Origin of the sequence: Treponema vincentii F0403 (assembly GCF_000412995.1) — a bacterium.
GTDB lineage: Bacteria > Spirochaetota > Spirochaetia > Treponematales > Treponemataceae > Treponema > Treponema vincentii.
The window spans coordinates 2,243,736-2,301,406 of sequence record NZ_KE332512.1; the positions used below are offsets into that span (position 1 = coordinate 2,243,736).

Consider the following 57,671-nt stretch of genomic DNA (forward strand, 5'->3'; position numbering starts at 1 on the left):
TGATGAGTGCTGTCAAACGAAATAACGCAAAATACTTCGTTCTGCATAGCTTAGGGCTTTACGACCTTATTGGTGCGCATGATTTCCGTAATCCGGTACATATTTGTCGCCGAACCGACCTGCAGCTTCTCTTTCAAGCCGTAAAAATCCAAACACAGACCGCAGGCAAGCACCTCCGTCCCCTTGTCTTGGAGCGTCTTTAAATCGGTGATAGTCTTTTCGTTTTCGGTTGTAAGGCGGACACCGGTGTTATACATCACCACCATTTTGGGGATTCGATCCTGCTCAGTCAGCGCATAGACAAAGTTTTCCAACAGCTTTTTGCCGAAACCTTCATCACCGGTACCCATCTTATCGGAGTTAATCACCACAACATACTCATCCGCACCCTGTTCCAGTACGCCCGAATCATTCAGCACCGCGCACGCTTCGCAGCCTTCAAAGTCGTAGAGCACGGTGTATTCCGCATCGTTCAGCTTGGTAACGCTTGCCTTAATATTCAGCTGCGCCGCCATCTTTGTCAGGTTCTGGGTAGCGATTTCGTTATCCACCCGTATCAGGATATTTTCTCCCGATGTGTTTTCGCGCAGCACTTTTTTCGTCATAATGACAGGGATGGGGCATACTTTGCCCATCGCATTTACTTCAATCATCATTTTCCTCCATTTATATACTGCATAATCATTAACTTACCGTAATCGGATAGTCCGAGCGCGGTTCGATGGTGCCGATTTGGAATAGGTTGATGCCGGCTTCCGCAAAGGCGTGCCGGATTTTTTCCGCTTCGGCAGGGCTGACGGCAAAGAGCAATCCGCCCGATGTCTGCGGATCAAAGATAATTTCTTCCAGTGCAAAATCCTTTATGCCGAAGGTGATTTTTCCTTGCGCAAAGTTCCGGTTCCTTTGTCCGCCTGCGGTAAGCAAAAATTCCCCTGCTGCTTGATATGCCGCCTCGATATACGGAATATTTTTTGTGTTAAGTCGGGCGCTAAAGTCTGTGCCGGTCATTTCCAAAAGATGTCCGCTCAAGCCGAAGCCGGTTACGTCCGTACAGGCGTGGACGTCAAAGTTGCGCAAAATCTCTGCTGCGTATTTATTGAGGCAGGTCATCGAGGCGGCTGCTTCGTCAAAGGCGGGGCGGGGGACTTCTCCTGCGCTGTAGGCGGTGGTGATAATACCGATACCGAGTTTTTTGGTTAAAAACAGAACGTCTCCAGCTCGCGGGGTGTTATTCCGCCAAATCCGCTGCGGGTGTACCGTGCCCATCACGGAAAGACCGTATTTTATTTTAGGGTCGTGGATGGAATGCCCGCCGGCGAGCGCGGCTCCCGCTTCTTTTACCTTTTCCGCCCCGCCGGTGAGAATGCTTTGCAGCGCTGCGTAGGCATTTTCGTGAGTCGCTTCTTCGGGATAGCAGACAATGTTCAATGCGCATACCGGTTCTCCGCCCATTGCATAGATATCGCTCAGGGCGTTTGCCGCTGCAACTTGCCCGAAAAGGGTAGGGTCGGTTACCATCGGCGGGAAAAAATCCAAGGTTTGGATAACGGCAATATCTTCCGTCAGCTGAATAACCGCCGCATCGTCGGAGCTGTCAAAGCCGACCAATAAACCTTCGTGCGAAGTTTTAGGGAGCGTTTTTAGCAAAGCGCTTAAAACGCCTGCACCGATTTTTGCATTGCATCCGCCGCATACAAAAAGCTCATCGCTCCGACCGCTCACGGATTTATTATGATTTTCCATTGATTTATTATAATATATAAGGGTGCTTTTTACAAGCAAAATTTCAGCTTCGGGGATGTCTTAAAAGCTGATTACTTTTCCGCCATCCCCGCCGAGTTCTAATTTAAGTCGTTATATCATAATGACTTAAAAAAAAGCCGGTCTATGTACAAACATAAACCGGCTTTTTGCCGTGCGGCTATTGCTCTGATTAGAACATCCCCCGCACGCCTTAACAGAATGTTTCTTTTATAAGCCCCAGAAGGTTTTAAGCATCGGCGCGATAACCAAGGAGACCATCGACATCAGCTTGATAAGAATATTGATGGAGGGGCCGGCGGTATCTTTAAAGGGATCACCGACCGTATCGCCGACAACGGCGGCCTTGTGCGCTTCGGACCCCTTGCCTGCGCCGCTGCCCGATTCAATCATTTTCTTTGCGTTATCCCATGCGCCGCCGGAGTTTGCCATAAAGATGGCAAGCACAACACCGGAGCCGGTAACGCCGGTTAATAAGCCGATGAGCATCGCCGGGCCGCCGAGGAAGCCGACTAAAATCGGGGTGATAATGGCGACAAGACCGGGGATAATCATTTCGCGGATGGCAGCCTGTGTGCTGATGTCAACGCAGCGTTTGTAGTCGGGTTTTTCGGTATTGTTCAAAATGCCGGGTTTATTTTTAAACTGGCTGCGCACTTCTTCTATCATCTTGTAAGCGGCTTTGCCGACTGCGGACATCGCCATAGCGGAGAACAGGAAGGGTACCGCAACACCCAGCAAGATACCGGTTAAAACGGGGATATTCGTAATATCGACGATTTCGACGCCGGTGTGTTCTTTAAACGATGTAAACAGGATAATAGCGGTTAACGCTGCGGATCCGATAGCAAAACCCTTTCCGATTGCAGCGGTAGTGTTACCGACTGCGTCGAGACTGTCGGTAATTTCGCGTACTTCGCCGGGGAATTCCGCCATTTGAGCAAGACCGCCTGCGTTATCCGCGATAGGTCCGTAAGCGTCGACAGCCAACTGAATACCGAGCGTAACCAGCATACCGACCGCCGCGATACCGACTCCGTAGAGACCCGCCAAGCTGAAGCTGCCCCAGATTGCCGCTCCGATCAATATGATTGTCGGGAATGCACTCCGCATACCGACGCTCAAACCGGTGATAATCGTCGTTGCAGCGCCCGTCTCACACGAGTTCATAATCGAAACAACCGGTTTTTTACCTGTGCCGGTGTAGTATTCGGTTAAAAGACCGATAAGAACACCCGATGCAAGACCGGTAATCGTTGCGCCGAAGATATGATACATACCGGCGTTTCCGTTAAAGGTTTCCTCGCCGATAAAAAATTTCAATACGATAAATAAGAACACAGTCGCTAAGATTGCCGCGCCGAAGGTACCTGCGTTCAATGCTTTTTGAGGATCGCTTCCCGGTTTTGCACGTACAAACACCGTTCCGATCAAGGAGGCGGCAATACCTAAAACCGCAATCAAAAGCGGCAATACCATGAGCTTCAATTTTAGGGAATCGGAGGCGGCGACGGTTAAACCGAGGATCATCGCTCCAATCAACGAACCGACAAAGGATTCAAAGAGGTCGGCGCCCATACCTGCAACATCACCGACGTTATCGCCGACGTTATCCGCAATGGTAGCAGGGTTACGGGGGTCATCTTCGGGAATGTTTTTTTCTACCTTACCGACCAAGTCTGCGCCGACGTCCGCCGCTTTGGTAAAAATACCGCCGCCGACGCGGGAGAAAAGCGCAACCGAGGATGCGCCGAGCGAAAAAGCTGTTCCGAGCGGTAAGCTGATATTATAAAAAACATCGATTGTGGTTCCGTAAGTAACGGATGCTATAAGCATTACAATAAAAAATCCGAGTAATGCGAGGCCGACAACGCTCATACCCATGACGCTTCCGCCGGAGAAAGCAACCTTTAACGCCGAGGTAAGTCCGCCGTTTTTCGCCGCCTGTGCGGTACGGGCATTTGCGGCTGTTGCAACCTTCATACCGATATATCCCGCCAACAGAGAGACGGCTGCTCCCAACACAAAGGTAAGCGCTTCCATTTTGAGCTCGCCTTTATTTCCGGCAGCTAAAAATAACGCAACCGCTGCAATAAAAGGAACTAACGCCTTATATTCGCGGTTCAAAAAAGCCATCGCTCCTTCCGAGATATAACCGCTGATATGCCGTAGATCTTCATTCTCTACCGGCTGCCGGTTAATCCAGCGCGTTTTTACAAAAGCATACAGCAGTGCTGCAATGCTTCCTGCAAGAACAAGCGCCAATACGGAATACACAAGATTTGTCATCATACTATTACTCCTCTTAATACTCTTTTTTCTCTTTTATAAAAATAGAAGATTTTTTGCAATTTATAACCATTGCGTTCATAGTATGTTCCAAGTATTTTCTATTGGAACTGATTCTTGTATTCTAATACATGAAATATGTTTTTTCAAGGTCTAATTTATGGCCATTTTGCGTTGCGTGCTATATATATGGGGTGGAGGTTAGACTATGAAACTCAAACGATTATTGGTTCCGCTCTTTGCCTGTATTGCTGCGGGCGTTATCTTTCTGCAATGTACGCGGTGTACTCCTCTTACGGATACGCAGTTCAAGGGGCCCGTTACGCTTGTTACCTATAATACGCAGACGTTTTTTGACGCGGTGGAGGACGGTACCGAGTTTAAAGAATACAAGGGGAGTAAATCCCAATGGACGGAGCAAAAGTACCGGACGCGGCTGGAGCGGCTCAAGCATACCGTGTTTGCGGCGGGGGAGAAATTGACCGGTAAAAAAGACCGGTTACCCGATATCGTAGTCTTGCAGGAGATTGAAAATGACCGTGTTGTCGAGGATTTTTGCAAGCAGCTGCCGAGCAAAGAAAACTATCCCTATGCGGTGTGTCCGCCGGCTTCAAAAAGCGCCTTTACTACGGTGATTTTGAGTAAGTATCCCGTCGAACAATTTTTTGTGCACCGCCTATACACCGATCAAAAAATTTCGCTGCGGCCGCTGACGGAGGCTGTGCTGAATACGGGGAGCAAAGATAAACCGCAGTTGTTAACCGTCTTTGCCGTTCATTGGAAGTCCAAGACCGGTAGTTCCGACAGTGCGGCAGTCCGTGCTCTGCAGGAAGCGCAGCTGATGCAGAAAATCAGAGAACATCGAGAAAAAAATCCGCAGATTCCTTTTGTGGTATGCGGGGATTTTAATCAGACACTGGAAGAATTTAATCAGCTGGACGACCTTGCCGTGTGCTGGGATGGAGCGGACTATAGGACTGAAAGCGAAGAAGGTATACAGCCGGACGGCAGTTATTATTTTAAGGGATCATGGGAAAAAATCGATCATATTTTCTATGAGAGCGGTGCGGACGGATCCGGCGATTCCGATGCTTTCTATACAGGCAATGCCGGAGCGGCTTATATCGAACCGCTGCTGTTTTTTGTGTTGTATGAACCGCCGCTGATAGAGGATGGTAAACCGGTTCGGTACAACGTTCTGAACGGCGAAGGGTATTCCGACCATCTACCGCTCGGCTTCCGGTTTGAGATACGCGATTAGGAAAATAAGCTTGCGGATTGTCCGGGTATCGGCCGTTTCCCGGTTTTCCGCAAGCAGTTTATCCTACGGCATTTGTGCAGATGCAGGCTATCGGCAAGGGCTTTACGGTTCAGGGTTTAATTGGTATGCTTATACTGAACGGCTAAAGGAATGCCTCTATGCGCACTAAACAACCTATAGAAGGAATACGGCATTTTATTTATACTCCGAACCTCATAAAAAAGTCTCGGTTTGTGGCTCTTATCATGTTAATCGTTACGGCTGTTATCATTGTATTGCAGTATATTTCCGTCCTTCCGTCAGACAGACTTATCCGATTATCCAATGTTTTATGTGCGGTTATTCTCGGTATTATCGTAATCAAACCCGGCTTCATCATACTGTATACGTTTCCGTGCTTGATTGCAGGATTGGTCAATATTTATCATGCAGGTAATTTGCTCGGGCTTTTTTTATATCTGGCGGGCTTACTCATTCTATTAAAAACGAATTTCTTTAAAACATATATTTGGTATAAAGTCAGTGCGTTGAGCGTCGGCTTTGCAGCCGTTTTAATTGCCCAGCGGTTTCGGTATGGCAGTACCGTTTTTATGCTTTCTTTGCTGCATATCGGGCTTGGCCTCTGTGTGGCTGCCGGCTTATTTGTTTTGTTCGCAGATGATTTAAAACACTATTATACACGAAAAACTCCCATCCGCGTATCTTCACTCCGGTTAACCGAACGACAGCGCCAATGTCTCCGCTTAGCGGCGGAAGGTCTTACCTTTAAACAAATCGGCGAAAAACTTTGTATTTCGGAATCGGTTATAAAAAAAGAAATGACCGAAATTTACAAAGCGCTGAACGTTGCGAATTACCACGCCTTTCTCATCTTCATACAGCAGCATGAATTGATCCTGTAAGCAGTTTAAGACAAACACATCAGTATACAGAATCGCTCTGAAAAGCGGTGTTTCCTCGCAGAATGCGGCAAGAACCGAAAGTTCTTTTTTTGAGAACTTCGGTTTTTTGTGGAATCTCAACTTGACGACACAAACATACTCCATTACGCTTGAGTGTAGAGAAGCGGAATACGCGCCCTGTAATTAAGCATAAGGAGACGGAATACGGAGAAAACTGACATGAAACGCAAAACTTTTCTTTTTGGTAAGCGCAGTACCGGAATAAGTATGTTCTCTGCAACGACTATAGCATTATTGATTCTGAGCAGTTCTTGCGATCTTCTATTTATGGGTGTAGAAAAGAAATATCCTCGCTATACCCCCAGTTATGCTTGGAAGCTCTGTTTGGAAAAGGTATGGGACACAAGCAATCCATACACTGAAGGGCGGTACCTGTATCTGCTAGAACGTGAAGATATGGAAACAATGTATCTGGTAAAACGCGATATGGAAACGGGAATCGATGAATGGACAGGGAATAAGATATATATCGATAACGACAAAAACTTTTCAAACATTGTAAAAATCGGAAATACTCTTTATGTTATGCGTTTTGAAAGCGGGCTGTTGTATTGCTACTCGGATACGGACGGAAAATTGTCGGCGCTCGTACAAATAGGATCGACAAAAGAAGAAATATCCCGTAACCGCAGCCTATCCGGTACGATTATGGCGGATGGTAGGACGCTCTACTGGGGCACAGACGATCTGTTAAAACTTGATGTAACGACAATTGATTATACGCAAGGGCAAACTATACAAATCCGCCCGCCCTCTCCGATGCATCTTAATGCTCATTGGAATGGGGGCGAATTAGTATCCGACCAGCTTATCGAAGATAATATTCTGTACCTGCTGACATGCAATCGAGAGTATCCAAACGGTTACGGGGTTGTCGTTGCCATCGATTTGCAAACCGAAACGATTAAATGGGAAAAACAGCTGGATAATATAGAAGGATACCGAGATAGCAAATTGTGCATCAGGGACGATGTACTATATGTACTAACCAATTCCTTTATACGTATAGATAAAAGGGACGGCTCAATACTTAATCGGTATGACGGAGAAATAGCGCCTCCTTCAATAGGGAATCTTGCTGAATCAACTGTTTCGCTGCATAAAGTTCGATATGATAATGAACGTCTGTATTACATTACCGTGCGGTTTACGCGGGGACATAGAGGATGGCACAGTGATTATTCACTGATGTGCATCGACGCCGTAACATTAAAATTTTTATGGAGTGTGCCGTTAGAATACGGTTCATATCACACCCCTTTAACCGTTGTGAACGGAAAAATATATATAATAACATACGGCGCCGGCCTATTGGTATTCGATGCAAAAACGGGAAAACTTCTCGGCGTCGATAAAACGATTTCAGGTTTTTCTAACGGTATACATGTCTTGTATAAAAATCACTATATCTTCTTTAATAGGAACCTTGATGACAAATACGCAACTATTTCTTCTATGCGGGTATAAGACGGATTACGGCAACCTTTGCTGCCGCAGGATTCAAAAGGAGGCGATTATGAAGAAATCTCTATTTTTCTGTACCGTATTCTGCTTTGCTCTAGCAGCCTATCCGCAAGAACGGACACAGGCAGATGGAATTGAAGCGATTCAAAACAATACCGTTAGACCTGAAATAACGATAGAGCCGGATGCCGCATCGGAAATAACAGCCGCTCAAGAAGACAAAGTACAAGACTCCATGGCAGAAATAAAGATCAATAAGCTTATTCAACAAGGGCTCTTTAAAAATAAAGACCTTATAAACCGACAGGCCTTGCTGTTGACCGAAGAGCAGCGGATTAATATACAAGAACAACACAGACTTGGTTATGTAAAACCGCTTCTGTTTAACTCTTTACTCGGATTCGGCATCGGCAACTTTATCAATAAAGATAGAGCCGGCGGAATAACCCATGTAGTAATAGATAGTCTTACGGTCGGCACCATACTTGTTGCCGGATACATCTATTTAAGAGGGGCTGCCATCTACCTTGTGGCGTTACCGTTTTTATTGTTCGATCAAAATGATAGTATAGGATTATCAGATACATTATCTTCAATTGATAACTCAATGAAAATATGCAAAATAATCGTTCAAACGGGATTCGGCGTATTACTGGCAAACAGAGTTGCTTCAATCATCAGTGTAAGCGTGCATACGGCAAAATACAATAAAACGCTTAAAGAAGCGCTGAATCCGGTAAGAACGAATGTATCCGTTCAGGCTATACCGATTATCGCCCCCAACCAATTCGGCTTAGCGTTGAGTATCAATTATTGACGGAATGCGCCCTGACAGCAGCCGGATTATACAGCTGCTGCAGACGATACGTTTTTATCCGCGGCGCAGGGAATGCAGCAATTTCTGCTTCATCGTAAAGAGCGTCTTTGTAAGCGAAACCTTGTAGATGTGCGGGTTAAGCAGGCGGCGGGATGTGGGATGTAAACATTCCAGCTGTCTGCTTGCCCGTTGATGCATCTCTTGCAGCGTTTCCTTTTGACCGGTGTATACGCCGCCTGAAATCTTGAGATGGAGCAGTTCTTCCGCCTTTGCCGCCTTAAACGAGAAGCTTTGATAATCATTCAACGGATGATAGTAAGTAGTCATTGCTTCGGCGTTGAGCGTTTCGTCATGCAAGCCGATAACGTCGGCCTTAAAAAATCCGTCACTGTCGTAGAGCCGCCACACTTGTTTAATGCCGGGGTTGGTAATCTTGGCGGGGTTATCCGAAAGCTTCATCACCGGCAGCCATGCTCCCGTCTCGGATTGACGTGCGGCGAGTTTATAGACGCCGGTAAATGACGATTCCTGTCCGCCGGTTACCATGTGCGTGCCGACTCCCCATGAGTCAATCGGGGCTTTGTTCAAAATAAGCGATTCGATGATTTCTTCGGTTAGTTCATTGGAAATGGATATTTTCGCATCGGGTAAACCGGCGGCATCGAGCCGCTTCCGTACTTCGGTACTGAGATACTGCATGTCGCCCGAATCGAGCCTGACGCCGAAATTTTTTCCTTGCGCTTGCAGCTTTTTCCCTACTTTTATCGCCGCCTCGATGCCGGAGCCGAGCGTATTGTAAGTGTCGATGAGGAACACCGATTTATCGGGATAGATGGCGGCATATTGTTCAAACGCTTCTTCTTCGCTGGGGAAGGACATCACCCATGCGTGAGCCATAGTCCCCATCACCGGTATGCCGTAGAGCTTTCCGCCGAGCGTATTGCTGGTACCGGCAGCTCCGCCGATAATAGCGGCACGGGTAGCGCTCATCGCGCCGTCCGGGCCTTGGGCACGCCGCAAGCCGAATTCCATAATGGAAGATTTCCCCGACGCAAGCCAAATACGGGCGGTCTTTGTTGCAATCAAACTCTGAAAGTTGATAGTGTTGAGGATAAGCCCTTCGAGAAGCAAGGCTTCGATAATCGGCGCTTCAATGCGCAGTACCGGCTCGCTGGGAAATATAAGGCTTCCTTCATCCATCGCCCATACCGAACCTGAAAAGCGAAAATCCTTGAGATAGCTGAGAAAGTCATCGTCAAAAAGATGTAAGGTCGCAAGGTAGGCTATATCGGATTCATCAAAGTGAAAAGCTTGAATCGCTTCGAGCAGTGGCTCAAGTCCTGCAAGAACCGCGTAGCCTCCTCTAAACGGATTACGTCTAAAGAACATATCAAAGACGCACGGCCGATTGTTTTGGCGTTTAAAATAACCTTGAGCCATTGTCAGCTCATAAAGATCCGAAAAAAGTGCACTGGTAATCATCGTTACTCCTTTGGGCATCTCTTAAAAACGGAAGTTTTTAGAGATTCCCTCTTGTTTATAATCTTCAATGATTCTGCCGGATGGAAGAGCCCGTTCCGGTTTTTATCACTTCAATCTTTTGCGGGATGCGGCTTTGCAGTTCGCCGACATGCGAGATGATGCCGACCATCCGGTTCCCGCGTATTTCGTCTAATATGCCGACGGCGTTTTCCAGGGCTTTTTCGTCGAGCGAGCCGAAGCCTTCGTCGATAAACATCGAATCTATTCGGATGCCGCCTGCCCGTGCTTGAATGGAATCGGCAAGACCGAGCGCAAGGCTGATGGAAGCCATAAAGGTTTCTCCGCCGGAGAGGGTCGCAGAGGGGCGGCACTTACCGGTGTAGGCGTCGGCAATTTCCAAGTCGAGGCCACGGTATGCGTTTCCCGTGCCGTGGTCTTCGCTGACGGCAAGCCGGTACCGTCCCTCGCTCATCCGCTCAAGCCGCTTATTTGCAAACATGGTTACTTCATGCAAAAAGGCGGAAAGAATCCACGTGTCGAACTGGAGTTTCCGCGGATTGCTGCCGCACAGGTCTTTTGCAAGGGCTACCCAGTTTTGCGCCTCCGCCGTTTTGACTGCGAGGGCTTTGGTTAATTCCGTGTGCTGGGCGTGCAGCTCCTCCAGCTTTGCCTTTTCCGTATTGAGGACTTCGAGCCGCGCCTGTATTTCGTCATACCGTTTGCGCAGGGTTTCGACGGCGGCTTCCAGCTCGTCAAGGTCGCGCGGCTCCGTTGCGGAAACGTCTTTTTCAAGTCCGGCTGCCGCCTGCTTATACGCCGCATACTGCTCATAAAAAGTATCGATTTCCGTTTTCCACTGCGCGATTTCCGGTTCGCTGCACACGGCTTGCTGTAAATCCTCCAAATCGGCAAAACCTTCCTTAATATACGCGGCTTCGAGCTGCGCTGTTTTTTCGCTGCGCTGCTGTGCGCGTTCCCGGCCGTGCGTTTCCGCTGTGGAAAGTTCGCCGCGGATTCGTTCAAGGTTTTGCGCCGCTTCTGAAACATCGGTTTGATAGGCATTGATGGTCAGTTTGAGTTCCTGCAGCAGCGCTTCGCATTGCTCCAGCGCGGTTTCCGCATCGGGGATTTCAGCACCGGAGGCTTCGGCATCGAGGATTTTGAGCCTGCCACCGGTTCCTTGTTTGTCGGCTTTACCGGCAGCTTTCGTATCCGGAGCTGCCGTATCCGCTTCCGTATCTGCGCTCAACCGGACGGTGCATATATCTTCCGGCAGCTGCGAAAAGGCTTGGTCAAATTGGCGGCGTTTTTCCTGCAGCGCGGCGGAAACCCCGCTTAACTGCTGCTCCGCGCTGTGCTGCCGCTGCGCATAGTCTTGCCGTTCCCGCTGCAGATTGCGGGATTCCGATTCCAATGTTTTGTGTTCCGCAAAGGCCTTGCGTGATGCGTTATACGCCTGCAGCGCCTCGTTTATCCGCTGCGCGGTTTCCTTAATGCGGCTTTCCGCCGCATCCTTTCCGTCCGGAAAGGCGTCAGCGCTGCATTCTTTATACTGCAGCCGTAATTCTTCCGCAGCTGCCGCCCGTTCGTCTATTTGCTTTTGATAGTTTGTATAGGAAGCTTCCGCACCGGCGAGCGCTGCCTGCGCTTTTTCTTTTTCGTGCTGCAGCTTGGTTGCGCTCCGTTTTGCCGCTTCTATCCGCTCGTCAAAGCTGAACGCGCTTTGTGCGATGTCCTGCGCCGGTGCGGGATGGTGTACCGAACCGCAGACGGGGCAGGGCGTTCCTTCTTCAAGCTGTTCTGCGAGAGCCGCCGCCGCCCGCTGCCGTTCCGCAGCTTTTTTTTCTTCTTCTATTCTACTGATCTGTTCCGTTTGGATGTCATAGTCACGGGCAATCTCCGCAAGCTGCACCCGCGCATGAGCGGCAGCCTGTTCATAGCTGTGTAAAAAGGTGTTAAGCTGCTCATGCTTGCACAATATGTCGTGCATCTGTTTTTCCATATCGAGCCGGCTTTGCAGGCCGCGGTAGGCGTGTTCCCGCTCGTCGAGCGCATCGACGGCAGGGGTAAGGGTGGCGGTTTTTTCCGTAACGGCGGCAAGCTGCGCTTCGATGCGCTGCAGTTGCGCTTGAGCGGCAGCGGCGGCACGTTTCAGTTTATCCTCTTCCGCTTGTGCCGTGCCGATTTCCTGTTCCAGCACGGCGGCCTTCCGCAGCGAATCGATGACGGCATAGAGGCTGTCCCGCTGCTGCTCCTTAGCGGCTATGTCGCTCTGCCGATCCTGCAGGGCATTCATGCGGGCGGTCAGCTCTTCCATGCGTTTCCGCTTTTCCCGTATTTGCCGCTCATCCGTAGCGCAGGCTGCTTCCAGCTCAAGGAGCTGATTTACGTGAACGGCCAGCGGAGTCGCCCGCTGCGCTTTTTCTATCTTCGCTTTTAAATTGAGGATATCTTCTTCGCGGACACGGCACGCTTCAAGTTCTTCGTTAATCCGCTCCAACTCTTTCCGCTTTTCCGCAAGTATTTTTTCCTGTTCAAGTTCGGTGTTCTTTGTCTGCAAAGCGGTAAGAACGCCGCCGTGCTCGTCCCTGATCCGGTCTATCTCGTTCAACAGCTCCGCGCGGTCGCTTTCGTAGCGGTGGTACACAAAGCGGGAGTGCAGGGTTTCGAGGTTTGCTTCTATTGTTTGCGCTTCCTGCTGCAGCTTGTCTGCGCGCAGTTTTGCCTCCTGCATCAGATCCGAGTACCGCTTGATCGGGAACAGGTGCATCAGCGTTTCTTTTTTATCGCTCGACTGCGCCCGTAAAAACTGAGCAAATTCTCCCTGCGGCAATAGGACAATGCGGCTGAATTCCTTGTCGGAAAGTTTGATCAAGCTTTGGATCGCAGCGTCGGTTTCCCGTTTGTTGGTCGATGAGCGGTTCTCCCAGCTGCCGTTTCCGTAGTATTCAAGGGATACTTCTTCCGGCGTTTCCAGCTTTCGGCCTTCTTTTGTGTAGGGCAGCTGCCGTTTGATTCGGTACAGCTGCGCTCCGATGAAGAAGGTCAGCGTCACATCGGAGATTGCGTAGTCGTCTGCAAAGTGGCTCCGCAGATTCCTCATAACGCCCGATCTTCCGCCGAGCGGTTTACCGTAGAAAGCGTACGAGATTGCATCGAAGAGCGTAGTCTTTCCGGCGCCGGTTTGTCCGTAAATTAAAAAGAGGGAGCCGAGGGTGTCGAAGTCGACCCTGTGTTCGCCGGTAAAAGGGCCGATGTTGTGTAGTATCAGTTCTTTAGGTCTCATACGCGGTTTCTTCGGAACGCCGATTAAAGCGAGGAGCGCATTTAATCGGCGTTCCAACTTGTTTCTCATAAGTTCGTGATTGCAAATTGCATACGACCTTATTACGAAACAAGAAGGTTCAGAGTTACCACTGCTTAATCCGCATTCGGATTAAGCAGTGCTTCCTTGCAGAGCTGTTCAAAAAGCTCCTGCTTCATTCGGTTCTGCTCGCCGTTGATGAGGCTTTCAAACCGGTTAAAATTTTCGGCTAAGGTGAGCGGATCCTCCGCCGTTCGCTCGCGGAGCGTCAGCTGCTCTTCCTCCTGTTCTTCCTGATTCATAAAGCTCTTTTGCCGGATGCTCAACAGGAACGGAAATTTTTGCCGCAGCAGCTGCATCGGGTGCGCAATGACCTCCGCATCGTTCAGCGTAATTTCCAGATAGTAGCCGCTCCATTCATCATAGAGATGTTCGGTAAAGAAGTTCGCAAAAGAGCCTTCAAGCCGCTTAAGCGGGCGTTCGGAAATGATGGGTATCCGCTCGATAGTGACCGGAGCTTTTGCGCCGTTTATGTCGGGCTGTTTCGGCGTACAGTCGATATCTATCGAAAGGACGCACTTGGCATCGTCGGATTCGTCAAAGGAGTAGGGGAGAGGCGAACCGGAATAATACATTCTGTCCGTTATCCGTTGGCAGCGGTGCAGGTGTCCGAGCGCAACATAGTCGAAGAATGAGAAAAAATCGGGATTGACGTATTCGGCGGTACCGATAAAGGTACGTTCGCTGGCGGAGCTTTGTCCGCCGATCGTAAAGAGGTGCGCCGCTAACAGCGCGGGTATGCCCGGCGGTACCGCTTGTTTTAGAATGTGCGACGCAACCGCCGCCATTTCCGCCTGCGAATCGCCTGCCGTGCGGTATGTTTCTTTTGTCTCTTCCGAAAAAGCGCCGAAGTTTAAAAACGGGAGTAGATATACCGCGAGTTTTTCCGTTCCCTTGGTAAGGATTACAGGGTCTGCAAGGCGGCTCGTATCCTGCGCAATGTAGATGCGCTGATTTTGCAGTATCTCGCGGGCAAAGGCGAGCCGCTGTGCGGAGTCGTGATTGCCGGGGATGATAAACACCGCCGTGTCGGGACAGTCCTCCCGTATCCGTGCGAGGAACTTGCTGAAAAGCGAAACTGCCTCGGCCGAAGGGATGGCTCGGTCGTACACATCGCCTGCAATAATCAGCGCGGTATAGCCGTTCCGGGTAAGGATATCATGAATGTCGTTCAGCATTTTTTCCTGCACACCCAACAGCGGCGTTTCGTGCAATGTCTTTCCTAAATGCAAATCGGCGGTATGGAGCAGTTTCATCCTTTGTACTGTATGACTAATAGAACATTCTGTAAAGGGGAGAGGGATAATTCTTAATTATGAATTGTTTACACCTTCCACTCAATGCCTTTTTGGAAGTTATTCCACATAGTTGCGTTGGGTACAATGAAAAATAAACTAACTAAAAAGATGATCGAACGTTATTAAAAGAGCGGCCTACCTAAGAAAAAGAGCCTAAAATTCGGGTTTTTAGAGGTGCATTGATTACGGTACCGGCAAAAATTCCAGAGTATTCTCCTGATGCAGTATCGAATCTCGCTATTCAGTCAGTTCGGCGTATCCGTTCTTTTTGCAAAATCGGAGATAGAACATCTGATTAAATGAATGCTGAAAACCTGTGCTATATCCATCCTATGAATAAACCGTGAAATATTCATTGACAGAAATCCGATATCTTGCTATATTAGCAATGAATAAAATACAAAATATTCACAGGGTTGCAAAATAACGATGGAGAAGGCATGGCAAGAGCATTTACGGAAGAAGAACGGATAAAAATAAAAGAAAAGATAATGGAAGCTGCTCTCGATTTATTCCACGATAAGGGGACAAAGGCTTTGAGCATAGCGGAGCTGACAAAACGTGCCGGTATTGCGCAAGGGACTTTCTATAATTTTTGGAAGGATAAAGAAGCGCTGATTATCGAAGTTATCACATATCGCTCAATACAAAAACTGCACAACATTGAAGAGGAGTTCCCGCATTCGCTCAAGGATCCGGCAGCGTTTCTAACGGATATTGTATACAGGTATTCGGTCGATCTTGTGATTAAAATTAAAACACAGCCGGTCTATAAAGATGCGTTTAAGATATTTGAAGCAAAGGGTCCGCAGGAAGCACATAAAATGGAAGTATTGTATCAAGATTTTTTTGAGAGACTTATACAGTATTGGCTAAAAAACGGTGCAATAAAAAGAGTAGATAAAAAAGGGTTAATGAACGCATTTGTGGGAAGTTCCATATTATGCGCCCGGTATTATCAGTTTGATGAAGCATATTTTAATGAAATATTGCGGACATATATCGCCGCAATGGTGAATAAGTACATAGAAGTATAACAATCGGGAGGAATATCATGCTAATACTTGATTTTACACAAATACATAAAGACGACGTATTAATTGCCGGCGGTAAAGGAGCTAATTTGGGTGAAATGACTGCCGCAGGAATAAATGTACCGAAAGGGTTTGTCATTACCGCCGATGCGTATCGGGAATTTTTAAAAGAAAATCACATTGACGAGTTTATTGCACACGGTCTTAAACAAGCGCACACGGATGAACATACATTATCTGCCGTTGCCGCAGAGTTCCGGGAAAAAATCACAGCGGGACATTTCCCTGCTGAATTGGAAAAAGAAATAAGAGCAAAATATGCAGAACTTGGTGAATCTAAAAGAGTTGCAGTTCGTTCATCGGCAACGGCGGAAGATTTACCCGATGCGAGTTTCGCAGGTCAACAGGAAACGTATTTGAACGTACAAGGCATAAATGATGTGCTGCTTCAAATCCGGAATTGCTATGCGTCCCTCTGGGGAGAGAGAGCGGTAAGCTATCGTCTTAACCAAGGATACGATCAAAGTGCCGTTGCGATTGCAGTTGTCATTCAGAAAATGGTGGAAAGCGAAAAAGCGGGTGTGCTGTTTACGGTCAATCCGGTAACGTACAATAAAGATGAAATGCAGATCAATGCAAGCTACGGGTTAGGCGAAAGCGTTGTTTCGGGACGGGTAACGGCGGATAGCTATATTGTAAATAAGAACGGAGCTATACGCGAAGTAAGCATCGGCAGCAAAGAAACGCAAATCGTCTATGCCGATAAACATACAAAGGAAGAACCGGTAAGCCCCGAAAAAAGAGCAGCCCGTGCTTTAAATGATACGGAGATTGCAGGGCTCGTGCAAGCCGGATTAAAAATAGAAAAGCACTATGGTATGCCGATGGATATTGAATGGGCAATACAAAACAATGAAATCTATATTGTGCAGGCACGCGCAATAACCGCATTAAAAAATAACGATGATGAAGAGCGCATTCAAGCATATATCAAAGACAATAAATTAACAAAAATGATGAAAGGGAATATGGCTTTTCAGTTTGAGAAAATGCCGTTTGCATATCGCGCGCTTGATTTTGATTACATGATTGCAATTAACGATCAAAAAGCACGGATATTTGCGGAAGGCGGCATTATTTTTAATTCAAATCCTAAAATTGATGACGATGGGATTCAAACGCTTCCGGAAAATAAAAAAGGGTTTACTCGACATATCTTTCATATCTTTACGATGATAAAGATGTTTAAAAATTTTGAGTATTGTGCCGGTGTGTGTAAAAAGTTTATGCTTCATTATGAAAAAGAAATAGAGCTCATTAAATCTTTCGACTTTGAGAATATGAGTTTAGCTGAATGTAAAAAATTCATGGAGCATAGTTACGAGCTTATTCAGCATCTTGCTTATGATAGGTTTAAATATTCGTTATTTCCATCCATGCTGATGAGTAAGAAATTCACAAAAATGATTCAGCGTGTAAACAAACATTATTCCGCATTCGATTTTTATTGGGAACTGGATAATAAGACGGCTGTAGTTACAAACGATATTTCATGCATAGCCGATAGCATAAAAACAAATACGGCTTTAACGGAAGCTGTTATGGCCGGTACATCATTTGAATCGCTGTGTAAAGATTTCCCTGCATTTAAAAACCTTGCAGACGAGTTTATAAAAAACAACGGCTTTAAGTCGGATTATAACTGCTATTGTATTGAAGCAAAAACGTTTATCGAAGATCCGGATCGGCTTGTGAATATTATCCGTCCGCTTTTAAGTAAAGATGGAAAAGACACTCATAACGGAAAGGATAAAAATTATGCGGAATTATTGAAGAAATTGCAGCGTATTTACGGCCGCACATATCCGCGTATAGAAAAAGACATACAAAATTTCCGGTATTTTCATGTTGTCCGCGAAGAATCGCAGTATTTGTGGGAAACGCTCTTTTATTATGTCAGACAGTGCGTTAAGCGGATAAATATACTGCTGTTGCAGAACGACGATTACAAGCACGGCATTGCAAATCTTTTTCACCGTGAATTAATCGAAGTGCTTGAAACAGGCGCTATTATCGATACCTACAAAGAAAAGATACAAAGACGGAATGCGGCATTCCCGCTTGCAGAAAAAGTGTGGGAAGCGTCAAAGCTGCTTGTGTTTGATTCAAAGGGTAATGTGTTGAAAGGGGTAAGCGGCAGTCCGGGAGTTGCCGTAGGAAAAGCATGTCTTATTTCAACTCCGGCAGAATTTTATAAAATGCAAAAAGGCGATGTGCTGGTATGCCGCCTGACCGATCCTGAGTGGACTCCTCTTTTTACGCTTGCAAGTGCCGTGGTAGCCGATACCGGTTCTGCGTTAAGTCATGCAGCCATTGTCGCACGGGAATTTAATATACCGGCGGTACTGGGTGTCGGCTTTGCTACTGCAAAATTCAAAGACGGCGACATGATTACAGTCGACGGAAACAAAGGCGAAGTACGGAGCTGCTGAGATGGATGATGCAAAAGAATTACGACGCCGCGCTATTTTAACAAAACCGATTTTTCCGCTCTTGATTAAAATGTCAATCCCGACAATCATCGGTATGTTGGTAAGCGTTATATATAATGTAACGGATACGTTTTTTGTCGGGCGCTTGCATAATCGATCGATGATTGCTGCAATCGGCGTTGTATTCAGTTTTGTCAGCATTATTCAGGCAATCGGTTTTTGGTACGGTTACGGCAGCGGAAATGTCATGTCAAAAAAAATCGGAGAAAAAGATTATGCCGAAGCGGAGATCATTTCTTCAATAGGCATCATCATTGCAATCACAACCGGCATCATCATTGCAATAACCGCAAGTATTTTTATCGTACCGCTTTCACGCCTGATCGGCGGCAACGCTTCGCAAGATGTGCTGACCTTTACCGTGCAGTATTTGCGCATCATTATCATCAGTATTCCGTTCAGCCTGTATGCAGTAACGGTGTATAATCAGCTGCGCCTTTGTGGAAATGTACGGGACGGAATGACCGGATTGCTGTCCGGAATGCTCAGCAATATGGCGCTGGATCCGCTGTTGATGTTTGTCTTTAAGATGGGCTTTATCGGTGCAGGATATGCGACGCTCGCAGGACAGATTATCGGGTGCATCGTCCTTACGCTCTTAGCGAAACGCCATGGGAATATTCCTATCAGCATAAAGAAGGCGCAGTACAGCAAAACACGTATGTATCATATTCTTGCAGGCGGTCTTCCTAATTTTTCGCGGCAGGCAATTACCGGAGGTGCATTGGTGTTGCTGAATGTCGCCGCTGCGCATTATGGCGAAAGCATGATAGCGGCCTTAACGGTAAGTTCCAAGATTATTGCATTGGCTTTTATGATTATGATCGGATGGGGGCAAGGCTTTCAGCCGATTTGCGCTATGAATTACGGCGCGAAACAATACGGCCGAGTAAAAAAAGCATTTAGTATTACGGTTATTGCAGGAACGTTTTTTTTACTGCTCGCGGCAATCGCCCTGTACATCTTTGCAGAGCAATGTATCGGAATTATCTCTAACGATGCCGAGGTCGTTTCCACCGGAAGCACACTATTGCGGATGCAATGCTTTACCCTGCCGCTGATGGCGCCTTTTGCCGTGAGCAGTATGTTCATGCAAAACATCGGCAATTATTTTTCCGCACTGATCATATCGATTTCACGGCAGGGACTGTTTTATATCCCGCTTTTATACATTCTCCCGGCCTTGTACGGAAAAACCGGTATCTACCTACTACAGCCCGCCGCAGATTTTTTATCGTTCATACTTGCCGTTACGATTGTTTACAGGTGGTATAGGAAATTTATAAAAACGAGCTTTTAAAACTTTCCGGGTATAGAGTGATATTAACGTGCGAAAAAAATAATATTAAAGCAACGGCGGAACAAATAGAGAAAGAATAATTAACATAAATCAAAAAATAGTGTATATTCCCCCCTTATAGGGACGTTGTCCCGGCGCAATAGAATAATCATGGATCTGATTGTTGTTCTGATTTTAAGATTAACAGGAAGATAAAAATAAAGGCTAAAACAAAGAAATAGTAGATATGCGTTGTATTGATAACGCCTGCTAATAGAGAAGGAGTATGAGGTATGTACACACCGGTTGATCCTAAGGTTGATTTCCCGAAACAGGAAGAGGCTGTTTTACATTTTTGGGAAGAACAGGATATTTTTAAGAAGTCGGTTGCGCAGCGTGACGGGGCTGAGGAATACGTTTTTTTTGACGGACCGCCCTTTGCGACGGGACTGCCGCACTTTGGGCATTTTGTGCCGAGCACGATTAAGGACATTATTCCGCGCTATCAGACGATGAAAGGCAAGAAGGTTGAGCGGCGCTTCGGATGGGACTGTCACGGGCTGCCGGTTGAGAACCTGATCGAAAAGGAATTGGGACTGAATTCGAAGACCGACATTGAAAAGTACGGGATTGCCAAGTTTAACGAGGCGTGCCGGGCGAGTGTGCTGCGCTATGTGAAGGAGTGGCGGCATACGATTAACCGGCTGGGGCGTTGGGTTGATTTTGATAACGATTATAAGACGATGGAACCCGCCTATATGGAGTCGATTTGGTGGGTAATGAAGCAGTTGTGGGATAAGGGGCTGTTGTATGAGGGGCACTATATCCTGCCGTACTGCCCGCGCTGTTCCACGGTGCTGTCGAATCATGAGTTGAACCTCGGCGGGTATAAGGATGTGCATGATCCGGCAATTACTATCCGCTTTAAGGCGCGGTACACCGTTGCGGGAACTCCTGCGGCGAAAACCTTTGCGGCTGGTGGTTCCAAGTCCGGCGAGCCGCTGCCGCCTAATACCTATCTTTTGGCGTGGACGACTACTCCGTGGACGCTGCCGAGTAACCTCGGGCTTGCACTCGGCGCTGATATAGACTATGTGCTGGTTGCCGATGAGGGAGAGCACTACCTCCTTGCCGAATCCCGTCTTGCTGCGTACTACCGCGAACCGGAGAAATGCACCATTGTATGGAAGAAAAAAGGCGCCGAGCTTGAAGGCATCTGTTATGAGCCGCTGTTCCCGTATTTTGCAAACCTCACGGTGCGGGAAGACGGTAGTTCCGACGACGCAGGGCGCGGGGCGTTCCAAACATTGATCGGCGACTTTGTTTCGACGGAAGACGGTACCGGTATTGTTCATACCGCGCCGGGCTTCGGTGAAGAGGATAGTACGCTGTTTAAAGGCAGCGGTGTTCCAATGATCTGTCCCGTCGATGCCGAATGTAAGTTTACGGCTGAGGTGCCGGACTATCAGGGACGCTTTGTAAAAGATACCGACAAGGATATTATGGATCGGCTGAAGGCGGAGCGGAAATTGGTGAAGCGGGATCAAATCCTGCACGCATACCCGCACTGCTGGCGCTGTTCAAGCCCGCTGATTTACCGTGCGGTGAGCAGCTGGTTTGTGTCGGTGGAAAAAGTAAAGGGCGCAATGCTGCGGGCAAACAGCAAGATCAACTGGCAACCTTCTCATATAAAAGAGGGACGTTTCGGTAAATGGCTTGAAGGCGCCCGCGACTGGGCAATCAGCCGAAACCGCTACTGGGGAAACCCGCTGCCGATTTGGAAGTGTACCAACCCCGACTGTGAAGAAGCTATCTGTGTGGGCAGCCGCGATGAGCTGAAAGCATTGAGCGGTGTTTATCCCGATGACTTACACAAGCATTTTATTGACAGCATCACAATACCGTGTAAAAACTGCGGCGGAACGATGCATCGGGTGCCCGAAGTGCTGGACTGCTGGTTTGAATCCGGTTCTATGCCGTATGCGCAGCAGCACTATCCCTTTGAAAATAAAAAATACTTTGAAGACCACTTTCCGGCTCATTTTATCTCCGAAGGGCTCGATCAAACCCGCGGCTGGTTTTATACGCTGACCGTGTTGGCCGCCGCATTGTTCGACCGCCCCGCATTTAAAAACTGTATCGTCAACGGACTGGTGCTTGCCAGCGACGGAAAGAAGATGTCCAAGTCGTTGCGAAACTATACCGACCCCAATGAGGTTGTCGGGCAGTTCGGGGCGGATGCGCTGCGTCTGTTCCTGATGCACTCAAACGTGGTGAAGGCGGAGGATCTAAAGTACTCCGATGAGGGCGTGCGCGATGTGCTGAAAGGCATTTTGATTCCGCTGTGGAACAGCTACAGCTTCTACGTAACTTATGCCAATATCGACGGTGTTACACCTCCTGCCCATGCGAAACTTGACGGCACGGATGCGCACATCGGCGCCTTTGTAAAAGAGCTGAACAATCCGCTTGACCGCTGGATTTTATCCGTAACCGAAAAGCTCGTGCTTGACGTAACGGCGGCGCTGGACGATTACGACCTTTCCAAGGCGATTGATCCGATTGTTGCGTATATCGAGCAGCTGAACAACTGGTACATCCGCCGCTCTCGTCGCCGCTTCTGGAAGAGCGAAAACGACGGAGACAAGGCGCAGGCTTACGAAACCCTGTACCGCGCGCTCAAGAAATTTGCGCTGGTAGCGGCTCCCGTTGTGCCGTTTATCACCGAGTCGATCTGGCAGAATTTGAGAACTGCGGATGATCCGGTGTCTGTACATTTGGCTGATTATCCCATCTATGCGGAAGCGGCGCGGGATACCGAGCTTGAGTTTAAGATGGAGACCGTGCAAAAAGCCGTTTCTATGGGACGAGCGCTCCGGTATCAGTTCAACCTGAAAATCCGCCAGCCGCTGAAAGCCGTGGAGATTGTTACGAAGAACCAGCAGGAGAAGTCGGTGCTGCGCGAGATGGAAAGCAGTATTATGGAAGAGCTGAATGTCAAAGAGGTTATCTTCCACGATAAAGAGGATGAGCTGGTTGAATATTCCGCAAAGGCGAATTTTAAGGTGCTGGGGAAAGAGCTCGGCGCAAAGATGAAAACCGCCGCAGCGCAGATTGAGAAGCTTTCTTCCACAGAGATCGAAAGCCTCTTTGACGGCGCAACCTTGAGCCTTGACATCGACGGGCAAACCGTTGAGCTGACTGCCGATAAGGTGATTTTGAACCGCATTGAAAAGGCAAACCTCAAGGTGCTGAACGAAGGAACGCTTACGGTTGCGCTCAATACACAGGTAACCGAGGAGCTGCTGCTGGAAGGCTATATCCGCGACCTTGTCCGCGCGGTGCAGAACCTCCGGAAGGAGTCCGGGCTTGAAGTAACCGACCGGATTACGCTGACCGTTTCCGGCACCGATCCCGACGGGAAGCAGCTGCTGCAGAAAGCGTTCGAGGCAAACAAGGATTATCTGATGAATGAAACCCTTGCCGTTGGAGCTGCCTACAGCGCGCAGCTGCCTGCAGGAAAAGCGTCCGCCGACTTGGATATGGGCGACGGGCTGTGCTGGCGTGTTGCGCTGGAGAAGGCGGCAGGAGTGTAGGAAAGCTGTCATGTAATAAAATAAGCATTTTTGAAACATAGACGGTGCAGAATAAGGAAATAGAAGAAAATAAAGCGAAGGCGTATCTATGATACGTTGAGCATTTATTTTCAGCGTATGACATAGTAGGTGCGCCGTATATTTTCAAAAGGTTAAGGGCGCATCCGGTATAGTCGGATGCGCCTGTTGGCTTAAGTATTGGGGAATAATATGAATCTATTTGATGATGCTCAATTGAAAGATATAAAAACTACGGTTTTTCTGGGATTGAAAAGTAGTAAAAATCAAGAACTTAGTACATGGGAAATATCTAGGTATATTTTTGATTTAAATACTTACTATTATAAATATGAGGTTGTTAATTCTATCGCGTTAGCATTATCCAATGGAGTTAAGCCGGAAGATATCATTGTAATTAACGAATCATTTATGTTAAATCATCAATATGCAAAGTTAGATGTTATTGATTTAGCAAGACCGGAACTCAATTTATTGTATTTTTTAGGTTTACCCTATTCAATGTTTCCCTCCCTTTCTATATTCAATATGAGAATTATATTCAAATATTATAGGATAATCAACGAATTTTTATTTCAAAATAAACTCCAAAGAAATGAAACAAAATGGATCTGTTCATTTTATATTGAATCATTGTTAAGCGGATTAGACAAAGCAATACAAAATATTACTCAGCTAAGTGAAAAAAAGATTATAAATACTAAAAAACATGTTGAACTATTAAATTTATTTACAAAACTCACTAAAAATTTCCAAAAACAGTATAAAAAAGAATTCACTCAACTAGAAAGAGATCTTGTAATAGATATCAAAAATTTAAGGGAAAAGAAAGATGCTTCTAAAAATTATTCTATTTTCTTTTCGACGATCAATAAACTTCAACGACCAGTAGTATTGGTAATTGATCAGCAGTCAAGTAAAGCTCGTGTTTTATGTCGTACTCAGTTAAACAAAAAAGCAAAAGATAGGACTACATTTACATTACGTTCAGTTATACAAAATTCTCCCATACAAATGTTAGTTCAAAGTGGTATATCTATACTTACTGCTATTAAGGATGAGGAACGGAAAAAAGAATTACATGCTATTGAATTGGAATTAAAAAAAGCAGAAATAAAAAAAGCAAAAACAGATGCAGAAATTTCACACATTAAGTTACTAACAGCACAAATTGAACTCATGGAACAAATTGCGCATTTTGAACAGAATCCAAATTATACACATATTTCTAGAATAACGACTCCCTATTTGAAACAACAGTTAAGTTTTGCTAATGATAGAATAACTGAAAATTTAAAAACATTAAATAATCGTGTTGGAATGGAGATAGATTATCAAACAACTAAAATTGATATACAAATATAGGAAAAAGAAGATATTCTTAACTACACTAGAAGAGGAAAAAATATGTTCTATGATACCGGCTGCAAGCTATCCTGTTTTAAATCTCTGGTATTATTGTCGGATCACCCATATATTGAAAACGTTGAACACTGTGTCCCTGCTCTCTGCATCGGGTATGTTGATTAGGAAAAAAGCAAAAAGAGACTGTTGAAATGATATCGGCGGTCTCTTTTTTTGGTGTTATACATTTTTAGGCGGTTCTTGTGTATCACTCTTTTCTAATTTTTTTTCAACACGGCTTATAAAATAAGTCAGCGACACATCGAATGCTTTTGCAATATTGTTAATAATGATGAGGGACGGCAGTTTGATGCCTTTTTCAATTTCAGAAATATATACTTGATGCGAATCGATAGCATCTGCCAATTTTTCTTGAGACAAATGTTTTTCTTTTCGCAGTTCCCGTATGGTATCTCCTACTTCTTTATTCACATAATCAGTATAAGTTTTTATAAGCAAAAAAATTACAAGCTATTGCTTATAAATCGAGATATATGCTATAGTTTATAAAACGGGTCGAAAGGGTGTTAGATTGACAAGCTGACTACTTGTGGAAGGACTTGTGCGGAACCAGCCTATAACATTTATTTCGACCAAAAATAAATTTATAGGAGGCCAAGTATGGCAAAAGAAATTGTTTATTATGAGGTTACAAATTCTTACGATGGAATTCTCAAAGGGACAAGATTTAAAGTAACTAAAGATTCTTCAAAGCATATTGATGCTTGTATAAAAGAAGGTCTTGCAGAAGAAACAGGAGTTCCTACAAACAAAATCAACCTATCAATGCTTAAATGTGTTGAAATTTAACTCAATAATGAGTGGAGCTTTATTCGTACGGAGGGTTTCATACCCTGGCACTCTGCGTCGTAATAAGGGGTATGAAAACCGACTGCAACCACCTTATGAGAACAACATACCCCGAGGCTCTGCGTCGGGGTTATTGATTTTGAAAACTTCACTCATTGGAAATCTGAGAGAGGGGGGATATATAGAATTTGAGCATCTAAACATAGAGGTAGACCGCTATACTGTTCGTAAGTTGATTTCACCAGAGATAGAAATTGCAGAGATAAATGATAATGGTTATAATGGTTACGATTTTGTTTTAATTAAGTATGTAAACAAGAAAAATGTATGTGAACAAGTTCAACTACTTGCCTTGAAATACAAGCAATCGGAAAAAACGCTTTGCCTTATTGGTTGCGAAAAAGAAGATATAGAATGTAAGTGTTCATCAAAAACAAATGTTGTTCACAAGAACTGTTCAAATTTATTCGATCTCAGTTTTAGTAGTTTTTCTGATCAACAATACGAATTATTAATAGATATCTGTCTTGCAACAGGAATTGGAATTGTAAGCATGTATCCAGAAGAGTGGTTTTCTGACTGCGATAAAAGAATAGGCAATAGTTTTGCTTTGGTTTCAGCATTTAGTAATACTTATTCTCAGTCTATGTCTGATGTACTCAAACAAATTAGCATGGAAAAAAATATTAGCAATATTATCGTTGCTTTTATATCTTCCATAAATACACCGTCTTTTGCAGAAAAATCAATTTCTTCAGAAATAGGCGACCTTATGGTTCAAATAGGAGATCATATGGCTGATGACTGCGACTTTTACTTGCTTCTCGTAGATAATACAATAGGAAATTATACGACAGGAGTTGCGTTAATTTATCAGATAAAAAACAATTCTTAAGTTTAATTTACTAAAATATTATATATATTTATATTCAAGGAGAAATAAAATGGATTATGAAGAAGAAAGAAAACGAATTAACTGTACCGATGAAATTCATCAAATTAATTCTAAATATGAAGATGGAATTATTGATTTTGAGTTATTCCAAAAGGCAAAGTATAAAATACTTTGGATATTAAAAGAAACGAATGGTAAATTCTCCATAGAGCATTTTAAAAATGCTGCTGAATTAGATAAAGGGAAATGGAAAACATGGAAAAATATTGCTAAGATTAATTCACTCATTTTAGATGGAAAACAGAGTTCTAAATTAGAACAAACAGATTATCTAAGACAGACCGCAATTATTAATTTAAATAAAACTTTTGGCAAATCTTCTACAAAAATGAAGATTTTTAGAAAGAATTATCTATGTCCTGAGAATGAAGCAACTCGATTAATTGTGCAGGACCAAATAAAAAATATTAGACCTGATATTATTATATGTGGGAATACACTAAATCTTTTAAGTAAACAACTAAATTTCAGCGAAGCGATAAAAATAGAACCAATACCATATACCAAAAAGAACAATATGTATTGTTTTAGTAATGTTGTATTCATAAATGCTTATCATCCATGCTATCCAACTTACCGCCCTATAACGCTACCATCAGATAAATATTGTGAAGCAGTTGTAAATTCGGTAAACAAATGGATTGAATGGAAAAAAACAATAAGTCTTAGTGAATTTAACTTTCATAAATTGTAAATATAACCTAACACCCGTTTCAAGGCTGACATTTGTTTTGTCACGGAAATTGCTTGTGCGATCATCTATAATACTGTTTATATGCTTGATTTTTGGGTTCTCTTTTGAATCGAACCCAGAATTAAGAGACTAGCTGTTTTTGATATGTTCTTTGGTATTTCCTCTCCACGCCAATGGCAAAATAAAGGAACAGGCGAGTAGGGGCGGCACCACATTGATCTTTCGGTTATTCAGCGCCTCCTCCACGAATCCGTTTTAGTCAGGTATCCCGAAACCAATCGGCTGCCATACTTTTCGCTATTTATTTGCAACGCATCTACAGGAATCCGGTTACGATATTCGTACCATCCAAGAGCTTCTCGGTCACAGCGATGTTTCAATCGCTCTGGTCTATCCTCACGTCTTAAACCGCGGCGATCTAGGCGTTCAAAGCCCTATAGACAGGATGGGATCTTTGCATCAGTTTAGATTGCAAATGGAGGCTTTTTGTGATATCATGAAGAAAGATAGAAAAAAGCGTTAGATGTGTATGCTCACGCATGATGAGATGAAAGGTTGAAAAATGGAAGAAATAGATTATTTTTCAAAAGAAGAGGGTAATAATTTTAATATTTTTAGATTTATATTAAATCTAAATTTCAATATTGATTCAATGGATGTTAATAAATATTCATTGTTTGTGCATGAATATACACATTATTTACAAAGTATATGTACAGTAAGTGGAATTTCTTTACTGTTTAAGTATTTTTCCTTTGTGAAAAATATCTATGCAGACTTAAATGTAAAAATCTGTAATAACAATGAATATGATACAGGTTATTTGTCTTCTTATATCGAAAAATATAATGATTTAATGTACCTATACAATTACAATTTGGACAGAGAAAACCTAGAGCATAGATCAGACTATTTCTTATTGTGCGAAAAAATTCAACATAAAATTTATAAAAAAGAAGTAACAGAATATTTCATAGTCATCAAAGAAAAACAATATCATGTTTCATATAAATGCTTAAGAGAAACAATGGCGATGATGACATTTTTTATAGCAAGAAACTATAAAAAGGAAGATGCTCTTAAATATCTACAAACTTCAAATGTTCTCCCAGTTTATAAAGTATTATTTCTATATTTTAACAAAAACTTTCCTTACATTGATGATTTAATTAGATTTACGTATTTTTTTACCGAAACAGCTTTACAATCAGATTATCCAGGAGAAATTTTAAATTTATTATTTAAAAGACTAAAATACTGTTCGAAAACATCAATATTATGTACGGAAACATTTTTTCAAATATTTCATAGAGAAAATCCTTATGTCTTATCAACACTGTCTCCGCTTGTAGAGAAACTAAAGAAAGATATTCAAAGTCTTAATTCTTTAGGAAAAAATAATGAATATTTCGTTTTTGTTAAAAGTTATTTGCAACGGTGTATAACAGGATTGAATGAATATATAAACAAAAGAACTTTTTTTTATTATTTTCAAGATATTGATAAATTAAAACTATTGGCAAATGTAATATTATCTCCAGTAATCATTCAAACTTGTCAAGATAATACAAAAGTTTCCACTTTGGACGATCAAACAAACTCATATGCATTAGCACTAATTTTCGGTGTAGCTGTATTATTAGACGCATATATAAAAAAAGATTTTACTCCAATGAATGAAAAATGTATTTTTATCGAAAAGATTCCAGTTTGTAAATTTTTCCAAGATGATTTAGCTGATGTAAAAATATGTAATAGAAAGCCATTTAATATAAAACCATTTAAAAATGGAAATTGTATTTTTTACAATGCCAGTCTAATATTAGGTATGCTTCCTGATGAAGAAATTATAAAATATAAAGATAAAAATGTTTCTTTTATAAAGCCTACATGAGCATCTAACACCATTTCAAAAACCGCCAAATGGATAAATCGTTTGCGGTTTAAAACAATGTTATACGGACGCTACGCGTCGGACGACAGACGGAGTTCTGTCGCCTATTATACGCACATGACAGAGGAGACCTGGTCAGGGAAAAATGGAAAAAATAGAATTAGAAAAATGTTTAAATATTAATACAAATGCTATTGCTTGGAAATGCCCACATTGTAATTCTTTTTCAACATTGAATAGCAATGATATCGAGATATCAAATAATTTTCATGAGCTAAAAGAACATTGTGGATATAATCTACAAACAAAATTTGTATTTTGCCCTAATCCTGAATGTAAAAAATATACAATTTATGTTTCAGTGTATAAAGCTCAAAAAATCCTTGTTCCTCCTCACGCTTATATAAAAAATATTGAATGTATAGACGGAAAAATGTATTATCCTGACAAAAAAATTAGAAAATTTCCGGATTACATTCCAGAAGTAATTTCAAATGATTATAAAGAAGCTTGTTTAATAGCTGATTTAAGCCCTAAAGCTTCTGCAACAATCTCAAGAAGATGTTTGCAGGGAATAATAAGAGACTTTTGGAAAGTAAAACCTGATAACTTAAATAAAGAAATAGACCAAATAAAAGACAAAATTGATAGATTAACTTATAATGCAATAGATTCTGTTAGAAAAATAGGTAATATTGGTGCTCATATGGAAAAAGATATCAATTTAATTATTGATGTTGATAAAAATGAATCTTTTTTGTTAATAAATCTTCTTGAAATATTAGTTGATAATTGGTATATAGCAAGACATGAGAAAGAGGAAAGATTAGCAAAAATTAAAACAATTGCTGATGACAAAGATAAAATGAAAAAAGCATAACATTTGTTTTCAAACCCGACAGACAATTAAACCGACGGCGCAACGAAAAAGCCTTACGTCTTTTTCGTTGCTTGCAGCTTATACGCCGCCTGCTATGTTGCTCACCACACTGGGACATGTGTAATAGAAAAATCATACAAAATGTGATATAATCCTTGCATGAATCAGAGGCAACAGGCAAAAGCTGCCAAAAAATTTATAGAAAACTGGATAGGGCACGGATACGAAAAGGGTGAAACTCAGAAATTCTGGATAGATTTGCTCACAACCGTGTTCGGCGTGGAAAATATCGCTCAATTCATATTTTTTGAAGAGCAAGTAAAAGATACAATTCAAAACAAAACGGTCACAAACTTTATAGACGCGTATATTCCTTCTACTCGTGTAATGATTGAACAGAAATCGAGTTACAAGAACTTACGCGAGCCAATCAAACAGAGTGACGGCTCTCTTTTAACCCCGTTTCAACAGGCAAAGAAATATGTTGCCGATTTACCATTAAGCCTGCACCCCAAGTGGATTGTCACTTGTAATTTTGATGAGTTTTTAATCTACGATATGGAAAACCCCAACAGCGAGCCTCAACAGGTTTTCTTAAAAGATTTGCAAAAAGACTTTTACCGTCTACAGTTCCTTGTGGATACAAAAACTGAAAATATCAAGCGAGAAGAAGAAATCAGCTTAAAGGCAGGGATACTGGTCGGCAAATTATACAATGCTCTCTACAAAGAGTATATTGCCCCCGACGAAAAAAGTCTCCGTTCGCTCAATATTCTTTGTGTCAGAATCGTGTTCTGTTTATACGCAGAGGACGCAGGCATTTTTGCTACGAAAACCAGCTTTGAAGATTATATAAAAAGTTTCAATCTTCCGCATCTTCGCAAGGCGATGATTGAGTTGTTCAAGGGTTTAGACACCAACATTGAAGACAGAGATAAATACGATGAGAGTCTGAAACCGTTCCCTTATGTGAATGGCGGTTTGTTTAAAGACGAGCAGATTGAGATTCCAAACTTTACAGAGGAGATTGTCGATGTAATTGTAAACCACTGTGCACCGTTCAACTGGTCGGAAATCAGTCCTACGATTTTCGGTGCGGTTTTTGAAAGCACGTTGAACCCCGAAACAAGGCGTAAGGGCGGAATGCATTACACGAGCATCGCGAACATTCACAAGGTAATTGACCCGCTTTTTATGGACGGCTTAAAGCTTGAGTTTACGAACATCATGGGGATAGGCCCTGATGAAATAAACTTTGACAAGGCTTATGCCGCTATGAGCCAAAAGCAGAAAAAAGAAATCCAAGCCTTTCAAGAAAAACTCAGTACCCTTACATTCCTTGATCCTGCCTGCGGAAGCGGAAATTTTTTGACCGAAAGCTATCTTTCTCTCCGTCGCCTTGAAAACTGCTGCATCCGTCTTTTGAGCGGCGGACAGACCCTTATGGGCGACCTGTATGACCCGATACAAGTGACGATAAAACAGTTCCATGGTATCGAGATAAACGATTTTGCCGTTACCGTCGCAAAGACTGCACTTTGGATTGCCGAATGTCAGATGATGAAGGAAACTGAAAAGATTGTAAACAAGGATATCGACTTTCTGCCGCTCACTACAAATGCTTTTATTGTGGAAGGTAACGCCCTGCTTATGGACTGGAGCACTTTAAAACTGTCTCGTGAAAATAGCCAGCCGACTGACGGATTGTTTAGCGGATTCACGACGGAAACGGATGGAACAGTGCACCGCTACGACTATATCATGGGAAATCCGCCGTTCGTAGGGAAAAAGGAGCAGTCTAAAATGCAGAAAGAGGAACTTGTTTCTCTGTTTCCCAAAACACTCAAGGGAGTAGGTAATCTTGACTATGTTTCGTGTTGGTATGCAAAGGCGATTGCGCTTATAAAGGACACACAGACAAAATGTGCGTTTGTTTCTACGAATTCAATCACGCAAGGTGAGCAAGTTCCGACTTTATGGAAATACCTTTCAGAGCAGGGACTTTCGATAGATTTTGCGTGGCGTACTTTCCGTTCCTTAAAATGCAGCAGTTGAGAGGATATCAATTCTCGAAGACTGCTGCATTCGTGCGCGATAGCGCACATACAATCAGTGATGTTTGCCGTAAGGCAAACTCATCGGTTAACAAGGCAGCCTTATTTGGCTGCCGAAGTTATACCTTGGGATTCGGAGAGTACGGAAAAGGCTCATGTGCACTGCGTGATAATCGGGTTCTCGCATAAAAATTCCATACAGAAACAAAAATACATCTTTGACGAAGGCGGGAACCGAAAAGAAGCCAAACAGATTAACGGCTATATGATAGACGCAGCGGATGTGTTCATTGAGAATCGCGCGAAGCCCTTATGCCCCGTGCCGGAAATTGTGTGCTGTATGAATTCGGAATTCTGATGAGCAATGTTCATAATGCATGGATGCGAGTTGTTGCGGGAAGATTGGAAACACGATATCAATACTCAAACACCGTCGTCTACAACAATTTTCCATGGTGCGATCCGACTGTCGAGCAGAAAGCAAAAATTGAACAGAGTGCACAATCTATTTTGGACGCACGGAAAAAGTTCTCCGATTCCTCACTTGCCGGCCTGTATGACGAAAGTTTTATGCCCGCCGATCTTCGCAAAGCCCATCGAGAAAATGATACAGCGGTCATGCAGGCATACGGCTTTAATATCAAGATGACGGAGAGTGAGTGCGTGGCAGAGCTGTTCAAATTATATGAAACATTATCGAAAGGAGAGTAATATATGGCAGAACATATCTTTTCTGATGAAGCTGAATTTATCTACAGTTTGCTATTAGAGCATTACGATAATGAAGAAATCGACGACCCTGCTGTATTGATAGAATCGGAAGAATACAAGCATACTATTAATATTGACGCATTTGAGTATGGCTTGAATGAATTTCTGGAAAACAATCTTATTTCGAAGTACGAAGGTTATACAGACGGGTCTTTTGGTATATGGCTTCTAGTCAAATGCGAAAATATGTTAAAATCAGGACAGAAAACTTTGAATAGTTTACAAGAAAAAGAAACTCGTGACAGCAGTCAAAAAGTCAATATCACAATCAACGGAAATGTGAGCGGTAATAATGCCATTGGGGCATTTCAAAATACTACTGTAAATATGGCAAACAACCAGATCGATTTTGAAAAAGCAGCATCGCTTGTAAAATCGATTTCCGAAAACTTACAGAACATAGGGCTTACAGAAAGCGAAAAAAAGTCTGTATCTGATAGTATTGAGGATATCCGTTCTGCTATAATTCGTCAGGATTCAAATATAATACAAACAGCATTAAAACACATAAGAGACTTGTGCTTCAATGTGGCAGGAAATTTACTCGCTTCCGGAATTGTTCACCAGATTTCAAGTCTGTTGCCATAAAGCAGCTTAAATTATATCGTATATTCTCTTTGCCAATCAGAATAAATAAATTTTTCTCCGTTGTGTTTCTTATTTGACAAAATGTATCAATTATGGTACGTTTTAGGTATGGAAGTCGAAAAGAAAATACAAGCAGATTTTTTCAAAACAGAGCAAAATAATGAACCTGTACGAGATTTCCTGAAGGCTTTATCTCCAGAAGATAAAAAATCTGTCGGTGCGGATATTATGGCAGTAGAAATGTTGTGGCCGATTGGTTATCCAATGGTTAGAAAACTCGACACTGATTTATGGGAAGTAAGAACTGGTATTTCCGACAAAAGGATTTGCAGAATCATGTTCACTGTAAGCGGAAATACGATGATATTGCTCCATGCATTTGTAAAAAAGACACAGAAAACTCCAAAAGAAGATATGGAGTTGGGAAAGAAAAGAAGAAACTTGGTTTTAGGAGGTCAAAAATGAATAATGCTTATGTAGGAAGTTCCTTTAATGATTTTCTCGAAGAAGAGGGTATTGCCACAGATGTACAGAACGAGGCAATTAAGCGGTTGATTTCATATAATTTACTAGAAGAAATGCAGAAACAAAATATCAATAAAACTGAAATGGCTAAGAAAATGTCTACGTCTCGCGCTGCATTGGATAGGCTTCTAAATCCATACAATGATTCCGTGACACTTGCAACGCTTACAAAAGCTGCGAATGTTCTGGGGAAAAAATTAGTATTACAACTACAATAAAAACAAAACCTAACACAGTTTTCAAAGCCGACAAATGTGGCTATGCCTGTTTGCAGGTTAAAACAATGTTAGAAAGACTAAAAAAATATATAGTTTTTTAGAAGATAAATGAATAAGCATTAATCTATAATTTACAGAATCTCTTTTTATCTTGACTTTATTAATGTGTGCACTTATACTGTGTTGATAAGGAGCATTTATGAAAAATATAACGCTATCAATTGATGAAACTGTTTTACAGGCAGGGCGAGAATATGCAAAGAGACATAATATCTCCTTTAATTTTCTTGTAAGGAAACTTATTGAGCAAACGGTTGTTACCAATAAAGATTACTGGCTTCATGATACTTTTTCACTTATGGATACATTAAATGCGATGTCAAGCGATGAAAAATGGACAAGGGAAGAATTATATCGTGTCTAAAATATTTATTGATACAAACATACTTGTTTATACCCTTGACTCAAAAGATTCATATAAGCAAGCAAAAGCTCGAAAAATAATAGAGAAAGTTGTAAATTTACATCAGCCGGTAATATCAACACAAGTACTTAAAGAATTCTATGTAGTTGCAACAACAAAATTAAAGGCAGATCGAATAATTGTTAAAAATATTATACACAATTTTTGCAATATGGAAATTGTTCAAAATGACTTAGAGTTGATAGAACAAGCAATAGATATTAGTGTAATTTTACAATTATCATTTTGGGATTCATTGATAGTAGCTGCTGCTGAGAAAGCAAAATGTGAATGCATTATTTCTGAAGATTTAAACCCGGGGCAGACATATCGTGGAGTAATGGTAATCAATCCATTTAAGGAAGAGTCTTTCTAACACCCGCTTCAACCTGACCCCTAAGACAGCCATCGTTGCAGGTAAATGAATATTAGGACGAACGCCCACACTGAGGCGCTTGTCAATAGAAAAATCATACAAAATGTGATATAATCCTTGCATGAATCAGAGGCAACAGGCAAAAGCTGCCAAAAAATTTATAGAAAACTGGATAGGGCACGGATACGAAAAGGGTGAAACTCAGAAATTCTGGATAGATTTGCTTACAACCGTGTTCGGCGTAGAAAATATCGCTCAATTCATATTTTTTGAAGAGCAAGTAAAAGATACAATTCAAAACAAAACGGTCGCAACCTCTAAAAACGGAGGTTTTTAGAGGTTGCCCTGTGTTGAAGCCGTAATCGTCTTTTTTCTTACCTTTTCCTTCTTGCTTGTTAAATGACGGTGTTATCGGGAATAATTGCGTTCTTGGTGATAACGTAAATCCGATCGACAATGTGATAATAACCGTAGTCGCCGTCGGGCGGTATTTCGCCCATGCCGATTGATACGTTATGCCCTATACGCGCGTTTTTGTCGATAATCGCTTTTTTGATATGGCAGTTTTTTCCGATACCGACGCATGGAATATCATCTCTTTCATCTCCCGCTTTGCTGCTATCCGATTCGTAGTAGTCAGCCCCCATACAGACAACCCCTTCCAGCACGCTGCCCGCTTCGATAATGGTTCTGATACCGATGACGGATCGGGTAATGGTTGCATAAGTAATAACACAGCCTTCGCTGCAGGTAACGCGATCCAGCTGCGCCCCGTTGATTTTTGATGCCGGCAGATTTCTGTAGTGAGTATAAATAGGCGCTTCAGCATCATAAAAGTTAAACTGCGGCGTAATTTCCGTTAAATCAAGGTTTGCTTCGTAAAAACTGCGGATGGTACCGATATCTTCCCAATAGCCGTTGTGTACAAATGCCGAAACCTTATGGCTTTTAATCGAAGCGGGAATAATCTCTTTACCGAAGTCGGTCATGCTGTTGTTTAGGCATTCTTCCATCGCATTTGCATTAAAAATGTAAATACCCATAGAAGCAAGGTATTCTTTATCGGGACTTGCAACCGAAATACCCGACTGCGCAGGAATCTTCCATTCGTCGATATTTTTGTCGGGTCCGGGTTTTTCCATAAAAGCGGTGATATTCGATTGCTTATCAATCTGCATAATACCGAATCCCGAAGCATCTCGCCGGTTTACCGCCGTACAGGCAATGGTAATATCAGCACCGGAAGCCTCATGTTGAGCTAGAAACTCCTTTAAATTCATACGGTATAATTGATCGCCTGAGAGGATAATGTAGTATTTCGGACTTTGAGTCTTAAAATGGGTAAAATTCTTTCTTACGGCATCGGCAGTTCCCTCATACCATCCTGAATGCTCAAAGGTTTGCTCCGCAGCCAGAATTTCAACAAATCCGTTTGAAAAGCTGTCAAAACGGTATGCGCGTGCAATATGCAGGTGCAGGGATGCAGAGTTAAATTGAGTCAATACATAAATTTGCCTAAGACCTGAGTTAATACAGTTGGAAATAGGTATATCGACAATACGGTGCTTTCCTCCGAACGGTACGGCAGGTTTTGAACGGGATTGGGTGAGCGGGTACAAACGAGTACCTTTTCCGCCTCCCAAGATAATCGATAATACTTTCGGCATATATCCTCCTTTTTTGTGATATTTGCAGGGGCGTATTCCGCAAAAACCGATAGAAGTATCTATTGAACGCATTAAAATTGCTGTGTCGCGTTATTATTATCAGTATAAACGAGGTTTTTATTTTTTTCCACAAAATAAATAAGAATTATTATGAATGCGAATTGGTAGGAAGCGTCTGTGAATCCCCGGCCTTGCATAATCTTTCCCTTTATGTTATTATCCTTAAAGAACTTTATTATCCTTATAAATTTAGGCAGGAGTCGTTCAAACGGCTCTTTTTTTGTTTACGGGAGTTGATGCAATGGAATATGTGCAAAAAGAAACCGTTCCGTATTTTACCGATTATGAACAACTGGTTACCGGTCTCGGATATAAGCTGGTGGATTTGCAGATTGTTCACCAAAAATCCGCATGGCTGGTAAAGGCCGTTATTTACAGTAAAAACGGGGTTGGAATTGACGATTGCTCAAAGGTACACCGCGCTTTGTTATCGCGTGCCGAGGTGCTGCTCAACTCTCAAGATATTCAAATGGAAGTAAGCTCTCCGGGGCTTAATAGAGTAATAAAAAACGCAGCGGAATTTCAGGCCTTTATCGGTGAAAATATAAAGGTGTTGGAAGTTTCCTGCCCCGATTGGCTTGAAGGGGAATTGCTGGCTGCGGATTCGACAGGTATCCGTTTAAACATTTCCGGCGAGCAAAGGGATATCCGGTATGCGGATATAAAAAAAGCGAAATTGAATAAGATCTAAGGAGTCGGGTTAATGGCTGGGGTAAAAATTGAAGACGTCCGTAAATTCGCATTGGAAAAAGAACTGGATGAAGACCTTGCAATTAAAATTGTTGAACAAACGTTAAAAGCTGCATATAAAACGGCCTTTAAAACCGATGCTAATGCGGTCGTTATTACCGGTGATGATGCAATAAACATCTATGCACGTAAAAAAATTGTTGATGATGTTGTGAAGCCGGAACTTGAGGTTGATATAGAAGAAGCAACAAAGCTCGCGCCGGACTGCGAAATCGGCGACGAACTGCTTTTTGAACTTGATCCTAAGGATTTTAAACGCGGTTCTATTCAAGCGGGCGTACAGCGCGTGCACCAATCGACGAGGGAAATCCAAAAGGACAGTATTTATTCCGAATACAAGGCAAAAGAGGGTGAAATTATCATCGGCTACTATCAGCGGAAGAAAAATGATAATATCTATGTCGATCTTGGAAAAGTCGAAGGTCTTTTGCCGAGAAAGTTTCAACTTCCGCAGGAAATATACCATCCGAACGACAGAATAAAAGCGCTTATAAAAGAAGTTAAAAAACACCGGCAGTCGAATGTTGTGCAGCTCATTCTTTCCCGTACCGACCCCGATTTTGTGCGCCGATTGATGGAACTCGAAGTTCCCGAAATTTACGATAATATTGTTGAACTGTATAAAATCGTCCGTGAGCCCGGTTACCGGACAAAGGTTGCCGTTATTTCGCATAGAGAGGATGTCGACCCCGTAGGCGCCTGCGTAGGACCTAAGGGATCCCGTATTCAGACCATTATCACCGAGCTGGAAGGGGAAAAAATCGACGTACTTGAGTATTCAAGCGACCCTGCCGTGTTTATCGCGAATGCGCTTTCTCCGGCTGAGGTGTTGAATGTCGTTATCCTCGATGCAGAAAAGCGTATGGCGCTTGCCGTTGTTGCGGAAAGTCAGCTTTCGATTGCAATCGGGAAACAGGGGTTGAATGTCCGGTTGGCAAACCGTTTGGCGGATTGGAGTATTGACGTAAAGACCGAAAAGCAGTTCCAAGAAATGGATATCCATGCCGAGACCCGCAAGGCGGCGGAAGAACTGTTCAATGATGATGCTGTTTTGTTGAAGGATGTTGAAGGTATTGACCCCGGCGTTTTAGCTGCGTTACATGAAAATCATATTGAAACGGTTGAGCAGTTGCTGGATATCCCGCATGAGGAGCTTCGTGCGCTTCCGGGTATGTCTGAAGAAAAAGCCGCTGCGCTTGAGGCTCTCATCAATGAGACCTTTGAAATCATCGATGAAAATCAAGAGCCCGCGCAAGAACCGCAACCTGAAAATCAAACAATGCCTGCATCGAGCGAAGATGCGGAAGAAGTATACGAGTGTCCCGAATGCGGGGCGCCGATTACGATCGATATGACGGTTTGTCCTAACTGTGGTGTCGGTTTAAGTTTTGAATACGAGGACGAAGAATAGGAGTTGTATGGCAGAAGGCATCGAAAATACCCAGGAACAAAAAGTTATTCTCAAAAAGGCAAAGCCTGAATCGGCTTCGGCGTCGACGGCTCAGCCTCAGGTACAGCAACCTGCAGAACAGAAACCGGTTCGGACAATAAAGCGTAAGCTTAAGCCGGTAGCGCATCCTGCGTCAAATCCCGCTCAGTCCGGTACTGCCGGGGAGCACCCGAGCGGTGAACAAAAGCGGCGTCCTGTTGTATCTTCAACTCCTGCGGATTTCTCCGCTCAGCTGAAAAAGGCACCGGAGCGTCCTGCACAGTCTCCGGAACGAAAACCTGCCGCTCATGTGCAGGGCGAAGAAAATCGGCGTGTACAAAAGCACGGCAGTGAACGCACCGAACGGTTTGATAGAAGCCGAACCGAAAAAACGGTGCGGAAAGAGACTGCCGAAGCTTCAGCTCAACAGGTACAGGCGGATAATAAGAATCAAATCCGTTCATTGGATTTAAGCAGTAAGCGGCCTGACCGTCGTGCGGGGAATCTCGCGGGCGGTTCCAAACCTACAAACCGCTTCGGCGGCAATCAAGGCAACCGGCATAAGCCGGGTTTTGCAGGCGCCCAAGGACGGACGCAGCAGGACGGGCGCGGCGAGCAAAACAGCCGCGGAGGCCGTCCGGGCGGTTATGCACCGGATAGACAGCGGACAGGCGGCTTTAATAAACCCGGTTTCCAAGGCGGGCAGAATAGGGGCGGTTCCGGCGGACGGCCGATGGCGAGCCCGATGCCGCTCGAAACCAATAAGCAAAATACCAAAAAGACATTTAAAGGCAAAAAGACCTATTCGCGAAAGGATCAGGAAAGCGAGTTCTTTGAAGAGAAGCTTCTGCAGCAAAAAAAGAAAGCGAAAGAAAAAGTTAGCGCCGTTCCCAAGAGCATCGAGATAATGGAAACCATCTCCGTTGCGGAATTAGCCCGAAAGATGAATCTTAAAGCATCCGAACTTATCGGCAAGCTGATGGAAATGGGCATGATGGTAACGATGAATCAATCTATCGATGCGGATACGGCAACCATTCTGGCTTCGGAATACGAATGCGATGTTAAAATCGTCAGCCTCTATGATGAAACCGTTATCGAAACCGTCAGTGATGAAAATGCCGAGCTGCTTACACGGCCGCCCGTGGTTACCATTATGGGACATGTCGACCACGGTAAAACAAAGACGCTGGACGCTATCCGCAGCACTAACGTTACCGCCCATGAGTTCGGCGGTATTACTCAGCATATCGGTGCATACATGGTGTCTACGCCCAAGGGGAATATCACCTTCCTCGATACGCCCGGACATGAAGCGTTTACCATGATGCGTGCGCGCGGCGCCGAGGTTACCGATATCGTTGTATTGGTTGTTGCAGCCGATGACGGCGTTATGCCCCAGACTATCGAAGCGCTCAATCACGCGAAGGATGCAAAGGTTCCGATTATCGTTGCCATCAATAAAATCGATAAACCGGAAGCGAATCCCGATAAAATAAAGACTCGCCTCGGCGAACTCGGCTTGGTTGCCGAAGAATGGGGTGGAGACACGATATATGTTCCCATTTCAGCCTTGCAGAAGAAGGGTATCGACGACTTGCTGGATGCAATCCTATTGCAGGCGGAAGTGCTGGAGTTGAAAGCAAACTACAGCTGCCGCGCGGAAGGAAAGGTTGTTGAATCCAAGATCGATCACGGACGAGGCGTCGTCGCAACGATTATCGTACAGCGCGGGACTCTCCATACCGGAGATCCTTATGTCGCGGGTGTTTATTCGGGACGTGTCCGTGCTATCTTTAACGATAAGGGCGAAAAGATAGACGAAGCGACGCCGAGTATGCCGGTGGAGATTTTGGGACTTGAAGGAATGCCCAATGCCGGAGATCCCTTCCAAGTAACCGAATCCGAGCGTATGGCCCGTCAGATTTCGTTAAAACGGCAGGAACTCAAGCGATTTGAAGACTCACGCAACGTCAAGAAGGTAACGCTCGATAACCTGTATGAAACGATTACCGAGGGTGAAGTCCTTGAGCTGAAAGTAATTATCAAGGGCGACGTACAGGGCTCGGTAGAAGCCTTAAAGCAGTCGCTTGAAAAACTTTCCACGCGGGAAATACGCTTGAATGTTATCCATGCCTCTGCCGGCGCAATCAACGACTCCGATGTTATGCTTGCTGCGGCGGATTCCAATGCGATTATTATCGGCTTTAATGTCCGGCCTACGTCGCAGGCAAAGGCGCTTGCCGAGCAGGAAAAAGTCGATATCCGCAAATACAATGTTATCTATAAAGCCGTCGAAGAAATTCAGCAGGCTATGGAAGGAATGCTCAGTCCCGATATTAAAGAGAATGTTATCGGTATGGCTGAAATCCGCAGCGTGATTAAGGTGCCTAAGATCGGTAACATCGCCGGTTCGTACGTGCTCGAAGGTACGGTAAAGCGCAACAGCACGGTTCACCTGATCCGCGACGGTATTGTGGTGTTCTCCGGCAAGCTTGCGTCCTTACGGAGATTTAAAGATGACGTTAAAGAGGTTGCCGCCGGCTATGAATGCGGTATCGCGCTTGAAAACTTTAACGACATAAAGGTAGGCGATCAGCTTGAGATTATCGAAACCGTCGAGGTTGCACGCAAGCTGACGGATACTCAGCATTATGAAGCGCCCGAAGCCCATACCGAAACCGGAGAAACAGCCGAATGAGTGAATTCCGATTGGATAAACTCGCGGAGCAAATCCGCGAGGAAATTTCTCAGTTGATTTTTTCAGGAAAAATAAAAGACCCGCGCGTTTCCAACTTTCTTTCTATAAATAGAGTGGAAGTATCGGGCGACCTTGCGTATGCAAAGGTGTATGTTTCCAGCTTTATGGATGCGCACAAGACAAAGCAGGGCGTCCGGGGCTTGGAAAACGCGGCGGGATTTATCCGCACAAGCTTGGCAAAAAAACTTCATATCCATCAATGCCCTCAGTTTACCTTTATCTACGATGAAAGTATTGAAGAGGGTTTTAATATGGTAAAAAAACTTGAAGCGCTAGAAGCGGAGTCGGATTCCGGGAACAATGCCCAAACCTGAGCCTCAATTTATTATCCCCTTTGCAAAACCGTCCGGTATAACCAGCTTTACCTCTCTCTGGCAGGTGAAGCATGCACTCGGTACTAAAAAAGTAGGGCATACCGGTACGCTCGACAGCTTTGCGGACGGATTGCTCGTATTGCTTTCGGGAAAATTAACCAAACTGGTGCCGTATATCACGGATTTTGATAAAACCTACCGTGTGCTGTTCTATTTCGGAAAGGAAACCGATACGCTCGACCCCGAAGGTACCGTCATCGATGAAAAGCCGCTCCCGGTGTATGCCGATGTTGTTTCGGCAATCCGGCAGCTGACCGGGACTATAGAGCAGGTACCTCCGGTTTATTCGGCGGTAAAGCAGGCGGGAGAGCGGCTTTCGGATAGGATACGGCGCGGAGAAACGGTAAGCGTACCGCCTCGAACCGTTACAATTTACAGTATCGACATCGAAGAAATTTTTTACGAAGAATCCTCCGCTGTGCCGGCTCATGCTGCAGGCGGAGATAAAGCTGCTATTCATGCAGATGGTACGGATAGAGATACCGTTGGTATAGATTCTCTTGACGCCGCTAACGGTAAAACGGTAACAGGCGCCGTCCTGTGCGTGCGCTGCTCCAAAGGAACGTATATCCGCTCATTGGTGCGGGATATTGCCCATCGATGCGGTTCCGCCGCGTATGTATACGCGCTCCGTAGAACGGCGGTCGGGCCGTTTACGCTTGAACAGGCGGCGGGCTTTTCGGCACTGCAGCCTTTCGGGAATGCTGCGGCGCATGCGGTAGATGCGGATTCAACCGATACGCCTGCCGGTTGTGCGGATTCGGCAGCTGTCCCGCATCCGGTTACGGATGACGCTATCAAACAGGCTGCGCTGCCTTTAAGCAAAACGCTTGCCCGCGCGATGCATTTTCAGATGGCGGCACTGAAAGAACAATATTACGCTGCATTTATGAACGGAAAGCCCATCAGCGGGCATTGGTTTACAAGCGAGCAGCCGCTTTCGGATATCGGAACCGCCACGGTATTTTACGAAGGATGCTGCGTAGGACTTATGACAAAAAACGGTAACCGCTTTCATTATGAGGCTGTATTTAATCAGGACTGATGCGTTTGCCTTGATAAGTTGGAGTATATGAAGATCATATATTGGGATGATTTAATAAAGGAAGAAAATATATACCCTCAGGGGACTGCCGTTTCGATAGGCGGCTTTGACGGGCCTCACCGCGGGCACGAGCTCATCTTATCGGCGGTATTGAAGGCTGCTCAACGGAAGGCAATCCCTGCGGGAATTATTACTTTTTTCCGCTCGCCCCGTTCGGTTAAGGCGGGCAGCACGTATGCGGGTGATGTTTCTACGCTGGAAATGAGGCTGCAAAAATTTGCCGAGCAAGGATTTAGCTTTACCGTGCTGATTGACTTTTCCGCTGATTTCGCTAAAATGAAGGGCGCTGTATTTTTTGACATACTAATAAAAACTATCTGCATAAAATATCTTGCCGTTGGCAGTGATTTTACCTGCGGGTATCGCCATGATACGGGAGTAGGGGATTTACAGCGCCTTGCTCGTGAAAGAGGCTTTTGTTTTGATTCCATCGAACAGCTTTATTCGGCGCAGCATGAGCGTATCAGCTCAAGCGCAATACGGCAGGCCGTCGAACAGGCTGATTTCACCCTTGCAAAAGACCTCCTTGGGTATCCTTTTTTCTTAGATGTCGCAAAAATAGTTCCGCGGAGAGAGACTGCCGTATGGTCTATCGAAAAACCGGCCGTAACGCAGATTCTCCCACAGAACGGAACGTATTCAGCTCGCGCATATTTACAGACGGGAGCAATTATCCCCGTGCAGGTAAAAATCTCGGACACTTTGCTTGAAGTTTCCAAAGATACCGCCGCGCCGGTTCCGTTCACCGCAGAAACGTTAATACACCAATTGGAATTTATACGGAAGGAGTAAAAAATGGCACTTACAAAAGAGCACACCGCATCGGTTGTTATGAAATTCGGTGCAAATGAAAAGGATACGGGCAATACGAGAGTTCAGATTGCATTGCTGACCGATAGAATCCGCCAGCTCACCGAGCACTGCAAAATCAATAAAAAGGATAAGAGCAGTCAGCGGGGGCTTTTGGTATTGGTAGGTCAGCGCCGGCGCTTGCTGAAATACTACAAGCGTACGAACCTCGAAGGCTACCGTGCCCTCATTAAGGAATTAGGCTTACGTAAGTAAGATCACGCTGCTTAACGCATGTAAGGGCTTTAAAAATTCAGCCGAGTTTTAGAAGCGCCGGTATATCGATTTAAGCGGCATAAGACGGTTACCTATCAAAAAAGATGGGTAGCCGTTTTTTATAAGGGCATCCCAAAATCGATCTTGAGGTTTTCCGGATGCCCGTAAGTAAAGTAATTTGAGTAATTATGGAAGGAAAGATTATGAGACAAAGAGTAACGTATAAAATCGGAAACGAAGAGTTAATTTTAGAGACAGGTCATCTTGCAAAACAGGCAAACGGCGCTATTTATGCGCAATACGGCGGAACGGCTGTGCTTGCGACGGTGTGTGCGTCGAGCACGGCGGTGGAAGGGCTCGATTATGTGCCGGTAACCGTCGATTATAATGAAAAATACTATGCAGCGGGAAAGATACCGGGCGGTTTTATTAAACGGGAAGGCCGCCCGAAAGATAAAGAGATTTTAGTGTCGCGGCTGATCGATCGTCCGATGCGGCCGCTATTTGAAAAAGCATTCGGGCGGGAAATTCAGATTGTACCGACCTGTATTTCGTCGGATATGATCAATCCGCCGGATATTTTAGCGGTTATCGCGAGCTCGGCAGCAGTTGTTATTTCCGATATTCCGTTTAACGGGCCGGTAGCGGGCGCCCGCGTGGCGTACCTCGACGGAGAGTTTGTGATAAATCCGACGTTCAGCCAGATTGAAAAAGCCGATATGGAAATCGTCGTCGCGGGAACCGCCGAGGGAATTACGATGGTCGAAGGCGGCGCTCACGAAGTTTCGGAAGAGATAATGCTCAAGGCCTTGGAAAAAGCGCATGAGTTTATCAAAGCAATGTGCGCACTGCAAAATGAGCTCCGTGCGGCATGCGGGAAGGAAAAACTGCCGCTTGCTCCTGTGAATGCAACGCTTGCGAATAAAGACGCGATTTACGCAAAGGCCTATCCCGAACTTTCCAAGGCCTTATATACAAAGGGCAAGGTGGAGCGCCGCGAAGCCTGCGATGCTATCAGAAAGGCTTTAGCCGAAGAGTACGCGGAGCAGCTCGCCGATGAAACACAGGCCAAGCTCTTTGCCGCGCTGTTTGACGATATGGAATACCATATTTTGCGCGAAAATATACTGGAAAAAGGCTTGCGTGTTGACGGGCGCGGTTTGGAAGATATTCGTCCCATTACATGCGAGATCGGTGTGCTGCCGCGGCCGCACGGTTCCGCCGTGTTTACCCGCGGAGAAACCCAGTCTCTTGCCGTTGTTACGCTCGGTACCGTGTTCGATGAACAAGTCTATGACGATATCGAAGGCGACCGCCGCGAGAACTTCATCCTGCATTATAATTTCCCGCCCTATTCGGTTGGCGAGGTTGGACGGCTCGGTACCGGACGGCGCGAAATCGGGCACGGACACCTTGCGCACCGCTCGCTGATGCCGATGATTCCGTCGAGAGAGGCGTTCCCGTATACCATCCGCGTGGTTTCCGAAATTTTGGAATCCAACGGTTCTTCATCGATGGCGACCGTGTGCGGCGGTACGCTTTCGCTGCTGCAGGCCGGCGTTCCGATGAAAAAGCCGGTAGCAGGTATCGCAATGGGACTTATCACCGACGGAAGCCGCTTTGCGGTGCTCTCCGATATTTTGGGAGAAGAAGATCACCTCGGCGATATGGACTTTAAAGTTGCCGGTACTGCAGAAGGTATTACCGGATTCCAGATGGACATTAAAATCGCCGGCGTTTCCGCTGAGATTATGAAGAAAGCGCTTGAGCAGGCAAAAAAAGGCCGGCTCCACATTCTCGGTATTATGAATCAGACAATTTCCAAACCTTCCGAGCAGGTGTCCAAGTATGCGCCGCGTATCGAAACGCTCAAGATTCCGGTCGATAAGATCGGGGCGCTTATCGGGCCCGGCGGAAAGATTATCAAAGCGCTGTCAGAGCAATACCATGTAACAATCAATACCGAAAACGACGGTACGGTTACCATCTACGGGCGGGATTCTTCGTCTGCGATCGGCGCCAAGGCTGCGGTTATCGGCATTGTGGAAGATCCCGAGGTTGGCAGAATTTATGAAGGTACCGTAAAGTGCATTAAAGATTTCGGCGCCTTTATCGAAATTCTTCCCGGTAAAGAAGGACTCTGCCATATTTCCAAACTGTCGCGTAACCGCATCGAAAAAGTTACCGATGTGCTGCAGGAAGGACAAAAAGTGCCCGTAAAGCTGTTGGAAATCGACAAGCTCGGCCGCTTGAACCTTTCGTATATCGATGCCTGCGAAGAGCAGGAAAAGAACCGTTAAGCCGTTCGCCGAATAAAGTTGAGGAGAACGGTGGGTATTGCCGACGGGGCGGTAAAAGTATTTTCCGTACTCAAGGACGGAGCTTTACTGCCCAAATATCAAACATCCGGTTCCGCAGGCGCCGATTTACATGCGTATTTGGCGGAGCCGGTAACGCTGAACCCGATGGAGCGTAAGCTTATTCCGACGGGGCTTTGTGTGGAACTGCCTGCCGGCTATGAGCTACAGGTGCGCCCGCGGTCGGGGCTTGCGCTCAAGTACGGCATTACGGTGCTTAATACGCCCGGTACGGTTGATTCCGACTACCGCGGAGAGTTATGCGTCCTGCTGATAAACCTCGGCAGCGAACCCTTTACCGTCCGGCATGGCGACAGGATTGCGCAGGCGGTGGTTGCTCCGGTAGTACAGGTGAGTTTTGTACAGACGGATGCGCTTTCAAAAACCGGACGGGGTACGGATGGCTACGGCTCTACCGGCATCGCATAGCGCTTATGAGTATTTTTGCGGCGTTTCGGAGATTAATGAGAATATGAGAGGCATAAGACAAAAGCTGCTTTTTTTGTATATCGTAAAAGAGATGCTGCTGTACTTTTTTGTCTGCTTTTTATTTTTGTTCTTTATATTTTTTGTTAATAATATCCTGTTACTGGCGGAAGACGTCCTTTCAAAACAGGCTCCTTTTAAGGATGTCGCGTTGCTGATGCTGTATTCGCTGCCTGCGGTTATCGCCAATGCAGCCCCTTTTGCCGCCTTGATCGGCACGTTAATGGGTATCGGCCGCTTTGTCAGCGATTTGGAATTCCTTTCGATGAATGCACTCGGGATTTCTCCCCGGTTTTTAATGGTGCCCGTACTGCTGGTAGGTTTGTTGGTTTCGATCGTTTCTTTTTTTACTAACGATGTACTGCTGCCTGCAAGCGCGGTGAATTTTAGGCGCGTCTATTGGAATATTGCAACTTCGACCCCTGCATTGGAACTTGCTTCTTATTCGGTAAAACGCAATCGTAATGCGGTTGTGGTAACGGGTTTAATAAAAGACGGGCGGATTCATAATCTTTTGATTGTCGATAAGAATGCCGATAAAGCGTTCCGAATACTCGGTACTCAGACTGCAGAAATCGAAAAATCCGATGATCCTTCAATCGTTATGTCGCTCAAGATGATGCATCCGCATCTTCTTATCTTAGATTCTTCGGATAAAAAAAAATACGATGCGGTAAACGGCGAAGCGGTAACCTATAATGTGCTTGCAAAGAGTATTAGATCATCCTATTTTAATAGTATCGGACCGTCCGAGATGTCCTCGTTTGACCTTTATAAAGATATAAAAGAGAAACAAACGCAAGATGAAGATAAGCGGATACTGAATCTGTATTGGATGGAATTTCATAAAAAGTTTTCCATTCCGTTCGGTGCTTTCTTCTTTGTGCTGCTTGCCTTTGCTATCAGCAGCGCCGGTAAGGTACATAATCAGGGTGCAGGTTTTTTCTTAGGTCTTTTGATTGCAGTCGCGTATTGGGCCTTGTTTATGGGCGGACAAACGCTCTGTTTACGCCTTAACTGGAATGGAACCTCCGCTATGTGGGTTCCGAATATCATGGTTTTTGCTGCCTCCGTTGTACTGCTCGGTAAGAAATTATTTAGATGAAAATTCTCCAACGATATCTGCTGCAGCTTTTTTTCCCCGTTTTTGTGATAACGATTTTATTTTTTATCCTGCTCCTGCAGCTCGGCGATCTCTTTCTTAACCTTGCACAGTATTTGCAAAACCAAGTACGCTTTGTTACGCTGCTTAGGGTGATGTACTTATATTTGCCTAAATGTATATCCTTTGCAATGCCGCTTTCGGTGTTGTTTGCAAGCTCATATACAATGGGAAATATGTATGCAAAAAATGAACTTACCTCGATTTTTGCTTCCGGGATGCCGCTCACCGTATTGGTTGCTCCGCTGGTACTGTGCGGCTTTGCGCTTTCAATCGGAATGTTTTATTTTGAAGACCGCATCCTAATTCATTTTCAGCGGCAAAAAATTGCACTGGTCAATGAACTTTTGGAACCTCAGCAGAATTTAAACAGCAGCGACTTGGTTATTTTATCCGAGTCGGGGAAGATTGTTTATTTTGCCGATTATTATGATGACAACCGGAAAGAATTGAGCAATGTGCTGATTGTGATGCGTACCGAATCGGGTGATGTTTCTACCGTTATAAAGGGCAGTTCGGCGCAGTGGCAAACCGATCATTGGGCGATAACGGATAAATCAATCTATACCTTTACCGCTGAAAATGACGTACACTACCAAGATGCGATAGATGAAAGCCTTTTTTCCGAACCTCCGGAAACGTTTCAACGGAATATTACGTCGATCGATGAGATGAGTATTGCGCAGGCAAAAGTTTTTATCGATAACTTAAAAAAAATGGGCTTGCCCTACCATGAATATCTTTCTCAATATTACCGCCGTTTTTCATTTCCGTTTACGACGTTCATTGTGTTGTTTTTCTCGGTTTCAGTCGGGGGCCGCTTTAAAAAAAATATCTTGCTGATGAGTTTACTTTTCAGTTTGGCGCTTGCAATTCTCTATTATGTAACCGAGATGATGACCATGCTTTTTGCAAAATGGGAATATATCTCTCCGCTCGCCGGCGCTTTTCTACCGCTTTTCGTTTTTACGCTATTGAGTGTTGCAATGCTTAAATTGGCACGCACGTAGGAATGCTCTGCGAACGTATTATTGTCATCTTTGCGCCGCTATGATATTCTTATACTTATGAAAGATATGCGCCGAACGATTCTTTTTTTTCTTTCCTTTTTTTCATTGCGGTTCCCGCTTTTACGGATTCGCTGACAGAGGGAATTTATACCCGCGAGCGGCTGATGCAAGCATACCGCGATGAAATAGCGGAAGCTTCTTTGAATGAAGTAGCGGTAAGCGAAATCGGCGAATGGTATGATATTATCGAAACGTCTCTTTTTATGCTGATACGCAGAACCGAACTTTTCCGCGGAACGGCGCGCTTGATGATAACGGATATGCAAAATGCACGCTGTATGATGTATCCCGACGGGACGGTTCTTGTAAGTACCGGTCTTTTGGATTATATCGATTCACTTCTTTTTATGGATACGTCCGGTTCTGCACGCAGAATACGGAATTTTAACAGCGAGCGGGAGAATTTTTTTGCCCCTATTGCTGCCGTGTGTGCGGCTCAGTTTGCCCTCAACTATTACAGTAGTGCTAAAAACGTTGAGCTTTCTCCGGAGAAAGTGTACACCATCGATATCATGGCGAGTGTGCTGCTCAATATTGCCGGATATTCTCAAGGGATATTGGAAACATGGCTTGAGCGATTGGATTCCGTTCAGGCCGGTTCCGAAACGGCAAAAATCTTTTCTTCGTTTTTAACCGGTTCCGTAAAACCTGATATGCGGCTTGAACAGTTTAACGGTAACGGTGACGATATTACGCATCTGTACGAAGAAATTTCCGGCGTATTGGTTGCGCTTCAAAACCGCAGAGGAACCGCCGATGCACGCACCGTGTTGGACAATTTGCTGCAGCTATTCCCGCAAAGCTTGTATGTCAACCGCTTAAATGCGCTGGTTGCTCATCAGGCATGGTTGAACAGCCTTGATAAACGGAATACGGAACTGGCAACTATTTTACCTGCTGCCGTGTATGATAACGTATCGGTTTTCTCATTCTTTCAGTCGGCGGATTTTATGTTTGACAATGACGATGATGAACAGTCCGACTATTTTGCAAAGACAATGCCGACACGAAGTAATAACGCCGTATATATGCAGGCAAAAAAGGCATATAACGATTACCTGAGCCTTATCTACGAGGCAGGTGTAGCTTCGAGCTATGCGTACCTGCTTGCTTCTTCCCCTCTTGCGCATGAACGGAATGCGGTGCTCAGTATTGCGGAGCAGGCTGATCTTTTTCATACGGGGGTTGACGATAAAACCGCACGGGCTAATTACGCAGCCTTGCTCTATCTTGTCGGGAAAGATTACACGAAGGCGCAGCAGCTGCTTGCCGACTGTCTGCATTCAGCCGTTCAAAAACCCGGTAAGGTGCTATTCTTGAGGACGGGTTTTCCTGCCGATGAACGGCTGCTCCGCTGCAATTATTTCCGCATGCTTAAAAAAACGAATGACAAAACAGGTGCGGCTCAACAAAGAACATGGCTGGCCGATATCCTCAAAGAACCCGAAACGGTAGTGCCGATTGTGCTCCGTAATGTGTCCGTCGGCGATACGGTCGATGCATTGTTGGAAGCGTGGGATAGACCTTCTTCAATTATTTACAACTACTATAGCGAACGCTGGCTTTATCGCCAGTTGAATGCCGAGCTGATCATCCGTTCGAGAGATGGGGATGGCGCCGTACTTCAGATGAGCGTCGGTTTCCCGTCGACTTTAACGTTCTTTAACGAAATACGCACAGGGGATTCCCGCGAAGCTTTTGAAAAAATATGCGGACAGGTAGCCTACCGCAGCTGTGATGCACTGATGTATCACCGGCAGGGTAATCTCTTACAAGTGATATACGGTAACAACAAAATACGAAACATTACAATCCGGAATATAAATGAAAAAAGGTAATCTCGTCCTCTATAAGAATCAGCCTGCACTTATTACCGATGTGCAGGGAGATAAGTTTGAAATTACGATGGAAGCCGGCACAAAAAAGGTGCGCGAAAAAGACATTGTGCCGCTTCATGACGGCGAATGCCGGAGTATAAAAGCCGCAATCGATGCCGAAGTTCCCGTTGCGGATTTCGGTGAAGCGGCGGATTTCTTTGAAGGAGAAACGCCGTCTTTTGCCGAACTTGCGGAGCTGCTGTGGGGGACATACACCGCAGAACAAAGCTGGAAGCTGTGGCAGGTGCTTTGCTCTTCGCCTTATTTTATCTGTACTTCGCCTGCAGAACCGATCGGTATCCGGACTCAAGCGGAAATCGAGCGGCTTAATCAAAAGCAGGCGGAAAGAGAGCAGGCAGAAAAACTGAGACAGGATTTTACTGCGGCACTCCGCGCCTGTATGCAGGGAAAGCCGTTTACGGAAAGTAAAGAAACGTATCGTCCGTTTTTCCAAGAGCTTGAGGCGCTTGCACTGGGGAGTTCTTCCGCTTCCAAGATATTAAAAGATGCAAAAATGGAGCAAACGCCCGAACAGGCGCACGATGTTCTATTAAAAACGGGTTTTTGGCCTATAGAAAAAAATCCGTATCCGGCGCGCTTCGGCCATTCGCTCCATTCGTCAAAGGCGGATATTCCGGAGCCCGTGTTTCCGGCCGAACCGCTCGATTTAACGGCAATCCCCGCGTATGCAATCGATAACCCCGGCAGTACCGATCCCGACGATGCGGTCTCTTTTGACGGCACGTATTTGTGGATGCACATTGCAAACCCTGCCGATACCATTCAGGCAGACACCCAAAGCGATGCCGATGCCTGCGCTCGCGGCGCAACCTTATACACGCCGGAGGGAGCTGCCCGGATGCTCGGCGAGAAAGCTGTTGACTATTTTGCCCTCGGACTAAAGCCCGTATCGTATGCACTTTCGTTTAAGCTGCTCCTCGATGCAGACGGCGCAATCGAAGATATATCTATCCACCGTACCAAACTTTCGGTTATTAGAATGACGTACGAAGAAGCGGATGCACAAAAGAATTCGCCCGCTTTAGCGCCGCTTTTTGCCATTGCGGAGAAAAACCGTATCAGGCGGGAAAATGCGGGCGCCGTTTCCATCGATTTTCCCGAAATATCCGTTACACTGGCGGAGCAGGACGGCACAAAACGGGTGCAGCTGCAGCCCGCCGCTCATACCGAAGCCGCAGCAATGATTAAAGAGATGATGCTGCTTGCGGGAGAGGCCGCCGCCCGTTTTGCGTTTCAGCACAGTATTCCGTTTCAGTACATCAGTCAGGAAGCGCCCGAACTGCCGAATAAGCTGCCGTCCGGCCTTGCGGGTGAATACCGGAAGCGGCGCGCCATGCGCCCGCGTAGCGTGGGTACCATTCCTTCGATGCACGCTGCGCTCGGGCTTGCGATGTACGGACAAGTAACAAGCCCGCTCCGCCGCTATGGGGATTTGGTCAGCCATCGTCAGCTATTGAACTATATTGACGGTAAACCGCTGACGCCTGCAGCGGATCTTATTCTAAAAATAGCGGCGGGGGATGTCGCAGGGCGCGCCTGCGTTGCTGCGGAACGGGCATCCCGCCAGCATTGGACGCTTGTTTACTTGTTACAAAATCCCGACTGGCGCGGCACGGCAGTGGTGCTGGAGGCAATGGGCAAAAAAGCCCGTATCTTTATTCCATCCCTTGCCTACGAAGGGGATATGACACTGGACTCCGAACCTGAGTTAAATCAGGAGCTGACCGTAAAGGTGCGCCGCATTCGTCTTGCCTATCTGCAAGCTTCTTTTGAACAGGTATAACTGTAGGCGGGTGTCAAGTTGAAACAATGTTTGCCCTCTTCAGTGTCGATTTTGTGCAAATTCCTCAGTCACAGCTGTTTTTTCTACGGATCATACCGGTACTATACACTGTTCATCGTAATATGGGATTAATGAATCATGAGTAAGAAAAAGCATATTTTCAACTTTTGCTTGACAAATTAATATTTGATCAAAGGGATCATTGTGTAATTTCGGAGCATCTTTAGAATAGGACAAGGTTTTTAGCGCAATACTATGTGCCGGTTTTACATATAAGCATGATAAATTTGCCTCAATACTTAATCGATCTAAAATTTCTCCTGAAAAGTGAAAAGTTTCGGGATGTTTTAAATATTTAATCTGTGCTTCCCAAATACTTATTGCACTATAAAAAACTTCGTTTTGCGGATTAAGAATAATCTCTTTTGCTTTTTGTGAAAGCTGTTCATCATTTCTATGAAGCCATATTAAGATATGTGTATCCAATAGAATTTTCAATTAAATGTCTCCAAACAAAGCAGCAATTTCATTGTCATACGCATTTATATCATCCGGTATGGGAAACTTTTTTTCAGCCAATCCGATAATAGGAATTTTTTTTGAACATTGATTTTGGTCTAAAAATGAAATTTTGTATTTCAAAAGTTCAATATAGTCTGCCACATAATCAAGATATTCTTCAGGAAGTGTTTTTAATTCTTTTTCCAATACTGCGTAACTCATAGTATTATCTCCCTTACCTATAGTATATGAGAGACAAGTCTATTGTCAATCAATTTTCTTTGACTATCAGGATAATTCCATTCCGCAACCTTTCCAAAATCGCAAAAGACAGGTATACTAAAGAAGATAATGTACTTATTTCATCCTCAAGGAGTATAGATATGACGATGCAGAAACAGTATGCCCGTGAATTGATGCAGTTTATCGACAAAAGCCCGTCGGTGTATCATGTGATTGAAAATGCCGGTAAAAAGCTCGAAGCGGCCGGTTTTACCCGTCTTGACCTTTCGGATGCCTTTCATTTAAAGCCTGCAGGAAGATATTTTGTAACTGCAAATGGTAGTGCGCTTATCGCATGGCAGATGAGCCGTGAGCGGAAAGCGTGCGGATTTAAGCTTATCGGCAGCCACAGCGATTCCCCCTGCTTACGGATAAAGCCGCGTCCCGAAGTGATGGTGCAGGAGCATTACCTCAAGCTTAATACCGAAGTGTACGGCGGGCCTATCCTATCGACATGGTTTGACCGGCCGCTTTCTGCTGCCGGACGTGCCGTTGTGCGTACCGGTGATCCCCTTGCCCCCAAGGAAATGCTTGTTTCGTTTAAAGGTTCGCCCCTTATCATACCGAATCTCGCCATCCACATGAACCGGGAGGTAAACGACGGGTATAAAATCGAACGTCAAAAAGATCTACTGCCTCTGCTCGGTATCATCAATAAAAAATTTGAAAAAGGCGGATATCTGGTTAAGCTTTTGTCGAAACGGTTGGACGTACCGGTAAGCGATATTCTCGATTTCGATCTCTACCTTTACGATACGCAGCCGGGCAGTTTTTGCGGGCTTTCCGATGAATTTTTTTCTACGGGAAAAATCGACAATCTCGGCATGGCTTATGCTTCCCTTGATGCGCTGATTACGCAGGATGCTCCGCTGGACTATGTAAAAGCCGCCTGTATTTTCGATAACGAAGAAGTCGGGTCGGAAACCATGCAGGGTGCCGGAAGTCCGTTCTTCGCGGATACGCTCAAGCGGATTACGATTGCGCAGTGCGAAGCCGGCGAGCAATGGTTTGAGCTGTTTCAGCAGCAGTTGAGCAGGTCTTTTCTTATTTCCGCCGATCAGGCGCACGGGCTCCATCCGAATTACTCCGAGAAAAACGATATTACCAACTTTCCGCTCGTCAACGGCGGGCCGGTGGTAAAACTTGCCGCTTCGATGAGCTATGCAAGCGACGGAGTTTCGGCGGGGATATTTAAAGATCTCTGCGCAAGAGCCGGCGTTCCTTGTCAGGACTTTGTCAACCGCTCCGATATGAAAGGCGGTTCCACTATCGGGCCGATTACCGCGACGAATCTGCGGATTAAAACGGTCGATGTCGGAAACCCCATCTTGGCAATGCATTCCATCCGCGAATTGGGCGGCGTTGCAGATCAAGCCTATATCACGCAAGTTTTTAATCAGTATTATAAAGAGTAATCAGGCTCCCCGCATCCCAAAGCAGCTGCTGAATCCCATTTCTCTGCGGGGAATAGGATTCGGTGGTGCTTCCTTAAGATGTATGTTAAAAATGCCGAAATTACAAGAGAAAGGGGCTTTTGTGCGCGTTTATGCCGAATTTAAATGAAATTACCAAGTTTAGAGACGAACTGAAAAATATTGCTCACGAAGAGGAAATAACTGCTCGGTGGGGTGAACGGGTTTATGACGAACTACCTCCGCCGGATCCTGCAGAGGTACCTGACATCGATCTTGACGCTTTGCTGCCGGCGGATGCGGAAAAACCTGCCGATACGGCCGGCGCTGCTGCCGAATCTCCTAAAACCGAGCCCGTACCGGAAAAACGTGCCGAGCCTGTCTCCGATAGGTTTGATACCGTGCCGGTTACGGATGCCCCCGACATCTCGGCGGATAGCCCCTTTCCCGCCGATTTCGGCAATATCGGCACGGAAAATGTAGCCCGCACTGAAACTCCCCCAAAAAACGATGAGCCGAGCGCAAAGCCGGATGAACCTGAGGTTGTTTCGGGCGATGCCTATCCCGTCGATGAAGAAGGAATGCCGGATACTTCGGATATGGATGCTTTCCTTTCCTCATTTAATTTTGACGATATTTCCGGAGGCGATACGGACGCTTCCGATACCGCCGGCTCCGAACCTTCTGAACAGACACCGGACGAATCCGGCGATTCTTTCGGCTTTGACACCGATTTTGACGATAACGATTTTGCTGCCGATTCGGGTTCTCTCGATACGGCTCCGCCCGATGATGCCGAGCCTGCCGCCAATTCGTCCGGTGCCGACGATTCGTTTAATTTTGACGACATGCTTTCCTCTTTCGATTTTGATCCCGAACCGATAAAAGCGGATCAGATTACGCCCACCGATGATGATGTGGCGCCGGAAGATGTGGAAACACTGGATGAACACGACGAAGTTCCGGTAAATGACGATATGCTTGCAGAAGAGCGTACCATCCCCGATATTAATATTCCCGATATCGATTTATCTGCTTTTGATTCTCTTTCCAATGGTGATGTGTCAGGCAATTCCGAAGATCACGGTGCTTTGGATGAATTGGAGCAAATGGAAGATCATCCGTATCCCAATGCCGCTTTGAATATGGACGAAGATGAAGAAACCGCTCAATTCCCCGCATCCGATGAGCCGGCTGTTTCTAATGCGTCTGAGGATTCTGCTGCGGGCAAGGACGCCGATGCATCCGGCAATTTGGAAAATATGGACGAACTTTCGCTCTTTTCGGAAAACAGAGAGGAGCCCGGAGCAGTCGATAGTGAAGCCTCGGAGGAGGAGCCTGATACTCATTCATTTGAATTTAGTATGGAACCTCCTGCTTCCGATCCGATCGGCATTCAGCCGGCTCCTCAGATTGATGCAGGCTTTGACGGTATCGGTATGCCGGAGCATATAACCGACACCTTTTTTACTCAGCAAGAAAACGATGCCGGGGATCAAACCGGTTTTGCGTTGGAAGAAAACCCGCTCGATAGCGATATAACGGAAGTAGTCGACGATCAATTCAACCTGCCTGATAATTTTAAGGATTTTTCGGCTGATGCGCATACGCGGATGTTCGATTCCGTTATTGCAAAGAGTACCGGTTCCGCAGAAGACAATGAAACGTTAACAATATCGGATGATGATTATTTTAGATTTTTAAACAAGCTTGAATCATTCCCCTTTAACGTGCAGCTTGCCATTCAGGACTATATTGCGAACGGTGACGATCGTCCCGAGAACAAGATGAATTTTATCCGCTTTGTGCTGGAAAAAGATTCACTTAAAAAAGTTGTCAACAAACTTGAAAAAATAATCGATAGGCCTATTCCTATCCCGCGCGGTTTCCAACGGCAAAGTGTCGAAGAATACGAACGGCAAAAACAAACCTTTAAATATTGGTTCATGCACCGGTTTTTGCCTGTGGCGGTTATGTCCGCTATTGCGCTAATCCTCATATTCTGTATTTCGGTCTTATCATGGCAGTTTATTTATAAACCGGTAACGGCGGAGTCCCTTTATAAGACGGGGTATGCTTATCTGGATAACGGCCAATATGAAACGGCAATAGAAAAATTCAATCAAGCGGGTGAGTATAAACGGAAGAAAAAATGGTATTTTTCGTATGCGCGTGCCTTTAGAGCAAAAAAACAGTTTACCGCTGCGGAAAGAATGTATCTCCGTCTTATTTACGATTTTGATAACGACAAGCAAGGCGGATTGGAATACGCCGATATGCTAAGTACCGACCTGCGCAATTATGAAAAGGCGGAAACGGTTTTGCGCCGCCGTGTACTCGATCATCATGTCAATGATAAAGACGGCATGCTTGCGCTCGGCGATGTGTACATGGATTGGGCGGATGAAGATCCCGAAAAATACGGCGATGCGGTAAAAATTTATAGCAGACTGATCGAACTGTACGGAGAAAACGATACCTTCCTATTACGCATGATGAGGTATTTTATCCGTACCGATAACCTCGCGGAAGTGCTAAATCTGAAAGATCATTTTTCTTCCCGTATAACAAAGATCGGGGCTGCAAATCTTACCGAATTGAGCGGGTACTTACTCGAAAAACGGTATAACCCTCAACCGCTCGATTCTGAAAAACTCCGTGCAAAAATCGATGACGTCCGTATGCTGCTGGAAAAGGCTG

The 57,671-nt window shown here is 44.9% G+C and carries 48 protein-coding genes and 1 pseudogene (2 of these 49 cut by a window edge); 38 read left to right on the forward strand and 11 right to left on the reverse strand.

Translation table 11 applies throughout. From position 1 onward, the window contains the following. The 4 genes from HMPREF1222_RS10280 to HMPREF1222_RS10295 form a co-directional block, all read right to left on the reverse strand. Positions 1-47: the beginning of a putative Se/S carrier protein gene (locus HMPREF1222_RS10280; RefSeq protein WP_016519345.1), read on the reverse strand. 229 nt of this gene lie to the left of the window's left edge; 47 of the gene's 276 nt are visible here — the first part of the coding sequence; its start codon is at positions 45-47; its stop codon lies off the left edge, out of view. Between the two features lie 3 nt (positions 48-50). Then, positions 51-653, reverse strand: a complete 603-nt coding sequence (yedF, locus tag HMPREF1222_RS10285) for a sulfurtransferase-like selenium metabolism protein YedF (protein WP_016519346.1) — start codon at positions 651-653, stop codon at positions 51-53. Between the two features lie 31 nt (positions 654-684). After that, positions 685-1,743, reverse strand: a complete 1,059-nt coding sequence (selD, locus tag HMPREF1222_RS10290) for a selenide, water dikinase SelD (protein ID WP_016519347.1) — start codon at positions 1,741-1,743, stop codon at positions 685-687. A 228-nt stretch (positions 1,744-1,971) separates the two neighbouring features. Further along, positions 1,972-4,053 carry a sodium-translocating pyrophosphatase gene (locus HMPREF1222_RS10295; RefSeq protein ID WP_006189184.1) on the reverse strand — a complete coding sequence of 694 codons (2,082 nt, stop codon included), beginning with the start codon at positions 4,051-4,053 and terminating at the stop codon, positions 1,972-1,974. A gap of 205 nt (positions 4,054-4,258) precedes the next feature. On the opposite strand from HMPREF1222_RS10295, the gene HMPREF1222_RS10300 reads away from it, so the two are divergent. The 4 genes from HMPREF1222_RS10300 (at position 4,259) to HMPREF1222_RS10315 (ending at position 8,554) form a co-directional block, all read left to right on the forward strand. Next, a complete protein-coding gene (locus HMPREF1222_RS10300; RefSeq protein WP_016519348.1) occupies positions 4,259-5,311 on the forward strand; it encodes an endonuclease/exonuclease/phosphatase family protein in 1,053 nt (350 codons plus the stop codon). A gap of 158 nt (positions 5,312-5,469) precedes the next feature. Then, positions 5,470-6,213: a helix-turn-helix transcriptional regulator gene (locus HMPREF1222_RS10305; protein WP_016519349.1), complete on the forward strand. Its 744-nt coding sequence runs from the start codon at positions 5,470-5,472 to the stop codon at positions 6,211-6,213. Positions 6,214-6,432: 219 nt separating this feature from the next. After that, positions 6,433-7,740, forward strand: coding sequence for a PQQ-binding-like beta-propeller repeat protein (locus tag HMPREF1222_RS10310; RefSeq protein WP_016519350.1), 1,308 nt, complete (start codon positions 6,433-6,435; stop codon positions 7,738-7,740). Between the two features lie 49 nt (positions 7,741-7,789). Beyond that, the gene (locus HMPREF1222_RS10315) at positions 7,790-8,554 is read left to right on the forward strand and encodes a hypothetical protein (protein ID WP_006189179.1); all 765 of its coding nucleotides are present in this window, start codon (positions 7,790-7,792) and stop codon (positions 8,552-8,554) included. A 54-nt stretch (positions 8,555-8,608) separates the two neighbouring features. On the opposite strand, the gene HMPREF1222_RS10320 is transcribed toward HMPREF1222_RS10315, so the two are convergent. From HMPREF1222_RS10320 to HMPREF1222_RS10330, 3 genes are all read right to left on the reverse strand, one after another. Beyond that, positions 8,609-10,036 (reverse strand): nicotinate phosphoribosyltransferase, encoded by a 1,428-nt coding sequence (locus tag HMPREF1222_RS10320; protein ID WP_016519351.1) that lies wholly within the window; start codon positions 10,034-10,036, stop codon positions 8,609-8,611. A 64-nt stretch (positions 10,037-10,100) separates the two neighbouring features. Then, positions 10,101-13,379 (reverse strand): AAA family ATPase, encoded by a 3,279-nt coding sequence (locus HMPREF1222_RS10325; protein WP_244870152.1) that lies wholly within the window; start codon positions 13,377-13,379, stop codon positions 10,101-10,103. A gap of 77 nt (positions 13,380-13,456) precedes the next feature. Continuing rightward, positions 13,457-14,656 carry an exonuclease SbcCD subunit D gene (locus tag HMPREF1222_RS10330; protein WP_016519353.1) on the reverse strand — a complete coding sequence of 400 codons (1,200 nt, stop codon included), beginning with the start codon at positions 14,654-14,656 and terminating at the stop codon, positions 13,457-13,459. A gap of 482 nt (positions 14,657-15,138) precedes the next feature. Here HMPREF1222_RS10330 and HMPREF1222_RS10335 point away from each other — a divergent pair, with 482 nt between their 5' ends. From HMPREF1222_RS10335 to HMPREF1222_RS10355, 5 genes are all read left to right on the forward strand, one after another. Further along, the gene (locus tag HMPREF1222_RS10335; protein WP_016519354.1) at positions 15,139-15,735 is read left to right on the forward strand and encodes a TetR/AcrR family transcriptional regulator; all 597 of its coding nucleotides are present in this window, start codon (positions 15,139-15,141) and stop codon (positions 15,733-15,735) included. A 17-nt stretch (positions 15,736-15,752) separates the two neighbouring features. Further along, a complete protein-coding gene (locus tag HMPREF1222_RS10340; protein WP_016519355.1) occupies positions 15,753-18,224 on the forward strand; it encodes a PEP/pyruvate-binding domain-containing protein in 2,472 nt (823 codons plus the stop codon). A 1-nt stretch (position 18,225) separates the two neighbouring features. Continuing rightward, positions 18,226-19,584 (forward strand): MATE family efflux transporter, encoded by a 1,359-nt coding sequence (locus HMPREF1222_RS10345; RefSeq protein ID WP_016519356.1) that lies wholly within the window; start codon positions 18,226-18,228, stop codon positions 19,582-19,584. Positions 19,585-19,856: 272 nt separating this feature from the next. After that, positions 19,857-23,159: an isoleucine--tRNA ligase gene (gene ileS, locus HMPREF1222_RS10350; protein ID WP_016519357.1), complete on the forward strand. Its 3,303-nt coding sequence runs from the start codon at positions 19,857-19,859 to the stop codon at positions 23,157-23,159. 210 nt (positions 23,160-23,369) lie between these two features. Further along, positions 23,370-24,542 carry a hypothetical protein gene (locus tag HMPREF1222_RS10355; protein WP_016519358.1) on the forward strand — a complete coding sequence of 391 codons (1,173 nt, stop codon included), beginning with the start codon at positions 23,370-23,372 and terminating at the stop codon, positions 24,540-24,542. Positions 24,543-24,761: 219 nt separating this feature from the next. Here the strand turns inward: HMPREF1222_RS10355 and HMPREF1222_RS10360 are convergent, their stop codons facing one another. Next, positions 24,762-25,013 (reverse strand): helix-turn-helix domain-containing protein, encoded by a 252-nt coding sequence (locus tag HMPREF1222_RS10360; protein ID WP_016519360.1) that lies wholly within the window; start codon positions 25,011-25,013, stop codon positions 24,762-24,764. A gap of 189 nt (positions 25,014-25,202) precedes the next feature. On the opposite strand from HMPREF1222_RS10360, the gene HMPREF1222_RS10365 reads away from it, so the two are divergent. The 14 genes and pseudogenes from HMPREF1222_RS10365 (at position 25,203) to HMPREF1222_RS10430 (ending at position 35,146) form a co-directional block, all read left to right on the forward strand. Then, entirely contained in the window at positions 25,203-25,391 is a 189-nt protein-coding gene (locus HMPREF1222_RS10365; protein WP_016519361.1) for a ubiquitin family protein, read from the forward strand. A 139-nt stretch (positions 25,392-25,530) separates the two neighbouring features. Further along, positions 25,531-26,286 (forward strand): hypothetical protein, encoded by a 756-nt coding sequence (locus HMPREF1222_RS10370; protein WP_038076671.1) that lies wholly within the window; start codon positions 25,531-25,533, stop codon positions 26,284-26,286. A gap of 49 nt (positions 26,287-26,335) precedes the next feature. Next, positions 26,336-27,040, forward strand: coding sequence for a hypothetical protein (locus HMPREF1222_RS10375; protein ID WP_016519363.1), 705 nt, complete (start codon positions 26,336-26,338; stop codon positions 27,038-27,040). 168 nt (positions 27,041-27,208) lie between these two features. Next, positions 27,209-27,563: pseudogene (locus HMPREF1222_RS12595) on the forward strand (tyrosine-type recombinase/integrase); the annotation flags it as partial. A 39-nt stretch (positions 27,564-27,602) separates the two neighbouring features. Continuing rightward, entirely contained in the window at positions 27,603-28,934 is a 1,332-nt protein-coding gene (locus tag HMPREF1222_RS10380; protein ID WP_016519364.1) for a hypothetical protein, read from the forward strand. 145 nt (positions 28,935-29,079) lie between these two features. Next, positions 29,080-29,814, forward strand: coding sequence for a DUF4145 domain-containing protein (locus tag HMPREF1222_RS12600; protein WP_016519365.1), 735 nt, complete (start codon positions 29,080-29,082; stop codon positions 29,812-29,814). A 159-nt stretch (positions 29,815-29,973) separates the two neighbouring features. Further along, on the forward strand, positions 29,974-31,869 hold the full coding sequence (locus HMPREF1222_RS10390) for a DNA methyltransferase (RefSeq protein ID WP_016519366.1): 1,896 nt from the start codon (positions 29,974-29,976) through the stop codon (positions 31,867-31,869). 311 nt (positions 31,870-32,180) lie between these two features. Beyond that, positions 32,181-32,579: a type IIL restriction-modification enzyme MmeI gene (locus HMPREF1222_RS10400; RefSeq protein WP_016519367.1), complete on the forward strand. Its 399-nt coding sequence runs from the start codon at positions 32,181-32,183 to the stop codon at positions 32,577-32,579. Positions 32,580-32,582: 3 nt separating this feature from the next. Continuing rightward, a complete protein-coding gene (locus tag HMPREF1222_RS10405; protein ID WP_016519368.1) occupies positions 32,583-33,227 on the forward strand; it encodes a hypothetical protein in 645 nt (214 codons plus the stop codon). Positions 33,228-33,335: 108 nt separating this feature from the next. Continuing rightward, positions 33,336-33,692: a type II toxin-antitoxin system RelE/ParE family toxin gene (locus HMPREF1222_RS10410; RefSeq protein WP_038076679.1), complete on the forward strand. Its 357-nt coding sequence runs from the start codon at positions 33,336-33,338 to the stop codon at positions 33,690-33,692. Then, positions 33,689-33,970: a helix-turn-helix domain-containing protein gene (locus HMPREF1222_RS10415; RefSeq protein WP_016519370.1), complete on the forward strand. Its 282-nt coding sequence runs from the start codon at positions 33,689-33,691 to the stop codon at positions 33,968-33,970. Before HMPREF1222_RS10410 ends, HMPREF1222_RS10415 begins: the two co-directional genes overlap by 4 nt. A 199-nt stretch (positions 33,971-34,169) precedes the next feature. After that, positions 34,170-34,394: a hypothetical protein gene (locus tag HMPREF1222_RS10420; RefSeq protein WP_016519371.1), complete on the forward strand. Its 225-nt coding sequence runs from the start codon at positions 34,170-34,172 to the stop codon at positions 34,392-34,394. After that, positions 34,357-34,809: a PIN domain-containing protein gene (locus tag HMPREF1222_RS10425; protein ID WP_038076681.1), complete on the forward strand. Its 453-nt coding sequence runs from the start codon at positions 34,357-34,359 to the stop codon at positions 34,807-34,809. The genes HMPREF1222_RS10420 and HMPREF1222_RS10425 overlap by 38 nt, the downstream gene beginning before the upstream one ends. Before the next feature lie 121 nt (positions 34,810-34,930). Beyond that, positions 34,931-35,146, forward strand: a complete 216-nt coding sequence (locus HMPREF1222_RS10430) for a type IIL restriction-modification enzyme MmeI (RefSeq protein WP_016519373.1) — start codon at positions 34,931-34,933, stop codon at positions 35,144-35,146. Positions 35,147-35,204: 58 nt separating this feature from the next. On the opposite strand, the gene HMPREF1222_RS10435 is transcribed toward HMPREF1222_RS10430, so the two are convergent. Continuing rightward, positions 35,205-36,476 (reverse strand): glucose-1-phosphate adenylyltransferase, encoded by a 1,272-nt coding sequence (locus tag HMPREF1222_RS10435; protein ID WP_006189169.1) that lies wholly within the window; start codon positions 36,474-36,476, stop codon positions 35,205-35,207. Between the two features lie 301 nt (positions 36,477-36,777). Here HMPREF1222_RS10435 and rimP point away from each other — a divergent pair, with 301 nt between their 5' ends. The 13 genes from rimP (at position 36,778) to HMPREF1222_RS10500 (ending at position 52,776) form a co-directional block, all read left to right on the forward strand. Beyond that, positions 36,778-37,227, forward strand: a complete 450-nt coding sequence (rimP, locus tag HMPREF1222_RS10440; protein WP_016519374.1) for a ribosome maturation factor RimP — start codon at positions 36,778-36,780, stop codon at positions 37,225-37,227. 12 nt (positions 37,228-37,239) lie between these two features. Then, positions 37,240-38,697 carry a transcription termination factor NusA gene (gene nusA, locus HMPREF1222_RS10445; RefSeq protein WP_016519375.1) on the forward strand — a complete coding sequence of 486 codons (1,458 nt, stop codon included), beginning with the start codon at positions 37,240-37,242 and terminating at the stop codon, positions 38,695-38,697. A gap of 7 nt (positions 38,698-38,704) precedes the next feature. Further along, positions 38,705-41,416 (forward strand): translation initiation factor IF-2, encoded by a 2,712-nt coding sequence (gene infB, locus HMPREF1222_RS10450; protein ID WP_016519376.1) that lies wholly within the window; start codon positions 38,705-38,707, stop codon positions 41,414-41,416. Beyond that, positions 41,413-41,790, forward strand: coding sequence for a 30S ribosome-binding factor RbfA (gene rbfA / locus HMPREF1222_RS10455; protein ID WP_006189164.1), 378 nt, complete (start codon positions 41,413-41,415; stop codon positions 41,788-41,790). Before infB ends, rbfA begins: the two co-directional genes overlap by 4 nt. Continuing rightward, positions 41,777-42,895 (forward strand): tRNA pseudouridine(55) synthase TruB, encoded by a 1,119-nt coding sequence (truB, locus tag HMPREF1222_RS10460; protein WP_016519377.1) that lies wholly within the window; start codon positions 41,777-41,779, stop codon positions 42,893-42,895. The genes rbfA and truB overlap by 14 nt, the downstream gene beginning before the upstream one ends. 27 nt (positions 42,896-42,922) lie before the next feature. Further along, complete coding sequence (locus HMPREF1222_RS10465; protein WP_006189162.1) at positions 42,923-43,747, forward strand: FAD synthetase family protein; 825 nt, start codon at positions 42,923-42,925, stop codon at positions 43,745-43,747. A gap of 3 nt (positions 43,748-43,750) precedes the next feature. Then, complete coding sequence (rpsO, locus tag HMPREF1222_RS10470) at positions 43,751-44,020, forward strand: 30S ribosomal protein S15 (protein WP_006189161.1); 270 nt, start codon at positions 43,751-43,753, stop codon at positions 44,018-44,020. Positions 44,021-44,223: 203 nt separating this feature from the next. Then, complete coding sequence (gene pnp / locus HMPREF1222_RS10475; RefSeq protein ID WP_016519378.1) at positions 44,224-46,320, forward strand: polyribonucleotide nucleotidyltransferase; 2,097 nt, start codon at positions 44,224-44,226, stop codon at positions 46,318-46,320. Between the two features lie 30 nt (positions 46,321-46,350). Beyond that, positions 46,351-46,806, forward strand: a complete 456-nt coding sequence (gene dut / locus HMPREF1222_RS10480) for a dUTP diphosphatase (protein WP_016519379.1) — start codon at positions 46,351-46,353, stop codon at positions 46,804-46,806. 43 nt (positions 46,807-46,849) lie between these two features. After that, positions 46,850-47,968 (forward strand): LptF/LptG family permease, encoded by a 1,119-nt coding sequence (locus HMPREF1222_RS10485; protein ID WP_038077125.1) that lies wholly within the window; start codon positions 46,850-46,852, stop codon positions 47,966-47,968. Further along, positions 47,965-49,035 carry an LptF/LptG family permease gene (locus tag HMPREF1222_RS10490; protein ID WP_016519381.1) on the forward strand — a complete coding sequence of 357 codons (1,071 nt, stop codon included), beginning with the start codon at positions 47,965-47,967 and terminating at the stop codon, positions 49,033-49,035. The genes HMPREF1222_RS10485 and HMPREF1222_RS10490 overlap by 4 nt, the downstream gene beginning before the upstream one ends. Positions 49,036-49,199: 164 nt before the next feature. Further along, complete coding sequence (locus HMPREF1222_RS10495; protein ID WP_016519382.1) at positions 49,200-50,933, forward strand: hypothetical protein; 1,734 nt, start codon at positions 49,200-49,202, stop codon at positions 50,931-50,933. Next, on the forward strand, positions 50,920-52,776 hold the full coding sequence (locus HMPREF1222_RS10500; RefSeq protein ID WP_016519383.1) for a ribonuclease catalytic domain-containing protein: 1,857 nt from the start codon (positions 50,920-50,922) through the stop codon (positions 52,774-52,776). Before HMPREF1222_RS10495 ends, HMPREF1222_RS10500 begins: the two co-directional genes overlap by 14 nt. A 90-nt stretch (positions 52,777-52,866) precedes the next feature. Here HMPREF1222_RS10500 and HMPREF1222_RS10505 read toward each other — a convergent pair whose 3' ends face one another. Together HMPREF1222_RS10505 and HMPREF1222_RS10510 are read right to left on the reverse strand one after the other, a co-directional pair. Continuing rightward, the gene (locus HMPREF1222_RS10505; RefSeq protein WP_016519384.1) at positions 52,867-53,274 is read right to left on the reverse strand and encodes a type II toxin-antitoxin system VapC family toxin; all 408 of its coding nucleotides are present in this window, start codon (positions 53,272-53,274) and stop codon (positions 52,867-52,869) included. Then, on the reverse strand, positions 53,275-53,499 hold the full coding sequence (locus HMPREF1222_RS10510; protein WP_006189151.1) for a DUF2281 domain-containing protein: 225 nt from the start codon (positions 53,497-53,499) through the stop codon (positions 53,275-53,277). Positions 53,500-53,660: 161 nt separating this feature from the next. Between HMPREF1222_RS10510 and HMPREF1222_RS10515 the strand changes: the two genes are divergently transcribed. Together HMPREF1222_RS10515 and flcA are read left to right on the forward strand one after the other, a co-directional pair. After that, positions 53,661-54,974 (forward strand): M18 family aminopeptidase, encoded by a 1,314-nt coding sequence (locus HMPREF1222_RS10515; RefSeq protein WP_016519385.1) that lies wholly within the window; start codon positions 53,661-53,663, stop codon positions 54,972-54,974. A 131-nt stretch (positions 54,975-55,105) separates the two neighbouring features. Further along, a protein-coding gene (gene flcA / locus HMPREF1222_RS10520; protein WP_016519386.1) for a periplasmic flagellar collar protein FlcA crosses the window boundary here: on the forward strand, positions 55,106-57,671 show its 5' portion. The gene runs 956 nt beyond the window's last position; the window shows 2,566 of its 3,522 coding nt (coding positions 1-2,566); the start codon lies at positions 55,106-55,108; its stop codon lies beyond the right edge, outside the window.

What these genes read in the sequence shown, in the direction of transcription:
- yedF (WP_016519346.1), bottom strand. Translation starts at nt 653, where the DNA reads ATGATTGAAGTAAATGCGATGGGCAAAGTATGCCCCATCCCTGTCATT.
- selD (WP_016519347.1), bottom strand. Translation starts at nt 1,743, where the DNA reads ATGGAAAATCATAATAAATCCGTGAGCGGTCGGAGCGATGAGCTTTTT.
- HMPREF1222_RS10295 (WP_006189184.1), bottom strand. Translation starts at nt 4,053, where the DNA reads ATGATGACAAATCTTGTGTATTCCGTATTGGCGCTTGTTCTTGCAGGA.
- HMPREF1222_RS10300 (WP_016519348.1), top strand. Translation starts at nt 4,259, where the DNA reads ATGAAACTCAAACGATTATTGGTTCCGCTCTTTGCCTGTATTGCTGCG.
- HMPREF1222_RS10305 (WP_016519349.1), top strand. Translation starts at nt 5,470, where the DNA reads ATGCGCACTAAACAACCTATAGAAGGAATACGGCATTTTATTTATACT.
- HMPREF1222_RS10310 (WP_016519350.1), top strand. Translation starts at nt 6,433, where the DNA reads ATGAAACGCAAAACTTTTCTTTTTGGTAAGCGCAGTACCGGAATAAGT.
- HMPREF1222_RS10315 (WP_006189179.1), top strand. Translation starts at nt 7,790, where the DNA reads ATGAAGAAATCTCTATTTTTCTGTACCGTATTCTGCTTTGCTCTAGCA.
- HMPREF1222_RS10320 (WP_016519351.1), bottom strand. Translation starts at nt 10,036, where the DNA reads ATGATTACCAGTGCACTTTTTTCGGATCTTTATGAGCTGACAATGGCT.
- HMPREF1222_RS10330 (WP_016519353.1), bottom strand. Translation starts at nt 14,656, where the DNA reads ATGAAACTGCTCCATACCGCCGATTTGCATTTAGGAAAGACATTGCAC.
- HMPREF1222_RS10335 (WP_016519354.1), top strand. Translation starts at nt 15,139, where the DNA reads ATGGCAAGAGCATTTACGGAAGAAGAACGGATAAAAATAAAAGAAAAG.
- HMPREF1222_RS10340 (WP_016519355.1), top strand. Translation starts at nt 15,753, where the DNA reads ATGCTAATACTTGATTTTACACAAATACATAAAGACGACGTATTAATT.
- HMPREF1222_RS10345 (WP_016519356.1), top strand. Translation starts at nt 18,226, where the DNA reads ATGGATGATGCAAAAGAATTACGACGCCGCGCTATTTTAACAAAACCG.
- ileS (WP_016519357.1), top strand. Translation starts at nt 19,857, where the DNA reads ATGTACACACCGGTTGATCCTAAGGTTGATTTCCCGAAACAGGAAGAG.
- HMPREF1222_RS10355 (WP_016519358.1), top strand. Translation starts at nt 23,370, where the DNA reads ATGAATCTATTTGATGATGCTCAATTGAAAGATATAAAAACTACGGTT.
- HMPREF1222_RS10365 (WP_016519361.1), top strand. Translation starts at nt 25,203, where the DNA reads ATGGCAAAAGAAATTGTTTATTATGAGGTTACAAATTCTTACGATGGA.
- HMPREF1222_RS10375 (WP_016519363.1), top strand. Translation starts at nt 26,336, where the DNA reads ATGGATTATGAAGAAGAAAGAAAACGAATTAACTGTACCGATGAAATT.
- HMPREF1222_RS10380 (WP_016519364.1), top strand. Translation starts at nt 27,603, where the DNA reads ATGGAAGAAATAGATTATTTTTCAAAAGAAGAGGGTAATAATTTTAAT.
- HMPREF1222_RS12600 (WP_016519365.1), top strand. Translation starts at nt 29,080, where the DNA reads ATGGAAAAAATAGAATTAGAAAAATGTTTAAATATTAATACAAATGCT.
- HMPREF1222_RS10390 (WP_016519366.1), top strand. Translation starts at nt 29,974, where the DNA reads ATGAATCAGAGGCAACAGGCAAAAGCTGCCAAAAAATTTATAGAAAAC.
- HMPREF1222_RS10400 (WP_016519367.1), top strand. Translation starts at nt 32,181, where the DNA reads ATGCCCCGTGCCGGAAATTGTGTGCTGTATGAATTCGGAATTCTGATG.
- HMPREF1222_RS10405 (WP_016519368.1), top strand. Translation starts at nt 32,583, where the DNA reads ATGGCAGAACATATCTTTTCTGATGAAGCTGAATTTATCTACAGTTTG.
- HMPREF1222_RS10410 (WP_038076679.1), top strand. Translation starts at nt 33,336, where the DNA reads ATGGAAGTCGAAAAGAAAATACAAGCAGATTTTTTCAAAACAGAGCAA.
- HMPREF1222_RS10415 (WP_016519370.1), top strand. Translation starts at nt 33,689, where the DNA reads ATGAATAATGCTTATGTAGGAAGTTCCTTTAATGATTTTCTCGAAGAA.
- HMPREF1222_RS10420 (WP_016519371.1), top strand. Translation starts at nt 34,170, where the DNA reads ATGAAAAATATAACGCTATCAATTGATGAAACTGTTTTACAGGCAGGG.
- HMPREF1222_RS10425 (WP_038076681.1), top strand. Translation starts at nt 34,357, where the DNA reads ATGAAAAATGGACAAGGGAAGAATTATATCGTGTCTAAAATATTTATT.
- HMPREF1222_RS10430 (WP_016519373.1), top strand. Translation starts at nt 34,931, where the DNA reads ATGAATCAGAGGCAACAGGCAAAAGCTGCCAAAAAATTTATAGAAAAC.
- HMPREF1222_RS10435 (WP_006189169.1), bottom strand. Translation starts at nt 36,476, where the DNA reads ATGCCGAAAGTATTATCGATTATCTTGGGAGGCGGAAAAGGTACTCGT.
- rimP (WP_016519374.1), top strand. Translation starts at nt 36,778, where the DNA reads ATGGAATATGTGCAAAAAGAAACCGTTCCGTATTTTACCGATTATGAA.
- nusA (WP_016519375.1), top strand. Translation starts at nt 37,240, where the DNA reads ATGGCTGGGGTAAAAATTGAAGACGTCCGTAAATTCGCATTGGAAAAA.
- infB (WP_016519376.1), top strand. Translation starts at nt 38,705, where the DNA reads ATGGCAGAAGGCATCGAAAATACCCAGGAACAAAAAGTTATTCTCAAA.
- rbfA (WP_006189164.1), top strand. Translation starts at nt 41,413, where the DNA reads ATGAGTGAATTCCGATTGGATAAACTCGCGGAGCAAATCCGCGAGGAA.
- truB (WP_016519377.1), top strand. Translation starts at nt 41,777, where the DNA reads ATGCCCAAACCTGAGCCTCAATTTATTATCCCCTTTGCAAAACCGTCC.
- HMPREF1222_RS10465 (WP_006189162.1), top strand. Translation starts at nt 42,923, where the DNA reads ATGAAGATCATATATTGGGATGATTTAATAAAGGAAGAAAATATATAC.
- rpsO (WP_006189161.1), top strand. Translation starts at nt 43,751, where the DNA reads ATGGCACTTACAAAAGAGCACACCGCATCGGTTGTTATGAAATTCGGT.
- pnp (WP_016519378.1), top strand. Translation starts at nt 44,224, where the DNA reads ATGAGACAAAGAGTAACGTATAAAATCGGAAACGAAGAGTTAATTTTA.
- HMPREF1222_RS10485 (WP_038077125.1), top strand. Translation starts at nt 46,850, where the DNA reads ATGAGAGGCATAAGACAAAAGCTGCTTTTTTTGTATATCGTAAAAGAG.
- HMPREF1222_RS10490 (WP_016519381.1), top strand. Translation starts at nt 47,965, where the DNA reads ATGAAAATTCTCCAACGATATCTGCTGCAGCTTTTTTTCCCCGTTTTT.
- HMPREF1222_RS10495 (WP_016519382.1), top strand. Translation starts at nt 49,200, where the DNA reads ATGCAAGCATACCGCGATGAAATAGCGGAAGCTTCTTTGAATGAAGTA.
- HMPREF1222_RS10500 (WP_016519383.1), top strand. Translation starts at nt 50,920, where the DNA reads ATGAAAAAAGGTAATCTCGTCCTCTATAAGAATCAGCCTGCACTTATT.
- HMPREF1222_RS10510 (WP_006189151.1), bottom strand. Translation starts at nt 53,499, where the DNA reads ATGAGTTACGCAGTATTGGAAAAAGAATTAAAAACACTTCCTGAAGAA.
- HMPREF1222_RS10515 (WP_016519385.1), top strand. Translation starts at nt 53,661, where the DNA reads ATGACGATGCAGAAACAGTATGCCCGTGAATTGATGCAGTTTATCGAC.